Annotated in this window: 49 protein-coding genes and 2 tRNA genes (1 of these 51 only partly in view); 17 read left to right on the top strand and 34 right to left on the bottom strand. The window is 32.5% G+C overall.

Annotated elements, in window-relative coordinates; genetic code table 11:
• Positions 1–10: 10 nt before the first annotated feature.
• The 6 genes from VBY68_RS06295 to VBY68_RS06270 all read right to left on the bottom strand — a co-directional run bounded on the left by VBY68_RS06295 (position 11) and on the right by VBY68_RS06270 (position 10,797).
• Positions 11–1,345 carry a hypothetical protein gene (locus tag VBY68_RS06295; RefSeq protein WP_415269244.1) on the bottom strand — a complete coding sequence of 445 codons (1,335 nt, stop codon included), beginning with the start codon at positions 1,343–1,345 and terminating at the stop codon, positions 11–13.
• Positions 1,342–7,536, bottom strand: a complete 6,195-nt coding sequence (locus VBY68_RS06290) for a protein kinase domain-containing protein (protein ID WP_415269243.1) — start codon at positions 7,534–7,536, stop codon at positions 1,342–1,344. Before VBY68_RS06290 ends, VBY68_RS06295 begins: the two co-directional genes overlap by 4 nt.
• Positions 7,533–8,168 (bottom strand): 4Fe-4S single cluster domain-containing protein, encoded by a 636-nt coding sequence (locus VBY68_RS06285; RefSeq protein ID WP_415269242.1) that lies wholly within the window; start codon positions 8,166–8,168, stop codon positions 7,533–7,535. Before VBY68_RS06285 ends, VBY68_RS06290 begins: the two co-directional genes overlap by 4 nt.
• Positions 8,169–8,172: 4 nt before the next feature.
• Positions 8,173–9,993 carry an AAA family ATPase gene (locus tag VBY68_RS06280; RefSeq protein ID WP_099215918.1) on the bottom strand — a complete coding sequence of 607 codons (1,821 nt, stop codon included), beginning with the start codon at positions 9,991–9,993 and terminating at the stop codon, positions 8,173–8,175.
• Between the two features lie 594 nt (positions 9,994–10,587).
• Positions 10,588–10,660 (bottom strand) — tRNA-Phe (locus VBY68_RS06275).
• A 64-nt stretch (positions 10,661–10,724) separates the two neighbouring features.
• Positions 10,725–10,797: transfer RNA gene (locus tag VBY68_RS06270), tRNA-Phe, on the bottom strand.
• Positions 10,798–10,906: 109 nt separating this feature from the next.
• Here VBY68_RS06270 and VBY68_RS06265 point away from each other — a divergent pair.
• The 7 genes from VBY68_RS06265 to VBY68_RS06235 all read left to right on the top strand — a co-directional run bounded on the left by VBY68_RS06265 (position 10,907) and on the right by VBY68_RS06235 (position 18,519).
• On the top strand, positions 10,907–11,638 hold the full coding sequence (locus tag VBY68_RS06265) for a type III pantothenate kinase (RefSeq protein WP_124589313.1): 732 nt from the start codon (positions 10,907–10,909) through the stop codon (positions 11,636–11,638).
• A complete protein-coding gene (locus VBY68_RS06260; RefSeq protein ID WP_415269241.1) occupies positions 11,631–12,899 on the top strand; it encodes a hypothetical protein in 1,269 nt (422 codons plus the stop codon). The genes VBY68_RS06265 and VBY68_RS06260 overlap by 8 nt, the downstream gene beginning before the upstream one ends.
• A 15-nt stretch (positions 12,900–12,914) precedes the next feature.
• Positions 12,915–14,225: a hypothetical protein gene (locus VBY68_RS06255; RefSeq protein WP_415269240.1), complete on the top strand. Its 1,311-nt coding sequence runs from the start codon at positions 12,915–12,917 to the stop codon at positions 14,223–14,225.
• Positions 14,226–14,234: 9 nt separating this feature from the next.
• On the top strand, positions 14,235–14,807 hold the full coding sequence (gene lptC, locus VBY68_RS06250) for an LPS export ABC transporter periplasmic protein LptC (RefSeq protein ID WP_237270920.1): 573 nt from the start codon (positions 14,235–14,237) through the stop codon (positions 14,805–14,807).
• A complete protein-coding gene (locus VBY68_RS06245; RefSeq protein ID WP_099215922.1) occupies positions 14,807–15,004 on the top strand; it encodes a hypothetical protein in 198 nt (65 codons plus the stop codon). Before lptC ends, VBY68_RS06245 begins: the two co-directional genes overlap by 1 nt.
• Positions 15,004–16,296: a hemolysin family protein gene (locus VBY68_RS06240; RefSeq protein WP_099215923.1), complete on the top strand. Its 1,293-nt coding sequence runs from the start codon at positions 15,004–15,006 to the stop codon at positions 16,294–16,296. Before VBY68_RS06245 ends, VBY68_RS06240 begins: the two co-directional genes overlap by 1 nt.
• A gap of 105 nt (positions 16,297–16,401) precedes the next feature.
• Entirely contained in the window at positions 16,402–18,519 is a 2,118-nt protein-coding gene (locus tag VBY68_RS06235; RefSeq protein ID WP_415269239.1) for a peptidylprolyl isomerase, read from the top strand.
• 63 nt (positions 18,520–18,582) lie between these two features.
• Here the strand turns inward: VBY68_RS06235 and VBY68_RS06230 are convergent, their stop codons facing one another.
• Entirely contained in the window at positions 18,583–18,987 is a 405-nt protein-coding gene (locus VBY68_RS06230; RefSeq protein ID WP_415269238.1) for a hypothetical protein, read from the bottom strand.
• 125 nt (positions 18,988–19,112) lie between these two features.
• Positions 19,113–20,513, bottom strand: a complete 1,401-nt coding sequence (gene lpdA, locus VBY68_RS06225; protein ID WP_415269237.1) for a dihydrolipoyl dehydrogenase — start codon at positions 20,511–20,513, stop codon at positions 19,113–19,115.
• A 97-nt stretch (positions 20,514–20,610) separates the two neighbouring features.
• Here lpdA and VBY68_RS06220 point away from each other — a divergent pair, with 97 nt between their 5' ends.
• Together VBY68_RS06220 and VBY68_RS06215 are read left to right on the top strand one after the other, a co-directional pair.
• Positions 20,611–21,081, top strand: coding sequence for a heme-binding domain-containing protein (locus VBY68_RS06220; protein WP_099215927.1), 471 nt, complete (start codon positions 20,611–20,613; stop codon positions 21,079–21,081).
• A 4-nt stretch (positions 21,082–21,085) separates the two neighbouring features.
• Entirely contained in the window at positions 21,086–22,315 is a 1,230-nt protein-coding gene (locus VBY68_RS06215) for a glycosyltransferase (protein WP_415269236.1), read from the top strand.
• A gap of 3 nt (positions 22,316–22,318) precedes the next feature.
• Here the strand turns inward: VBY68_RS06215 and VBY68_RS06210 are convergent, their stop codons facing one another.
• The 8 genes from VBY68_RS06210 to VBY68_RS06175 form a co-directional block, all read right to left on the bottom strand.
• Positions 22,319–22,792 carry a DUF4625 domain-containing protein gene (locus VBY68_RS06210; RefSeq protein ID WP_415269235.1) on the bottom strand — a complete coding sequence of 158 codons (474 nt, stop codon included), beginning with the start codon at positions 22,790–22,792 and terminating at the stop codon, positions 22,319–22,321.
• 57 nt (positions 22,793–22,849) lie between these two features.
• Positions 22,850–23,674, bottom strand: a complete 825-nt coding sequence (locus VBY68_RS06205; RefSeq protein WP_415269234.1) for a hypothetical protein — start codon at positions 23,672–23,674, stop codon at positions 22,850–22,852.
• A 19-nt stretch (positions 23,675–23,693) separates the two neighbouring features.
• Complete coding sequence (locus tag VBY68_RS06200; RefSeq protein WP_415269233.1) at positions 23,694–26,054, bottom strand: TonB-dependent receptor; 2,361 nt, start codon at positions 26,052–26,054, stop codon at positions 23,694–23,696.
• 187 nt (positions 26,055–26,241) lie between these two features.
• Positions 26,242–26,580 carry a hypothetical protein gene (locus VBY68_RS06195; RefSeq protein ID WP_415269232.1) on the bottom strand — a complete coding sequence of 113 codons (339 nt, stop codon included), beginning with the start codon at positions 26,578–26,580 and terminating at the stop codon, positions 26,242–26,244.
• A gap of 133 nt (positions 26,581–26,713) precedes the next feature.
• A complete protein-coding gene (locus VBY68_RS06190; RefSeq protein ID WP_415269231.1) occupies positions 26,714–28,747 on the bottom strand; it encodes a M3 family metallopeptidase in 2,034 nt (677 codons plus the stop codon).
• 81 nt (positions 28,748–28,828) lie between these two features.
• Positions 28,829–29,308, bottom strand: coding sequence for a 5-(carboxyamino)imidazole ribonucleotide mutase (purE, locus tag VBY68_RS06185; protein WP_099215934.1), 480 nt, complete (start codon positions 29,306–29,308; stop codon positions 28,829–28,831).
• A 38-nt stretch (positions 29,309–29,346) separates the two neighbouring features.
• Positions 29,347–30,504: a 5-(carboxyamino)imidazole ribonucleotide synthase gene (locus tag VBY68_RS06180; RefSeq protein ID WP_415269230.1), complete on the bottom strand. Its 1,158-nt coding sequence runs from the start codon at positions 30,502–30,504 to the stop codon at positions 29,347–29,349.
• A gap of 66 nt (positions 30,505–30,570) precedes the next feature.
• On the bottom strand, positions 30,571–30,981 hold the full coding sequence (locus VBY68_RS06175) for a Rieske (2Fe-2S) protein (protein WP_121146101.1): 411 nt from the start codon (positions 30,979–30,981) through the stop codon (positions 30,571–30,573).
• A gap of 194 nt (positions 30,982–31,175) precedes the next feature.
• Between VBY68_RS06175 and greA the strand changes: the two genes are divergently transcribed.
• From greA to VBY68_RS06160, 3 genes are all read left to right on the top strand, one after another.
• The gene (gene greA, locus VBY68_RS06170; protein WP_099215937.1) at positions 31,176–31,649 is read left to right on the top strand and encodes a transcription elongation factor GreA; all 474 of its coding nucleotides are present in this window, start codon (positions 31,176–31,178) and stop codon (positions 31,647–31,649) included.
• Between the two features lie 100 nt (positions 31,650–31,749).
• The gene (locus VBY68_RS06165; RefSeq protein ID WP_415269229.1) at positions 31,750–32,142 is read left to right on the top strand and encodes an HIT family protein; all 393 of its coding nucleotides are present in this window, start codon (positions 31,750–31,752) and stop codon (positions 32,140–32,142) included.
• Between the two features lie 67 nt (positions 32,143–32,209).
• The gene (locus VBY68_RS06160; RefSeq protein WP_255406699.1) at positions 32,210–32,341 is read left to right on the top strand and encodes a hypothetical protein; all 132 of its coding nucleotides are present in this window, start codon (positions 32,210–32,212) and stop codon (positions 32,339–32,341) included.
• Between the two features lie 7 nt (positions 32,342–32,348).
• On the opposite strand, the gene VBY68_RS06155 is transcribed toward VBY68_RS06160, so the two are convergent.
• A complete protein-coding gene (locus VBY68_RS06155; RefSeq protein WP_099215939.1) occupies positions 32,349–33,497 on the bottom strand; it encodes a sensor histidine kinase in 1,149 nt (382 codons plus the stop codon).
• A gap of 75 nt (positions 33,498–33,572) precedes the next feature.
• Between VBY68_RS06155 and VBY68_RS06150 the strand changes: the two genes are divergently transcribed.
• On the top strand, positions 33,573–34,433 hold the full coding sequence (locus VBY68_RS06150) for a flavin reductase family protein (RefSeq protein ID WP_274639215.1): 861 nt from the start codon (positions 33,573–33,575) through the stop codon (positions 34,431–34,433).
• 7 nt (positions 34,434–34,440) lie between these two features.
• The gene (locus tag VBY68_RS06145; RefSeq protein ID WP_099215941.1) at positions 34,441–34,806 is read left to right on the top strand and encodes a DUF3127 domain-containing protein; all 366 of its coding nucleotides are present in this window, start codon (positions 34,441–34,443) and stop codon (positions 34,804–34,806) included.
• Positions 34,807–35,040: 234 nt separating this feature from the next.
• Here VBY68_RS06145 and VBY68_RS06140 read toward each other — a convergent pair whose 3' ends face one another.
• The 3 genes from VBY68_RS06140 to VBY68_RS06130 form a co-directional block, all read right to left on the bottom strand.
• A complete protein-coding gene (locus VBY68_RS06140; protein ID WP_273694884.1) occupies positions 35,041–35,289 on the bottom strand; it encodes a DUF1456 family protein in 249 nt (82 codons plus the stop codon).
• Positions 35,290–35,301: 12 nt separating this feature from the next.
• Positions 35,302–35,937, bottom strand: coding sequence for a YqaA family protein (locus VBY68_RS06135; protein ID WP_121146097.1), 636 nt, complete (start codon positions 35,935–35,937; stop codon positions 35,302–35,304).
• 79 nt (positions 35,938–36,016) lie between these two features.
• Positions 36,017–37,573 (bottom strand): NAD(P)/FAD-dependent oxidoreductase, encoded by a 1,557-nt coding sequence (locus VBY68_RS06130; RefSeq protein WP_273694883.1) that lies wholly within the window; start codon positions 37,571–37,573, stop codon positions 36,017–36,019.
• A gap of 65 nt (positions 37,574–37,638) precedes the next feature.
• Between VBY68_RS06130 and VBY68_RS06125 the strand changes: the two genes are divergently transcribed.
• Positions 37,639–39,018 carry a short-chain fatty acid transporter gene (locus VBY68_RS06125; RefSeq protein WP_415269228.1) on the top strand — a complete coding sequence of 460 codons (1,380 nt, stop codon included), beginning with the start codon at positions 37,639–37,641 and terminating at the stop codon, positions 39,016–39,018.
• A 281-nt stretch (positions 39,019–39,299) separates the two neighbouring features.
• On the top strand, positions 39,300–39,923 hold the full coding sequence (gene aat, locus VBY68_RS06120) for a leucyl/phenylalanyl-tRNA--protein transferase (RefSeq protein ID WP_415269227.1): 624 nt from the start codon (positions 39,300–39,302) through the stop codon (positions 39,921–39,923).
• Between the two features lie 7 nt (positions 39,924–39,930).
• On the opposite strand, the gene VBY68_RS06115 is transcribed toward aat, so the two are convergent.
• From VBY68_RS06115 to VBY68_RS06085, 7 genes are all read right to left on the bottom strand, one after another.
• The gene (locus VBY68_RS06115; protein ID WP_415269226.1) at positions 39,931–40,431 is read right to left on the bottom strand and encodes a hypothetical protein; all 501 of its coding nucleotides are present in this window, start codon (positions 40,429–40,431) and stop codon (positions 39,931–39,933) included.
• Between the two features lie 156 nt (positions 40,432–40,587).
• Complete coding sequence (locus tag VBY68_RS06110) at positions 40,588–43,326, bottom strand: NB-ARC domain-containing protein (protein WP_415269225.1); 2,739 nt, start codon at positions 43,324–43,326, stop codon at positions 40,588–40,590.
• Positions 43,327–43,525: 199 nt separating this feature from the next.
• Positions 43,526–45,544: a Vgb family protein gene (locus VBY68_RS06105; protein ID WP_415269224.1), complete on the bottom strand. Its 2,019-nt coding sequence runs from the start codon at positions 45,542–45,544 to the stop codon at positions 43,526–43,528.
• A 205-nt stretch (positions 45,545–45,749) separates the two neighbouring features.
• Positions 45,750–46,637, bottom strand: coding sequence for a helix-turn-helix domain-containing protein (locus VBY68_RS06100; RefSeq protein WP_415269223.1), 888 nt, complete (start codon positions 46,635–46,637; stop codon positions 45,750–45,752).
• Positions 46,638–46,648: 11 nt separating this feature from the next.
• Positions 46,649–47,071, bottom strand: coding sequence for a nuclear transport factor 2 family protein (locus VBY68_RS06095; protein WP_121146090.1), 423 nt, complete (start codon positions 47,069–47,071; stop codon positions 46,649–46,651).
• Positions 47,072–47,132: 61 nt separating this feature from the next.
• Positions 47,133–47,678, bottom strand: coding sequence for a carboxymuconolactone decarboxylase family protein (locus tag VBY68_RS06090; protein ID WP_415269222.1), 546 nt, complete (start codon positions 47,676–47,678; stop codon positions 47,133–47,135).
• 209 nt (positions 47,679–47,887) lie between these two features.
• The gene (locus tag VBY68_RS06085; RefSeq protein ID WP_099216059.1) at positions 47,888–48,232 is read right to left on the bottom strand and encodes a winged helix-turn-helix transcriptional regulator; all 345 of its coding nucleotides are present in this window, start codon (positions 48,230–48,232) and stop codon (positions 47,888–47,890) included.
• Between the two features lie 97 nt (positions 48,233–48,329).
• On the opposite strand from VBY68_RS06085, the gene VBY68_RS06080 reads away from it, so the two are divergent.
• Positions 48,330–49,070, top strand: coding sequence for an SDR family oxidoreductase (locus tag VBY68_RS06080; protein ID WP_415269221.1), 741 nt, complete (start codon positions 48,330–48,332; stop codon positions 49,068–49,070).
• A 93-nt stretch (positions 49,071–49,163) separates the two neighbouring features.
• Here VBY68_RS06080 and VBY68_RS06075 read toward each other — a convergent pair whose 3' ends face one another.
• The 7 genes from VBY68_RS06075 to VBY68_RS06045 form a co-directional block, all read right to left on the bottom strand.
• Complete coding sequence (locus VBY68_RS06075) at positions 49,164–49,823, bottom strand: VOC family protein (protein WP_415269220.1); 660 nt, start codon at positions 49,821–49,823, stop codon at positions 49,164–49,166.
• 53 nt (positions 49,824–49,876) lie between these two features.
• Positions 49,877–50,536 carry an SDR family NAD(P)-dependent oxidoreductase gene (locus VBY68_RS06070; RefSeq protein WP_415269219.1) on the bottom strand — a complete coding sequence of 220 codons (660 nt, stop codon included), beginning with the start codon at positions 50,534–50,536 and terminating at the stop codon, positions 49,877–49,879.
• A gap of 211 nt (positions 50,537–50,747) precedes the next feature.
• Entirely contained in the window at positions 50,748–51,557 is an 810-nt protein-coding gene (locus VBY68_RS06065; RefSeq protein WP_415269218.1) for an META domain-containing protein, read from the bottom strand.
• A 186-nt stretch (positions 51,558–51,743) separates the two neighbouring features.
• Positions 51,744–52,826, bottom strand: a complete 1,083-nt coding sequence (locus VBY68_RS06060) for a serine hydrolase domain-containing protein (RefSeq protein WP_415269217.1) — start codon at positions 52,824–52,826, stop codon at positions 51,744–51,746.
• A 128-nt stretch (positions 52,827–52,954) separates the two neighbouring features.
• Positions 52,955–54,877: a CocE/NonD family hydrolase gene (locus tag VBY68_RS06055; RefSeq protein WP_415269216.1), complete on the bottom strand. Its 1,923-nt coding sequence runs from the start codon at positions 54,875–54,877 to the stop codon at positions 52,955–52,957.
• A gap of 78 nt (positions 54,878–54,955) precedes the next feature.
• Positions 54,956–57,454, bottom strand: coding sequence for a zinc-dependent metalloprotease (locus tag VBY68_RS06050; RefSeq protein ID WP_121146081.1), 2,499 nt, complete (start codon positions 57,452–57,454; stop codon positions 54,956–54,958).
• Between the two features lie 104 nt (positions 57,455–57,558).
• A protein-coding gene (locus tag VBY68_RS06045) for a hypothetical protein (RefSeq protein ID WP_121146080.1) crosses the window boundary here: on the bottom strand, positions 57,559–57,671 show its 3' end. It continues 445 nt past the right edge of the window; the window shows 113 of its 558 coding nt (coding positions 446–558); the start codon falls outside the window, past its right edge — the gene reads right to left on this strand; it ends in the stop codon at positions 57,559–57,561.

Below are 57,671 nucleotides of genomic sequence, written 5' to 3'. Positions count from 1 at the left end.
TTTATTAAATTTAAAGCTTTTTCCTTTTCTTTGTTTTAACTTCTTTTTTTACATAACCATCACCTAGAGTAACTTCTTTTAATTTTACTAAGCCTGCTTCTTCAGCCTTATCTATAACAATAGACAAATTCTGACTTTCTAAAATAGCTTTGATATCATGAAATTCATCACACCAAACTTCCTCTTGGTTTTTATCGAGGTTTGGGCTGCGTTCGTGACTTCTGTTTTTATCGGCAATAACTCGTGCTTGGATACGGCTTAGATTTTTTGGGCTCATAAACTCTACGCCATATAATGAACTTTTTGCTTTCTTTACTACTAAACTTCCGTTTTCAACCCATGCAGTTTCCATTGCGTCATTAACTTCATAACCTGCATCCTGCAATGCTTTTTTGATAGCCTTTCGTCGGGTTTCAATAATGATTTTCTCCGAAATTTCAGCGTACAAATACTTGGCTTTTTCTAAGATGTCTTTTATGTCATCCAGATTATCTGAATCAAGTAATGTCACCCATTTATCAATAAAACTCAGATTCAGTTCTAAAGATTCTAATTGGTCAATGGCTGTTTTGAGTTCTTCTTTAGCTTCCCGTAAGGCCAATTGATTTTTACTGAATTCGGCTACTTGGATAGTTAATGAATCCAATAATAAATCATAATTAGGAGCTTCTTCGTCCAATTCTGTACAACAATCCATAAACTCCTGTATTTTGTTCTGAGAAATTTCAGAAATATACATTTCCTTCAATGCGTTTTCCAACTTTTTTAGTCTGGAAACCACTTTAGGACGATTGGAACGCCACTTTTGTACAGACAGCAAGCTGTCACCAGAAGATAACCGTTCTTGAATTGCCTTCTGTTCATCCGTCAATGTTTGAGAATCAAAAGAGGCTTCTTTTAAAAGGTCGTACAAATAATTTACTTTTTTACGGTATTCTTCTATTTCATTTATATTTGAAGGAGTGTCAAAGTCTTGAAAATCAATATTTTTGTTTTTTAGTAAGAAGCGTAATTCGTTATGTGTACTCTTTAGGTTTTTAAATGATTCCCATTTAGATGTTCTAAATTTGACTACTTTTTTTACCAAATTCTTCTTTTCCTTATCTAGAAACTCAATTTGCCCAGAAACTTCTCGCTCTATTTTTCTATAATCATCTTCTGAAATATTTTGGTAATATTCCAATGTTTCATCCAAAGCAGCTTGAAGTTCTTCTGTAAACATATTGTGTTTGATGGCATAAGCCTTCACTTGTTCTATTTTGTTTTTTAATCGAGTTAACCACCTTTGCTTTATCAATTTTCGCTCTGCTGGGGTAACGATTCGTATAACTTTTGGTCCGCTCATGGTGTTATGTTTAAAGCATTTTCTATGGCGTGTTTCAGCCTTAATTTTTCATTCTCTGTATCTTGTAACCACTTATAAGAGGTAGTTCTATGTATATGAGGAATCGATTTCTTCAAAATCAATGTACGCCATATTTCACGGTGTCTTGCATTTTTAAGTAATGAATTATGAGGTACATCGCATTCAACCCCAATTACAAACCTTCCTGTTTTTTTGTCTTCAATGGCTAAATCCAAATAAAAAACATTGTTATCATTATTTTCTACGGTTTCATAGCCCAAACTGTGAATGTAATTTTTAACAGTATTTTTAAAACCATCATTTTTTAATGCTTTGCTTTCTTTGATTTTCCTTAATGAAAGTCTTTTTAATGATTGATTAGCAATTTCTATCTGATTATCAAAATGTGTTTCAGTATATTTCAAATAGCCCTGAATATAATCTCTTGGTTTTGATGGAGACCGTCCTGTGGAAAGCATGTCAGAAATATCTTTGATGGGCATTGAAGTGGCAATAACAATTTTATGTCTTGCCCTTGTAATAGCTACATTGAGTCTCCTTTCTCCTCCACGATGACCGAGGGCTCCAAAATTGCGGCGGAAAACCCCTTGTTTATTAAAACCAAATGTAGTGCTAAACAAAATCATATCACGTTCATCTCCTTGAACATTTTCTACGTTCTTAACAAAAAAACCCATGGCTTCACCTTCTTGTTGTTTGTTACGTTCACGATTTAAAGCTTCCATAAAGACTTCATCTGAAAGTGCTTTTTCTTCAATTTTATCTTCTATAAGATCTGCCTGCTTTTTATTGAAGGTTACAATACCTGTGCTTAAAATTTCATTTTCGGGCAACTGCCAGTGGTTAGATAAGTATTCAATTAGTACTTCAGCTTCAGTTTCGTTGGTTTGTTCATTATAAATACCATTTACTCGAATGACTTCTAATGGTTTTGTTTTTTCAATTACGTTTTTAGGATGATAAGCAGGAATGTGTAATTGACCAGAATAAAAGGCATGATTGGAAAAGTTGATAAGCGCTTTATATTGAGAACGATAATGAATTTGAAGTGTTGTGGTGGGAAGAACTGTTTTGGCTAATGTCAATAAATCTGGACAATCTTTGACTTCTTTTTTATTCCAAGCCTCTTCGTATAGTGTTAATTCTTCTTCTGAATTATCCTCGCTGAGTTCAATATTTAAGTCTTCACCTTCGTCACCATCTATTTTATATCCAAAGAAATTTGCTGGAGGCATTTGCTTTTCATCACCACTTACAATTACACGTTTTGCACGATAAAGTGATGGGATAGAATGATCGATTAACATTTGAGAGGCTTCATCAAAAATTACTACATCAAACAATCCTGCTTGTAATGGTAAGGCTTGCGAAACTACTTCTGGGCTCATCAACCAAATTGGACGAATATCCATTAAACCTAAATCGTCACCCAAATGAATAAATTCTCGAAGTTTTTTATAGTTCTGTCCTCGTAGTCGTGTAATGCTATGCCATCGTGATTTTGACCCAACCTTTTCAAAATCATAGTTTAGGTTAAGTAGTTCTTTGTTTAATGCTTTTATTTCAGCTAAATCATTTTCCAGTAATTGTACATTTTGATCAATTTCACTATCAGCCATTAGTAAGGCTGGTGTTTGTTTTTCAATACGTTGTTTCCAACCCAACAAACCTTCTCGTCGTATTGTTTTTTGGATGATTTTAGACCAACGCTCGGAAGTATATTGAGTAATTTGATCTTCGTAATCCCTAAAAATAGCTAAAAGCTGTAAAGTGTTATTTTGTTGAGGTTTATCTCCTAATCTTATCCTAAACTTTTGATATGGAATAAAATGGTTTATGTCCTGTGACATCTTCTGAACGACCGACAAATTTGTATCGTTATTTTTTATGTTTGAATGGAAAAATTTAAAACTTGAATCTTCTAACCATTGTTTTAAGTCAGTCAGTTTTTTGTATGATTCTTGTCTTTTTTCAAAACGTTTACTGGCATTGTTCAAATCTCTTATAAAGTTCTGAAACTCGACTTTTTTACCAGATTTCAAAACTTTTTTAGCTTCGTCTTTTAGAGGGCATTGTTTTAGTGCTTTTACTAAAAAAATCGTTTCCAATAGTTCATTGATTTTACTACTAATTTTCACAGCAAGAAACTTGGGTTCGGTAATGGGTTCTGCCGTGTTGTTTAACTTTCTCAATACATTATTAAAGTGATTTCGATATGTCCTAAAAGTAGTTTCGTATTCCGAATTTGTTTTTAGCAGGTTTATGTTTTCTTTATCAGTATGGAGTTGAAGTTCTTTGAAAATCTTTTTCAATCGAAACCGATGTTCCCATGTTAAAGGATTAAGAAACTTAAAAATTGATTTATTTAGATGACTATTACAAGCTTGAATTATTTTTTCAAGGGTTTCATCTTCAGCTTGTATTAACCAATTCGAAAAATAGACTTTTTTATAGTTGAAAATTAATGTTTTGAGATTTTCCAATAATTGTTTCAGATCATCAAGAATATCATCGCTAATGGATTTTTCATTAAATTCATCCCAAATCAAATCAAACCAAATTTTAGCATTTTTAGCTTCTGTATCAGTAATGTTTAGGAGTTTTTGTTCGTTTTTATATAGCCATGTTTTATAGAATTGAGCTTGTTCATTATCATAGACTCCCGTGGTTTGTTTTATACAGTTTACTCTTTTTGTTTCAATTTCATTAAATTGTTCTATATCTTGTTTAATTACTTTTTTTGTTGCTTCATCATATTGTGTTATTTTTAAATTGGAAAGGGCATTATTTTCATATTTTGAAGGTAACCAATCATGTATTAACGCACTGATTTCCGTTTCAAGAATATTCAATTCATCTGCTGAAATTTTTTCTATAAAATTCCGTGCTTCAGGAATATCAATATAATCATCAGTTTGAATTTCAATGAGTTCTGACAAAATGTTTCGGTAACTTACGCCTGCTTGCTCATCAAGTACATGAATCTCTTCAGAAATTGTATTCAATCCTGATTCCAGTCTGTCTATTTGTTTGATCAGATCATTTCGCTTAAATGTGATTTTCTTGAGTATATTTTGTTGTTCAGATTCGTTTAAATCGAAAGAAACCTGTTCGCGAATACTCCGAATAATTTCTTGTCTGTCTTTGGCAATATCAGTGATAGAGAGTGCTCTTTTGTCTAAACCTACGGCTTCCAAACGCTTCATAATTACCTGAATTGCTGCTCTTTTTTGAGAGACAACTAATACTTTTTCTTTCCTTCCAATACAATCGGAAATAATGTTGACAATTGTCTGACTTTTCCCTGTACCAGGAGGACCTTCAATCACAATACCAGGTTTTAACCGACTATGTATTACTGCGCGTTCTTGTGAGGGGTCTACATTTACTACAGTAAATCGATCGTTTTCTGATTGTATAGGCTCATATTCGGGTATTTGTGGTGTGTGTATTCTTAAAATTGGTTCCATAGCCGTTCCTGAATGGGGTATTTTTTGAAGCAAACGTAAATCTTCACTAATTGATTGACCTGTAAAATTGGCATTAAAAATGACGCCAGAACCATGTAGTTCTAAACCTATATTTTCCATCATATAAGTAATTTCAGGGTGAGTAACAAGCTTTGAATCCTTGGACTCAACAAATGAACCGAAAGCATCTATAACTTCAGAAATACTTAAAGATTGTCTACTTAAAATCTCTTGATAAATTTGTTTTATTCTTTTGTATTTATCAGGCTCCAAGGAACTTGAAAGTGCTGGATTCAGCCGAATCTCTTCACGAACCTTGTCAAAACCAATTTCTAATGTAGGGTTTGAACGATATTTAAATTCTAGTGTAATTGGCCATAGGATAATAGGTAAGATTCGGGGACGATTGTTTTTTTTGAACTGATTAATTAAAAATGGAAATCCTAAATACAAAGAATCCAAACCTGTATCGCGCTTAAAGTTTGCTGTTCGTAAAGCTAACCTTCTTGTTCGGTAACTAAGTAACGGGTCTTGACTGAAACTTAGTGGGTCTATTTTTTCCGTACTTGACGAGCGATTAATAATACTATTGATTAGTTTTTCAGAAGGTTTTAAAGGTGTACCTAATACTTTTAAATCTAAACGTGGGGAGTGTTTAGAAATAATCAACCTTACCAAAGGTCCTCTGGAGGCAGTATGAATAATCTTTCTTTCAAAAAAATTCAATAAGCTAGAAGCATATTCATGTTTTGGTGGTATAACCCATTTATCTTTGGAAATCGATAAACACAAAATCGATTGCAATATTGGTAGTCGCCTTTCTATTCTGAAACGATCTGCCCAACGATTTAAGTGGTCGTTATTACTCTGCGAAAAGCCTTCTAAATGTTTATGTAGTGATTCGTAAATCTCTAATCTGGGTTTTATCAGAACCTCTCGAAAGAAGTTTTCATTAGGTTCAATTTTTATTTCTCTTGCCAAATTAATAGCATCTTTCACCAATTGATCTAAGGGGGTAAATTGATCCTGTTGGGCACTTAAAACAAGTATTAAATCTTCTTCACTAAGTCGAATGTCTCCCATTAAATCAGATAGACTGATGTTTTTGGCATCAGGATAAATTTGACGTAAGAGGTTTAATTCAGATTTTAATCGCACCCTAGAGGTACTTAGAGAATTGATCTTGAACTTATCACAATCCAATTCAATATCCAAACTCTTTGCTTTATGTAACACATTTTGCTTTCTACTCTTAAGATTGACCAACCATTTTTCGCGTGAAAGAGTATCCAAATAATCAGGAATGTTTCCTTCTATAAGTTCTGAAGCGAGTATAGGATTACTAAGTAACCAAGCAGGAATAATAATTTGTCCTCGCCAAGTAAGCGGCAAAGCTTCATTGAAGTGCATTAAAGCTAAGGAAAATCGCCATTCCAAATCAATATTCTCTTTAGAACGCAAATTTCTGATAATAGCAGCTATTTTACCTTCGCCAAGGGTTTCTTTTATCCAATTTGAAATTTCACCTGAAGTAAACAAAGCCAAACCTTCTTCCCAATTATTCTCCTCTGCTGCCGCAAGTGCAAAATAGCTTACATTGGTATAGAATGTATCTCCGAGTTGTATAGTTTTTTCGTTTTTATGATCAACCCCAATAGTAACTTCTGTAGGAGGTGCAACGTATTCTTTATTTAGCCATTTTTCCACTTGCTCCCAACGCCATCGTTTTAGAGGATCTCTACACAACAAACCTTTTAGTAATAAAAGTATACGTTCATCAATACCTTCTGGAATTTGAACACCTCTGGTTACCAAATGGATCATAAATGCTTTGTCGTTGATGCCTTGAAAGAATGTTCCTTTGGTAATTTGCTCTAAAACTATCATTCCTAAACTCCACCAATCCGAAGCAGGACTTACTCCACCAATTATAGCTTCTGGGGCTGTATACCGGGTTAACTGTAAAGGTGTATCAGTATCGAGGTCATAATCTGATAATCTTGCAGAACTGTAATCGATAATAACCAAATCAAAGGTTTCATTGTCACGGATGAGAATGTTTTTGGGACATAGATTACGATGCCTAAAGCCCGCTTCTGAGAAATCTCGAAGTGCTCGACTAATTTCATTTACCAGAGTTTCAATTCTGTTTTCTTTGATATATCCTAAATCATTGAGAGATCCTCCTTGTATATGTTCTGAAACTTCAAAAAAGCGATTGTTACAATAGCCCGTTTTAACCAATTGTGCAATATGATCTACATCTGCTCGGTGTAGTACATCATAAATTGCTTTATCAGGTTCAGAATTTTCATGATAATAAGTTAAAAAAAAGCGTTTTCCATCAGTGTCCTTAACTAAAAAACATTCTTTAGTAGCTCCTGAAATCTCGACAGATTCAATAATCGTATATGAATCTATTTGTTTAATAGTTTCTTCTTCCTGAACTGTTAACTTTTGAATATCAGCACCACATTCCATGCACATAAAATTGTCTTCTCCAACTTCATGCCCATTTTCACAAAATCGTTTGATTGATTCTTCAGCTTCATGTTGAATTTCGACTCGGCCGCCAACTGGAGTTTGGGGCACATTCATCAATAACCAACTACAAGGTGAATTACCGATTATATTTTGACAATACATTTCGGTTACTGGTCGTTCATTATTACATGCAGGGCATAGTCGTACGTATTTCATTTCTTATTTTGCTTTATTACCGATTGTGTGTTAGTTATTTCAACCTCATTTTCACGAAAACTTTCTGTTATTTTATTCATACCATTAATTGGTATACCTGCCATCCAAAGTATCTGATCATCAAACTGCATGTCCAATTTCTTATCGGGTTTTTTGTCCAAATATTTAAAAAAGCTTTGTTTTCCTAAATCAGTAAGAAAATGAATTTGTTGATTATCACTTCCTAATAAGGCTTGGGTTTGAGTTTTTGTATAGTCATAAGGTTCAGAAATCAACACATCGATCAATTCTTCTTGTATAACTTTTTTATTTTTTAACTTCTGAAAAGAATATCCGCTATATACTAGAGTGGAAAGTTTATAAGGCTTAAGAAATTTTAATAACTCTTCTAAAGCTGGCTCTTGATCAAAAGGTTCGCCACCAGAGATAGTAATTCCATCGCATTTTTGGAGCCATTTTTTTAGTAGATTTGTGACTTCTTTTATATTTATCGAATTGCTGTTGAATTGCCAGGTGTCTGCTGAAATACAGCCTTCACAATGTATGGAACAACCCTGAAACCAGATGCCAATTCTTCGTCCTGGACCAAGTGTAGTTACCGGAAAATGCAAACGAGAGATTTCTATTTCCATTCAATTATTTTTTATTTAGATGAATGGTAGTACTTCGGTTTTCGAAAGAAATAGAAGTTGCTTCTATCGTTTCTCCTTTGTCTGGATTTAAAGCGAACAAAGCTCTGGAAAAAGGTGTGATAAAATGATATTCGATTTTATTCCTAATACCTCTACCACCATTGTTCAAATCAGCAACAGATAATTCTTTTAGCATTTGCATCACTTCGGGATGAATATGTAGTATAATACCTAATTGTTTTTGAATCCCTTTAATATTGTTTTTCATCATCATATCAAAAATCATTTCACCAACATCTTTACGTATATAATCAAAAATAATAATGTTGTCTCCAATTCTATTGAGTAGTTCAGGTCGATTGAGTTCAAACTTAAAATAGCTTTCGATTTCATGTCGTACTTTCTTTTCAACTGTTTCAAAACTATCTTCATAAGTTACATTTGGTAATCGTTCACCTGTAGCTGAATTTTTATAAATCCCAAGATTTGATGTGAAAATTATCAGTGCTTCTGAGAAATAGACGGTGTCTCCTCGTCCACTCGTAAGTACCCCATCATCTAGAATCTGAAGAAACTTATCTAATATTCTAGGGTGCGCCTTTTCAATTTCGTCAAATAAGACTACACTAAATGGCTTTTCTCTGATAGCATTGGTGAGTTCGCCGCCAACATCATAACCCACATACCCTGGAGGAGCACCAATTAACCGTTGATCTGAATGTTCAGCGCTGAACTCGGACATATCAAACCGAATATAGGCACTTTCATCACCAAATAATAAACTGGTCAAGGTCTTAGCCAATTCGGTTTTTCCAACACCTGTAGGTCCTGCTAAGAAAACCACACCTCTTGGGCGGTTATTTTTTTTAGAGTTACCCACTCCAGTGATGGCCCGTTTTACAATATCCATAATATGTTGTACGGAGTGGTTTTGCCCCTTTACACGTTCTTTGATATAAGCTTCACCGTTTTCAATTTTGCTACGTTCAATTTTCATCCAAGGGTCTTCAGTTACACCCACTTTGTATCGTCGCACTGCATCTGCAATCATGGAAATAGGTATAGTTTCTGACCTAGCTAACTCTATAATCGCTACTAAGTCTAACAGTAATAAGCCTTCGGTTTCGTCTACAAATTCGGTAACTATAGCATCTACATTATTTTTGTCTTTACTTAAGCTCTCTATAATTGGATGTACTAATCTTCTACGAGCAATATGATTGGGTTTTCCAATAGGTATATGTCTTATTTTTGGGTTGTTAACTATCATCCAATCGGGCAAATCACCTTCTTTATCTACTATCCAGATTATGATATTATAATAAGGACTTGGTGGATTGCCGTAAGGTCTGGTTTCTGTAGTTTGAGATAAAATATGAGCCATACTAAACGAGTCGTGCTCTGCTTTTACCAGATTTTCAGGATTCATTAAAAACTGAGAGGCGAAATCGACAATCAAGCCAATGGGTTCATCAGGATAGTGAATAATTTTTTGTAATACGGTATTAAAGGTTTGTAAGTCGTTATAGACACCTTCTTGCTGAAGTGGGATTTGAAGTTTTTGAAAAAGAGCTTTTTTGTCTTCTGGGTTTTCTGAAAAAAAAGGAATATCAAAACCAGTCAATGGATTGTAGTAAACCACATGTGCGTAGCCCATGCTTTTTAATTCCGAGTCTATTACATTTTCTAATCGATGCCAACTATAGCTGCCAAAATCGTTTTTCAGTAACTGAAAATCCTTAATATTACCTGAAAGTAAAAATTGACTTTTTAAAGGGACAAACCTTCTAAAATCTTGTAACCAGCGAGATTTGGTGTTATTCATTCTTGTTTTATTTTAACTCATTTATCACAACTTTTAAAACGTTTAATGCTTAACTCTGATTAACAGCTAGAGTATAGATTTGATCTGTTAACCAAAGTGTCATAACGTTTATCGCATGTAGCGCAAAAAACTTAATGAGTTGATTAATATTTTCATGTTTTGCAATTTTTTTCTTTCAACCTTACTCATTAGAGAAGTATCAATACTCAACAATGTTGAGAGATACACCAAAAGCGTGTTTCATTGTTCTCTTTAAGATATGATAAGGCCTTTCAAAAGTGTTAATACGTCTTGTTTTAACATGACTAATTTAAAAATAAACAAATATATAACTACAAAAATGATTAAAGAAAATTTGATTATATATAAGCTTTAAAAAGCAAGTGCTTATAAGCCACATTTAATAAAGATTTTAACAAGAATCTCTTAGTTTTATGTGTACTCAAACTGTTAAATTGAAATTAAAGCTAACACTACTTTGGTGGTAGGGGGATAATAATATTTAAAATAATTGAGTGATAAGTGTTATAGCTATGGGGTTTTCACTTTTTTTTAAACTAAAAAACCCGAACAAATTTGTTCGGGTTTTTATCGTGGTGCCTCCAGGAATCGAACCAGGGACACAAGGATTTTCAGTCCTTTGCTCTACCAACTGAGCTAAGGCACCAGTCATAGCTTAAAAAGTAACATCTTTAAAATAAAACTCGCAACATGCGCTACGAGTTTTATTGTGGTGCCTCCAGGAATCGAACCAGGGACACAAGGATTTTCAGTCCTTTGCTCTACCAACTGAGCTAAGGCACCAGTTGCTACTTTCGTTAAGCGGATGCAAATATACAATCGTTTTTTAATTATACAAAGTAAAAACTTTAAAAAAATGTACCGTAAATTTACAAGCTCTAAGAAATGAAATATGTACCTAATTATTGATGTAGGCAATACAAGAGTTAAAGTAGCTGTTTTTGAAATAGATACTGTTAAAGAAATATTTGTTTTTGAAAAGAAAAATATAATTACAGAGTTAGAAAAAATTATTTCAAAATTTTCAATTTCAAATAGTATTATATCTTCAGTAGCTAATTTAACAGAAGAAGAAAAACAAAAAATAGCAGAACTTTTGAATCCAGTTTTTTTGGATTCAAACACAAAAGTTCCATTTAAAAATTTATATAAAACGCCAAAAACATTAGGAGTTGATAGAATTGCATTAGCATCAGCAGCAATAAATACATTTCCAAATAAAAATGTATTAGTGTTAGATGCAGGTACATGCATAACCTACGATTTTATTACAAAAGAAGGAGCGTACTTAGGAGGTGCTATTTCACCAGGAATGGCTATGAGATATAAAGCACTACATACTTTTACTTCTAAATTACCGTTACTAGAAACAAGTGAAATAGAAAACTTTATTGGAGTTGATACAAATAGTTCAATTCATTCAGGAGTAATCAATGGAGTTTCTAATGAAATAGACGGAATTATAGCACAATATCAAAAAAAATACCCAGATTTAACAGTAGTTTTAACAGGAGGGGATACATATTTTTTGTCAAAACAATTAAAAAGTGTCATATTTGCCCATCCAAATTTTGTTTTGGAGGGGTTACATACTATTTTGATACACAATTTAGCGAATGATTAAGAGATTTATATTAGGAGTTTTTGTACTAACTACGTCAGCAATATTAGCACAAAGAAACAGTGCTTCACCATATTCTTATTTTGGTATAGGTGAAAATTTTGAGGCAGTAACAGTAGAACAAGCTTCTATGGGAGGTATTGGTGTTGCAATGAAAGATTATCATCACCTAAATTTTACAAACCCAGCGTCAAACGCTGATTTAAGAGCTGCAACCTACGCTATGGGAGGTAGTTTAACTTTTTTAACTGTTAAAGAGCAAGATGCTTCTCAAACAGGGAATTCAACAAGTTTAAGATACATTTCATTAGGATTTCCTATTGGAAAAAAAGCAGGATTATCTGTCGGTTTACAACCTTTTTCATCTGTGGGGTATTCTTTGTTAGACGATGCTAATGCAGATGATGTTACTTTGTTTACTGGAGAAGGAGGAGCTAACAAGATATATGCAAGTTTTGGTATGTATGCTTACAAAGGCTTGTCTGTAGGAGCAGAAGCAAGTTTTATTTTTGGAAACATAGAAAATAGCGTTTTAAATCAGAGAGCCAATGTAGCTTTAGCAACTAAACATGAAGAGTCTTTCAATATTAGAGGAGGGCAATTTAAGTTAGGGTTACAATATAAAACAGAACTAAAAAATAAATTACAACTATCTACAGGTGCATCATTCACAATGACTACAGATTTATCTGCAAGAGGATCTGAGAAGATGTACTCATTGTCATTTAGTGGATCTGGACAAGAAATACCTAGAAACGAGTTATTTGATAGGTCTTTAGACGGAAATATAAATGTGCCTTTAAAAAGTGCTTATGGTTTTGGTCTAGGAAAAGAAAATAAATGGTATGTAGGAGTTAACCAAGAATTCCAAAGTGCTTTAGGAAGTAATAGTGTTTTTATAGCTAATGGATCATCACATAAATACGATGACTCAAGTAAGTTTGCAATAGGAGGGTATTATATTCCAAAAATTAATTCAATATCAAGTTATTGGGATAGAGTAACCTATAGAGCTGGTTTACGTTTTGAAGACACAGGATTATTAGTGAAAACTACTGATAATTTTACTGCAGTAAAAGACTTTGGCATAAATGTTGGATTAGGATTGCCGTTACCGAGACAATTATCAAACGTAAATGTTGGATTTGAGTACGGGCAAAGAGGAACGACTAACAATAACTTAATAAAAGAAAACTACTTTAATGTAAGATTAAGTTTATCTTTGAATAGTCTTAAGTGGTTCCATAAGAATAAAATAGATTAACAAAAACTGAGAACGATGAAAAAAATTACGTATTTACTAACAGGATTATTTTTGTTTGTAGCCGTAAATGGAGCGAAAGCGCAAGCAAGCCAAGAATGTCATATCAAGTATAACCTTTTTAAAGGTGATGCTACAACTAAGAAATATGCCCAAGCAAAACCTAATTTAGAGTACTTGTTAGATAATTGTGCTTCATTATCTATTAATATTTATAAATATGGTGCTAAAGTTGCAGAAAACTTAAAAGATCCTGTTTTAGCTAAGAAAGTATATGAAACAAGGTTAGCTAATTTCCCAGATAAAGACCCAGCTAAAGCACATAGTGATTATGCAGATTTTTTAATTGAAAATAAATTAGCGTCAGATGATGAAGTTTTTGAAATCTTAAAAAAGGCTTATAATATTTCTCCAAAAGACATGGGAGTAAAAAACATCTTCTTGTATTTCCAAATGATAGCGGATAAGTATGAGGATTCTAATCCTCAAAAAGTTTTTGATACCTATGATGATGTAATGGAATCTGTAGAAGAAAAATTAGAAGACTACAGTAAGAAGATTGCAAAATTACAAGAGAAAGATTCTATAGGAACAATTACTTCTAGAGAGAAAAGAAACTTAAGAGCTTATACGATTAACTCAGGATTATTAGGTAAAGTTGAAGGAGGTTTAGATGCAAAAATCTCTAAGATAGCAACATGTGAAAGATTAATACCTATTTACTCTAGAGACTTCGAAGAAAACAAAACTGATGGTGTTTGGTTAAAAAGAGCAGTATCAAGAATGTATAATAAAGAGTGTCAAACAGATCCTTTATTTGAGAATTTAGCAAACGAGTATGCTAAAGTAACACAGTCTGCCGACGCATATAACTTCTTAGCAGGAGTTTTAGCTAAGAACGGTGATAAGAGTGGAGCTGCTGAAATGAGAAAAAAAGCATTCGACTTAGAAACAGATCCGTTTAAAAAGGCTAAGTACAAGTTAAGAGAAGCTCAAAGTGCTGGAGGAAGTAGAGCTAGAGCTTTAGCTTACGAAGCATTAAAGTACAACCCTAATATGGGTAAAGCATACTTATTCATTGCAAGTTTATACCAAAGAAGTGCTAACTCTTGTGGTAGTGATGAGTTCGAAAAAAGAATGGTGTATGTAGCAGCTTTAAATAAGGCTTTAAAAGCTAAAAAAGTTGACCCAGGATGTGGAGCTGGAAGATATATTTCTAGTTACAAAAAGAACGTACCTTCTAAAAAGTTAATTTTCCAAAAAGGAATGTCTTCAGGAGCTAGTTATAGAGTTGGATGTTGGATTGGAGAAACTGTTCGTGTACCTTAATAGAAATTAATGCTTAAAAAAGCAAAACATATATACAATAGCATTGCTACCATTTGTTTGGTGGCAATGTTTTTTTCTTGTACCAATTCAAAGAAAGAGGTACGAGATTTTCTTGCAGATAAAAATTTACCAGTAGGTTCGGCAGTAAATATTTATCATGTTCATAAAGATTCTGGAAGAATAAGTTCAAAAACAAAAGCACCTGTTTTTTATGATTACTCAAATAGAAAAGAACACCCATATAGTGAGTTTCCTAAAGGAATTGAAATTGTAACAATTGATAAGACAGGGAAAGACTCAACAACAATTTCAGGGAATTATGCATTAACCTACAACAAAACAAAAGTATCTGAAATCAGAGGAAATGTGGTGATTACCAATCATACGAATCAAACAAGACTAGAAACTAACCAATTATTCTGGGATCAAAAAGAACATTATTTTTTTACAGAAGATGGTTTTCGATTTACAACTCCAGAATCTGAAATTAATGGCTTTGGATTTGAGTCGAGTGAAGATTTGAGTAAGTGGATAGCTAAAGATATTACAGGAGATATAGAAACAACACAAAAAGATATATAATGAACGCACTTTGGAAATATTTACAATACGGATACTTAGTTATAGGGGTAATCTTTTTTGTTGAAGGAATCTTAAAGTGGAATTCCGATAGACAAGAAGCGTTTATTATGTTTGGATTTGCTATCTTTATCATATTAATTTTCTTCTTTAAACGACATTTTAGAAGAAAAGTAGAAAAAAGAAACAAAGAACGTTAATGCAACCCGAACTCTTAATTATTCTTACTTCTATTTTATTTTCAGCCTTTTTCTCTGGGATGGAGATCGCTTTTATTTCAGCAAATAAACTTCACATAGAGTTAGAGAAAAAGGGAGATGGATTACTTTCTAAAATCCTAACCAAACTAACTGAAAAATCCTCTAAGTTTATTACCACTATGCTCGTAGGTAATAATGTAGCTTTAGTAATTTATAGTTACTTTATGGGAGAGCTGTTAATGGGATGGTTTCAATCTTTTTTACCTTCAGACTATACAGTTGTTAATTATGTATTGTCTGATATAAGTTTACTAACGCAAACACTTATTTCAACAGTAATTATCTTGGTAACAGCAGAGTTTTTACCAAAGGCTATATTTAGAATTTATGCAAATGAAATGCTAAAGTTTTTTGCTATACCTGCTTATGTTTTTTACGTTATTTTTTATGGAGTTACATGGGTAATTACTAAAATTTCAGATTTTTTCTTGCATGTCTTTTTTCGAACAAAAGAAGATGAAATTCAAACCGAATTTAGTAAAGAGGAGCTAGGAAACTATATTTCAGAACAATTAGATGCAGGAAATGATGAAGAACAGGTAGATTCTGAAATTCAAATTTTTCAAAACGCATTAGAGTTTCATAAGGTGAAATCTCGTGAAATTATGGTGCCAAGAACTGAAATTGTTGCTGTAGATTTACATGAAACAGTAAGCAACCTTAAAAAAATGTTCATTACAACAGGTTTATCAAAAATCTTGGTTTATAAAAATTCGTTAGATGAGATTTTAGGTTATGTAAACGCTTTTGAGCTTTTTAAGAAACCACGTACTATCAAGTCAATTTTGTTACCAGTAGAGTTTGTACCAGAATCTATGATTATTAACGATGTACTTAATAATTTAATAAAAAAACGCAAAAGTATAGCCGTTGTAGTTGATGAATATGGAGGTACTTCAGGTATTATTACTGTTGAAGATATTGTTGAGGAATTATTTGGAGAGATTGAAGATGAACACGATACACAACAATTATTAGAAGAAAGAATTAGTGAAAATGAGTTTAATTTTTCAGCTCGTTTAGAAGTTGATTACCTAAATGAAGAGTATAACTTGAGTATTCCAAAAGAAGAGGCTTACGAAACAATAGGAGGTTTTATTTTAAACCATACTGAAACAATACCATTACAAGACGAGATTTTACATATAGAAAACTTCCAAATTAAAATCTTAAAAGTAAGCGCAACTAAGATTGATGATATTTATTTTAGAGTTATACGTAAAGAAGATTAACTTTCCTTCATTTACCTAGTACTCCCTCAAAAACAGCGTAAAAAAACATTGCATTATTTAATGTGAAATTGTATTTTCGCACACTGTTAATAAAATAAATTACGTATGGCAATTTTATCGAAAATTAGAGAACGTTCAATGTTCTTAATTCTTGTAATTGGTTTAGCACTTTTTGCTTTTGTATTAGACCCTTCTACAATATCAGACTTTTTTAGCGCAAATAAAGTAAACGAAATAGGTGAAGTTAATGGCGAAGCCATTTCTCGTCAAGAGTTTGCTGAAGCTTTAGATGCTTACAAAGCACAAACAGGAAATAACATGTCTGAGATGCAAGCTGCAAAAGCAGTATGGAATAACTTAATCCGTCAAAAGATATACAAAAAGCAATTAGAAGAAGCAGGAATTACAGTTGGAGATGCTGATATCTTAAATGCCTTATACGAAACTCCAGTAATTCAAAATGATGCTAGATTCCAAACTTCAGGAATTTTCGATAAAAATAAGTTAAAAGAGCACTTGGCTACCATTAAAGAAGAGAATGGACAAGAATGGGGTGCTTGGCAAAAATATATGGCTTCAATAAAAAGCAATATAGAAAAAACAACATACGATAACCTAGTTGCAGCTGGTTTAGGAGCTTCATTAAAAGAAGGAGAATCTAAATACTTTACAGAAAACACAAAAGTATCTGGTAAGTATGTGTATGTACCATATACTACAATAGCTGATAGTTTGGTAACATTAAAGAAAAGTGATGTTCAAAATTATATAAACAAACATCAAGATGCTTTCCAAGTAGAAGCTTCAAGAGATATTAACATTGTAAAGTTTAATATAGAGCCTACTACAGAAGATGAAGAAGCTATTAAAGCTAACGTAGCAAAATTAATTGATGATTCAGTAATAAACAATACTCCTGTAAAAGGATTAAAAAATACTACAAACTATAGTGAGTTTTTAGAAGAAAACGAATCTGATTTAAGATTAGATGATAACTACAAGTTCAAGGTTCAAGTACCTCAAGTAATTGCCGAAGAAGTTTTCAATGGTAAAGAAGGAGATGTTTTTGGACCATATAAAGATGCAGGATTCTTTAAATTATCTAAAATTACAGAAGTAAAACAATTACCAGATTCTGCACAAGCAAGTCATATTTTAATTCCTTTTGTTGGTTCTGCAAGTGCTGATGCTACAGTTGTTCAAACTGAAGAAGAAGCTAAGAAGACTGCAGATAGTTTATTAGCTGTTGTTAAAGCTGATAAATCTAAGTTTGCAGATTTAGCTAAAGAAATGTCATCAGATCAAGGTTCTGCTGAAAAAGGTGGATTCTATGATTGGTTTGCTTATAACAGAATGGTACCATCATTTAGAGACTTTGTTTTTGAAGGAAAAGAAGGTGATATGGGAGTTGTAAAATCTCAATTCGGATTTCACGTAATTAAAATAGATGGTCAAAAGAACTTCCAACCAGTAGTAAAGTTAGCTACTTTTGGACGTAAGATAGAAGCTTCAGAAGAAACAGAAAATGCAGTATTCCAAAATGCAGAAACATTAGCTTTAGAGTTAGCAAATGGAAAAGATTTTGAAGAAGCTATAAAAGAAAAAAACTTAACTTCTTTACCAGCGGTAGGATTAAAGTCTTTAGATGAAAACGTACCAGGTGTAGGTCGTGAAAGACAAATCATTACTTGGGCATTTGAAAAAGAAGTAAACGAAGGAGACTTTAAACGTTTTGATGTAGAAGGTGGATATGTAGTAGCTGTATTAACTGCAAAAACTGAAAAAGGATTAATGCCAGTAGATAAAGCAACTGCAAGTGTACGTCCTATCTTAACAAACGAGCGTAAAGCAAAAATGATTGAAGATAAAATTAGTGGTTCAACATTAGATGAAATCGCTAAATCAGTAAGTCAAACAGTTAGAACTGCTACAGATGTAAACTTACAATCACCAACAATTTCAGGTGTAGGTTTTGAACCAAAAGTAGTAGGAGCAATGATTAACGCAAAAGAGAACGAAGTAGTTAAAAATGTAGTAGGAGATAAAGGGGTGTTTGCTTTTGTTGTTGAAAAGAAAGAATTACCAACAGCATTACCAAACTACGATACGTACAGAAAGCGTATTGCTAACGAAAGACAGAACAAAACGTTCCAAATGTATGAGGCGGTTAAAAAAGCGTCTGAAATTGAAGATAACATGAGTTCTTTCTACGGAATTCAATAAGAAATAACGTCATACAAATAAAAATCCCGAACTATTTAGTTCGGGATTTTTTTGTTTAATGATTTATTTTTGAAATATTAATATATATAATTCTTTTAAAGCTAGTAATATTCCGATTATAAATCCAATTCTAGCAAACCATTTAGTCTTTGGAAACTCTTTAAGTGTCTTTTCAGATAGATCAACATCAATTTTAGTTTTTTTTAACTCTAAATCTTCCTTTAATGATTTCCATTTTTTATACTGAATCCAACCACCTTTTTCTATTACTTCAATTCCTAAAGGAGTTAGTGTTAAATAGTTAGTGTCAAAAGGCAAACGAATTAATTTAAGTTCATCTTTTAAATAAATTAAAGGATCCATTTTCTTTATATATTCATTAGGATTATCTGTTTGATTAACAGAGTAAAAATATTGATCTGAATTTGATATTTCTAATAGTAGTTTATCTATAATTTCATCTTTCATCTGAATTTATTTTTTAGACTAAAAACTACAAGATACTTAAAAGTTTAATTATAATACATTAAACTAGAAACAAAAAAGCAACCTCAAACGAGATTGCTTTTTTAAGTATATTTTAAAGCTTTTTATTAAGCGTTTAATGGTTTACCATCCCAAGCTGCTTTAGCTGCTTCTTTTACAGCTTCAGAGTAGGTTGGGTGTCCATGACAAATACGAGCTAAATCTTCCGCAGAAGCTCTGTATTCCATCGCTACAGCTGCTTCCATAATTAAGTCAGCTACACGAGCACCTACCATATGAACTCCTAATACTTCATCTGTATTTTTATCAGCTAATACTTTTACAAATCCATCAGTATCTCCACTTGCACGAGAACGTCCTAATGCACGCATTGAGAATTTTCCAGACTTGTAATCAACACCAGCATCTTTTAATTCTTGTTCAGTTTTACCAACAGCCGCTACTTCTGGCCATGTATAAACAATTCCAGGAATTAAGTTATAGTCGATGTGAGGTTTTTGTCCAGCCAAATATTCAGCTACAACCACACCTTCTTCTTCTGCTTTGTGTGCTAACATAGCTCCACGAACTACATCACCAATAGCATAAATGTTAGAAACGTTAGTTTGTAAATGATCATTTACTTCAACCATTCCTCTTTCAGTAACTTTAACCCCCGCTTTTTCTAAAGCTAATCCTTCAGTATACGGACGACGACCTACTGAAACTAAACAGTAATCACCAGTAAAAGTAACCTCTTCACCTTTTTTATTAGTAGCTTTTACCACAACTTCGTCACCATTTCTTTCAACAGAAGTTACACCGTGGCTTGCATTAATTTTCATACCTTGTTTCTTTAAAACCTTAGTAAGTTCTTTAGAAACATCTTTATCCATAGTAGGAGTAATTGTTGGAGCATACTCAATAACAGTTACATCAGCACCTAAACGCTTATAAACTGAACCTAACTCTAAACCAATAACACCACCACCAATAACTAATAAGTGCTTAGGAACTTCAGGAAGTTTTAAAGCTTCAGTAGAAGTTATTACACGCTCTTTATCAATAGTAATAAAAGGTAAAGAAGATGGTTTAGAACCAGTAGCTATTATAATGTTAGTACCTTCAATTACTTCTTCAGCACCATCATTTTTTGTGATTTTTACGTGTGTAGCATCTTCAAAAGAACCTAAACCTTCGTAAACCTCAATATTGTTTTTATCCATTAAATATTTGATACCTCCAGTAGTAGTTTCTACTACATTTGCTTTACGAGCTACCATTTTTCCGAAGTCAAAAGAAGGCTTCTCAACAGAGATACCATGCTCTTCGAAATGATTTACAGCATCATAGTAATGGTGCGAAGAATCTAATAAAGCTTTTGAAGGAATACATCCAACATTTAAACAAGTTCCACCTAAAGTTGAGTACTTTTCGATAATAGCAACTTTAGAACCTAATTGAGCGGCTCTGATAGCAGCAATGTACCCTCCTGGACCAGAACCAATAACGATTAAATCGTATTTCATGAGTTGTGTTTTATTTTTTCATAAATAATGAAGCACAAAAATACAATTATTTGTCGATAAAATTAGTTTTCATATCTTTAAAACTTAAATTCGTTGTATGAAAATTTTCAAAAAAATTATAGGATTCTTATTAATACTATTGGTAATAGCGCAGTTTTTTCAACCAGAAAAAAATCAAGGAGAAATAACTACAGTTGAAGCTTTTATAAAAGAAACCAAACCAAATGATCAGGTGCACAAAATATTAAAAACAGCATGTTTTGATTGTCATAGTAATTCAACTCGTTATCCTTGGTATAGTAGTATTACGCCAGTTAACTATTGGTTGGCTGACCACGTAAACCATGGAAAAGAAGAATTAAATTTTTCTGAATGGGCTACTTATTCCTTAAAAAGAAAAGAACATAAAATGGAAGAAGTTTGGGAGGAAGTAGAAAAAGGAAAAATGCCATTAGATTCTTATACTTGGACACATGCCGATGCTCGTTTAACTAAAGAAGAAGTTGAGCAAGTAATTAACTGGGCTAAAAGTGTACAAGGAGATTACAAAATGCAGCTAGCGAACTAAATTAATGCAACAACTTTTAATAATTGGATATGTTTGGATAGAAAAAACTACAGGAGCTGGTAACCGAATGTTACAGTTACTTAATGTTTTTAAAAACCAAAACTATACCATTACTTTTGCAACACCTGCCCAAAAAACTGAAAACTCTTTAAATTTAGCAGAGTTGGGAGTTGAGGAGAAATCGATTGAATTGAATTCAAGTTCTTTTGATGATTTTATTAAAGAACAGCAACCAGATGTTGTGTTGTTCGATCGTTTTATGATGGAAGAACAATTTGGTTGGCGTGTAGCTGAACATTGCCCGAAAGCTTTACGAGTTTTAGATACAGAAGATTTACATTTTTTACGTAAAACACGCCATCAACAATTAAAAAAAGGAAAACAATTTTCTACAGAAGCATTGTTGAAATCGGATGAAGCAAAACGAGAAATCGCTGCTATTTTACGTTGTGATATGAGTTTGATTATTTCAACCTACGAAATGCAGTTATTGAAAGACGTTTTTAAAGTTGATGAATCTATACTATATCATTTACCTTTTTTGTTGAATTCAATTGATGAAAAAGTAGTGAAAAAATGGAAGTCGTTTGAAGAACGAAAACATTTTGTGTTTATAGGTAACTTTTTTCATGCTCCAAATGTCGATGCTGTTTTACAATTAAAAATAATTTGGAAAACGATAAGAAAGCAATTACCAGAGGCAGAATTACATGTTTACGGAGCCTATGTTACGCAGCAAATTAAGCAATTGCATAAACCAAAAGAAGGATTTATTATAAAAGGTTTTGCAGAAGATGCGCTCGAAGTAGTTAAAAGTGCTAGAGTAGTGTTAGCGCCAATTCGTTTTGGAGCTGGAATTAAAGGGAAATTAACCGAAGCAATGGAATGTGGTACTCCAAGTGTTACTACTTCAATAGGTGCAGAAGGTATGCATGGAAATTTACCTTGGAACGGATTTATAGAAGATGATTTTGAGAAGTTTGCTAACAAAGCTATAGAGCTGTATACTTATGATATTCTTTGGAAAAAGTCTCAACAAAAAGGAATTGCAATTATCAATTCGATATATGATAAAGAAAAATTAGCTTTTTCTTTTGTAAACAAAATAAAAGAAATCCAAGAAAACCTTGAAACACATCGTACACAAAATTTTCTTGGAAGTTTGTTACAACATCAAACCTTACAATCCACAAAATTTATGAGCAAGTGGATTGAGGAAAAGAATAAGAAGTAGAGCTTATTCAATTTTAATATCTACTGAGGTTCTACTTTGCCATCCAGTAACATCGATTACAGAAATTTGACAATGGTAATCGCCAGAATCAATATCAGCAGGAATTGTAATGTTTTGTTCTATCTCATATTCTTTACGGTTGTTATCAATAGTATAGTTTTCCATAAAAATTAAAGGTGAAACAGGATCTTTTATAGGAGATAACTCACAATTAGAGCCTTGATCATCGTGTGTATGATGATCAAAATTATGATGAATGTCTATAGCGTAAGTTGCCAATGCAATGTTGTCAGAGACTTTTACTCGTATGGTATATTCTTTCCCTTTTTCTAAAACAGTACACGACTTGGGAAAACCTTCGTTGTAGTTTAAAGTAATAGTTGGCTTTTCTGTATCTGGTTCTTCTGATTCACTACTACAGCCTATGTTTAATATAGTTAGGAGAAGTAAAATACACGTTATTTTTAATAATTTCATAATGGTTTGTTATTGTAAAAGACTACTTGAGAAACCAAGTAGCCTTTTGAGTTATAATTACTTTATTTCGATTGGAATAGACAACTTTACAGTTTCGCTTTCACCACTTTCTTTCGCATAGATGTTTAACCAGTAACTTCCTACAGGAACTCCAGAAATTAAATCGTAGTGATAATGTATGTGCGGGTTTTTAACTCCTTCATACAATTCTTTAGGTAAAACAGAAATTACTTTATCCCACTTACCAACTTCAACATTTTGTCCTTCTCTCCATTCTTTGAACCAAAATTCGTATTTAATTTCAGTAACAGTATTATTACCAGAAACATATTCAAATTCGGTATGTAGCTCATCTTTTCCAAAAGCGATTGAGTTATTATCACCAATTTCTAAGTCTTTAAACTTTTGAATAATGTGTAACTTTTTAGTAATGGCACTTTTAGTTCCGTCTTCATGTTCAACTGTAATTTTAAACTTATAAACTCCTTCAGCAGGTGTAAAAGAAGGAGTGTATTTGTTCTCTTCATCAAAATATACATGATAGTGAATATGAGGGTTTAATTGACCTTCATAATTATCAACAGGAACTAAATGATTCTTTAATCCCCAAATTAACTCACCTGTCTTTACTTTTGGAACATCAAAAGCTTCAACATCAAAATAAATTTTAGAAACCTTACTAGTTCCTTCGTAGTCAAATTCAATATGAACATCTACGTTTGATTGTGGTAAAACAAAATCAGAATTACCTAATTCCATGCTTTTAAAGCGTTCTGTATTGATGTTTTCATCAAAAGTTTCTGGTATGTTATCTTCATCACTACAAGAAATAATTAAAAGACTTACAAAAAATAAGATTGCTGATTTAAATGTGTTTTTCATGATTAAAAAAATTAAATGATTAAAATGTTTGTATAATTGTTATTGAAAAGTTTCTTCCAGGCTCAGGAACTTCTATAAGTCTATAGAAACTAGTGTGGTCGAATACTTTGTTGTTTAAAATGTTATTTAACCTCCCTTGAATTTTAAGAGGTTGTTTTTTTGAGAAAAGACCTACACTCGTATGCAAACCGATATTTATTAAAGAATACCCTTTTGTAGTTTTTTCGGGAGGTACAATGTTGTTTTGATCTGAAACCAATCGTACACTTGAGAATAGTTTAGTGTCGCCAAAAGTTAACCAAGGATTCAATGTATACTCAAGCGAAACAACTCCTGTTAACGGAGGAGAAAAGGGTAGAGTGAAGTTTTTCTTTTTACCACTTAATTGTCTTGCTTTTACATACTCTACAGAACCTGTAATCGATAATTTATCAATAGGTTCATATTGTGCCATAATTTCACCACCATATCTAAAAACACGACTTTGACTGTATTGATACTTCTGAAGTGTTTCGTAATACTCTGAAGTTGGGCTTAAATAAATATAATTATCAAAATAATTAACAAAAGGAGTAACCTGAAAAGAAGTCTTACTAAAGTTTGCTTTAAACTCTCCGTCTATTTGATAAGAACTTTCAGGCTCTAAATCAAGATTCCCTTCTTCATATCGGTACATGTGATAATTTACTCCGTCCGAAGCCAATTCGTTTGCTAGTGGAATTCTAAAACTCTTACCTATATTTATTTTATACGAAGTGTTTTTAAGTCCATAACTTAATCCAGCTGAAGCACTAAAACTTCCAAAAGTTAAATTCTTTCTTTCTGAACGCTGTAGTTGTTGCTGAGTAGTATTTCCGTTTTCGTCAGTAACTGGAGATAAAAACCATTCGTAATAGGGTTGTGTTTTTATTACACCATAATCGTAGCGTACACCACCATCTAAATATAAATTGTTGTTGAGTTTTATTTGATCGTATACAAAAGCCCCAACTGTAAAACGAGTATATTCAGGAATAAGAAATCCCCAGCCATCAATAGCATTATCTTGGTACTCTAAGTTTATACCCGTGGTAACTTTATGCTTTTCAAAATAGTGTAATTTATTTTTTACATTAAGACTGTAGGTGTCCTTCTTAAACAAGCGTTCCATTGTAGATGACGGCTTGGGCATATAACCATGCGGAACAGGTTCTGAGTGTTCTTCGCGATGATTTTTTTGAAGCCCAAGCTGAACATCTAACGTGTAATTGGGGAACAAAAAACTGGTGTTATTCGTTATTTTAAAATGATTAACTTTATGATGTGGTAAGTCAATATCTCTATTGTCAAAATCGTAATCTATTTTAGAAGTTCTCACTTCAAGACCATGTGCATTAGCGAAAAAACCATTTTTAGAATTTACATTACTAAAAGAAGTTATAGAGCTAATATTATCTGATACATAACCTATAGAAACTCCAACATTATGGTTGTACCCTGCTGTGTTACGTAAGTAGTTTTTATGCAAGTCAAAAATGTAATTATCGTATGTGATTTTTTTGGTAGGAACTTTATAGTCGCCATAATCTTCATGAGTTATTCTAGCTTTGTAATACCAATGATTATAACGTTGTTTAACTCCCAAAGAAACTCCATAAAAATCGTTGTTACTTCTGTTGGTGAGGTTTAGTTCACCTGAAAAAGAATTAACATCAGGTAGTAAGTTATTTTTCAAGCTAATTACACCAGATATTGCATCAGAACCATAGAGCAATGAAGCAGCTCCTTTAGTAACCTCAATATTATCAATATTATATTGGTCTATTTCCAAACCATGATCGGCTCCCCATTGTTGTGCTTCGTGTTTTATACCATTTTCAACAACAACAACTCTATTAAAACCTAAACCTCTAATAGTAGGTTTGGATTGACCAGAACCAATAGTAATTGTGCTAATCCCTGGAATATCTTTAAGAGTTTGCATTAAACTATTGTCTCTGTTTTTCTCTAAAAAACTAACATCAATCCTTTGTGTGTTACTGGAGAACTTTGTTAGTGTTTTTTTAGGTTTTTGTGCAATAACCACCTCATTTAACACTGAATTGTCTTGTGTTAAAGGGATGATTATTACTGAGTTAGTAGGAGATATGTTTTCTTGATAATTAACATATCCAACATGAGTAACAGTTAAGAGATACTCTTTGTTCAAAAGTTTGTAAAAACTACTATTTCCTTTAGTGTTTGTGTAGGCGTGCTTTGAACCAATACTCACGTGAGCATTGGGTAACTCACTTTGTGTTGTTCCATCAATTACCTTAATAGTAACAGAACTGGTATTCTGACTAAAAAGAATTGCATGAAACAATACACAAAATAAAGCACCTAAGCTTTGTTTTGTCATTGTAAACAGAATTTAAAAACGAATTGTGTTAGCCGAAATAGAAAAAATCGACTATTGATTAAATAAATTTAGAACACACGACTATAAATAGGAGTAAGTATATGTAATTACAGTGCAAAACCTAGTTTTAGGGTTACATAAATACACACTCTTATAAAAAGAGTACAAATGTTCTAAAAATAATATGTTACAAGTTTGTAGGAGGTCCTCTAAGCTTTCTATTCAGAGAGTGGTAAGAAGGTAAGATAATTGATTTGTAATTATCTATTATTGCCTTACTAGGAAGAATAGCTAAAGCTTGTGAGAAATTTTGTGTAGGTACATCAAATGAAGCAAAAGAAAAATAACAAATATCACAATGGTCGTTTACCGATTCGTGTAAGTGAGTAGATTTTTCTTTACAGTTATGATGGTGTGCTTCATTTTCATGATGATGGGCAGCTTTTATAAGAATAGGAAGTATAAGAAGAACCACCAAAGATAAAGAGGCGATTTTACTAAATATGCTATTTTTATTCAAGCTCATTTTTTATAACTGTAGGGAAACAAAAGTAAGGGCTGAGCAAACTTTTTATATGTGAAATTGTGTTAATTTTTTCTAAAAAAATAGTCCCTTTCTTATAAAAAAGGACTATTTTGAATATTGAAATGTAATTGTATTAATTCTTGTCAATCAATCCAGCGCGTCTTAATAAAGCATCTGGTTTTGGCTCTCTTCCTCTAAAACGTTTGTATAATTCCATAGGCTCTTCTGTTCCTCCTTTAGATAATACGTTGTTTTTAAATTTATCTGCAACCTCTTTGTTAAAAATACCTTCCTCTTTAAAATATTCAAAAGCATCAGCATCTAACACTTCTGCCCATTTGTAAGAGTAATATCCAGCTGAGTATCCGCCTTGAAAAATATGAGAAAAAGAAGTACTCATACAGTTTTCTGCTACATCAGGATATAATTTAGTTTCTGCGAAAGCATTCGTTTCAAATTCTTTAACATTAGTAATTGTTTCAGGAGAATCTCCAGAGTGCCAAGACATATCTAATAATCCGAAGCTTAATTGACGCAGGGTTTGCATTCCTTCATGGAAACTTGCAGATTCTTTAATCTTCTCAACATATTCCATAGGAATAACCTCACCTGTCTCATAATGTTTTGCAAATAACTCCAACGCTTCTTTTTCGTAACACCAGTTTTCTAAAACTTGGCTAGGCAACTCTACAAAATCCCAAGAAACAGAAGTTCCTGATAAGCTTTTATAAGTCGTATTGGCAAGCATTCCGTGTAAGGCGTGACCAAACTCGTGGAATAAGGTAGTAACCTCGTTAAAAGTTAATAAAGAAGGCTTAGTTTGCGTAGGTTTGGTAAAGTTACAAACGATAGATACTTGAGGTCTTTCGTTAGTATCGTTACTCCTATATTGTGATTTATAAGAAGTCATCCACGCACCATTACGTTTTCCAGGTCTTGGATGAAAATCTGCATAGAAATACGAAACAAAATTACTATCAGTATCTGTTACAGCATAGGTTTTAACATCTTCATGATACTTATCAATACTGTCAATTTCTTCAAACTGTAAATTATACAATTTGTTGGCCACAGTAAACACACCATCAATTACATTTTCTAATTTAAAGTAAGGTTTCAGTAACTCTTGATCTAAGTTAAATAACTCTTTTTTTAGTTTTTCAGAATAGTAAGCACCGTCCCATTTTTGCAGTTGGTCAATTCCATCCAATTTTTTAGCATACGCTTCTAAGTTTTTAAACTCACGTTGTGCAGCAGGTTTGGCCTTTTCTAATAACTCATTTAAAAACTCCATAACTTTTTCAGGAGTTTCAGCCATACGCTCTTCTAATACAAAGTGAGCGTGGGTTTTATAACCTAATAGGTTTGCTCTTTTATGACGTAGGGTTACAATATCTTTTACAACTTGTTCATTGTTATATTTATTTTGCTGAAACCCTTTTTTACCAAAAGCTATTGCTAATTTTTTTCTCAATTCTCTATTATCAGCATAGGTCATAAAAGGAATATAACTTGGATAATCTAAGGTAATTATCCAACCCTCTTTACCTTTCGAATTAGCAAGTTCTTTAGCAGCTTCTTTAGCGCTTTCTGGTAAACCAGCTAAATCATCTTCATTGGTAATTAATAATTCAAAAGCATTGGTTTCAGCCAATACATGCTCTCCAAACTGTAACGATAATTTTGCTAACTCAGCATCAATTTTGCGAAGTTCAGCTTTATCATCTTCATTTAAATTCGCTCCGTTACGCGCAAAACTTTTGTATTGCTTATCTAACAACATTTCTTGTTCAGGAGTCAAGTTTAAAACAGACAATTGATCGTATACGGTTTTTACACGTTTAAACAATTCTTCATTTAAAATCATGTCGTTTCTAAACTCACTTAACCAAGGCGAAATATCTTTCGCTATTTTTTGAATTTCTTCATTTGTTTCAGCAGAGTTTAAGTTGAAAAAGATAGAAGTAGCTCTATCCAACGTATTACCTGTATTATCTAAAGCAACCGTAGTGTTTTCAAAAGTTGGAGCTTCAGGATTTTCTATAATAGCGTTAATTTCATCTTTTGCTATTTGTATAGCTTCCTTTATAGCGGGTTTATAATCTTCTTCTTTAATTTGAGAAAAAGGGGGAGTATTAAAATCTTGTAAAAGTGGATTTTTAGTCATGAAAATTTAGTTTAAAAAATTGAAGAAACCTCACAAATAAAAAATCTGTGAGGTCTTCAAGTTAATATTGTACTAAGGTACTTATTTTTTTACTCTTTCAGAAGCTTTTTCAACTTTCAGTTTTAAGCCTTCTTTATAAGCGATTATTTTGTCTAATACACATTTGTCTGAAGCTCCAATAATTTGAGCTGCTAAGATTCCTGCATTTTTAGCTCCATCTAAAGCAACTGTAGCCACAGGAACCCCCCCGGGCATTTGAAGAATAGATAAAACAGAATCCCAACCATCAATAGAGTTTCTACTTTTAACAGGAACTCCAATTACTGGTAACGGACTCATACTTGCTACCATTCCAGGTAAATGAGCAGCACCACCAGCACCAGCAACAATAACTTGTACGCCACGCTTGTGTGCATTATTAGCATAATCGAATAACTTTTCAGGAGTTCTGTGTGCAGATACAATATCTACTTCTACTTGAATATCAAAACTCTCTAAAATATCAATTGCTTCTTGCATAATTGGAAGGTCTGAATCGCTTCCCATGATAATTCCTACCATAATTTTATGTTTTTGTCATCTCGAGCGTAGTCGAGAGGTTATTTTGCTATTACCTTAATAGTTTCTTTTACTTGTTGAGCGACTTTTCTCGCTTCATTTATATCTTCATTAACAATAGTTACGTGTCCCATTTTACGGAAAGGTTTGGTTGTCTTTTTTCCGTAGATGTGAGGGGTAACTCCGTCAATCTTTAAAATTTCTTCGATGTTTTCATATACTACATCACCAGTATAGCCTTCAGCACCAACCAAGTTCACCATGATTCCGGCTACTTTACTTTCGGTATTTCCTAATGGAAGGTTTAAAATACTACGCAAATGTTGTTCAAATTGACTAGTATAACTTGCTTCAATTGAATAATGCCCTGAATTGTGAGTTCTTGGGGCAGCTTCGTTTACTAAGATGTTGTCATCTTTAGTTTGAAACATTTCCACAGCTAATAATCCAACAAAATCAAAAGCATCAGCAACTTTTAAAGCAACTTCGCGCGCTTTTTTGGCAACTGCATCCTCAATTCTTGCAGGACAAATTACATATTCTACTTGATTAGCTTCTGAGTGAAATTCCATTTCAACTACAGGATAGGTTTTGGTTTCCCCGATTGCATTTCTTGCAACAATAACAGCTAATTCATTTTTAAAAGGAACTAGTTTTTCAGAAATACACTCACCAGTAGGTAGGTTTTCTAAATCGTTGATGGCACGAACAATTTTTACCCCATTACCGTCATATCCAAATCGAGCAGATTTCCATACAAAAGGAAACGTAACAGCATCGTTACTAATAGCGTGTTTTAACTCTTCTAAAGAAGTAAACCTAGAAAAGTCAGCCGTAGGGATATTATTGTCGTGATAAAACACCTTTTGGTGTGCTTTATTTTGAATAGTTCTTAAGTTTTTAGGCTTTGGAAAAATGGTTACCCCTTCAGCTTCTAAAGTATCTAAAGCATCAATATTTACGTTTTCAATTTCTATGGTTAACAAATCTACTTGTTTTCCAAAATTGTAAACAGTATCATAATCCAATAAATCTCCTTGATGAAATTCGTTACATATCTGAGCACAAGGAGCGTCAGCATTTCCGTCTAAAATAACAGTATAGATATCGAATTTTTGCGTTTCGGTAAGTAACATTCTTCCTAATTGGCCGCCTCCTAGAACACCCAATTTAAAGTTTGAAGAAAAGTAGTTTTTCACGATAAATGTGTTAATTGTGTTGTTGTTGCTGCAAAAATAAGAATCTAATTGTTAGTACAAATAGTATTAACGAGATATTCTTAACTGATTGTTACTAATGGGAGTAACAAAATACATTAATGCATTACAACCTTCACCATCTAAAGGAGCACCACCTGAAAGGTAGTTGTATTTTTTATCATCACAAGGACAGGTAATTTCTACTCCGTTAAAAGTCATTAAAGAGTTACAGTTTTGCTCTGGGCATTGCTGGTCAAAAGCTCTGTAACCAGAGGTTCCTGTTCTAAAAATAAAAACATTTCTCCCTTGTATTACATTTTGAGATTCTCCTCCAGGAACTAATAAACCGCTAAATTCTGGAAGCGATAAATCGATGATAGCATTCATTTTTATTCCAGAAAAGCAATTGTTAATAGGAGTGTTATCACTACAGCTAGAACAAATTATAACAAGAAATAAATAAAATATTTTTTTCATTTTTTAGTATAGAAGTTGTTATTGTAACGCAACGAAGTTACAAATATTTTGTACATTTGTAAGACAATCTCATTCCTAGCGGCGTGGGATTTTTAAATTTAACCCTCAGGGTTCTAGGAAGAAAAGTTATATGCTTCTTACAAAACGTTAAGGAAAGCATATAAAAGTTTGTTGATTTTAAAAAGAGAGAAGAGATGAGTAATGTATCATATTATACGGAAGAAGGATTAAAGAAACTTAAAGAAGAGTTAGCACATTTAGAGCAAGTAGAAAGACCACGTGTTTCTCAAGAAATAGCGGATGCTCGTGATAAAGGAGATTTGAGTGAGAATGCAGAATACCATGCTGCAAAAGAAGAACAATCGTTATTAGAAACAAAAATAGCTAAGCTAAAAAATGTAGTAGCTAATGCTCGTGTTATTGATGAAAGTCAGTTAGACATGTCTAAAATCTTAATTCACTCAATAGTTAAGATTAAAAATACAGTTAACGGAATGGAGTTTACCTACACACTTGTTGCAGATAGTGAAAGTGATGTAAGAAACGGAAAGTTATCTGTAAACTCACCAATAGGTAAAGGTTTATTAGGTAAAAAAGTAGGTGATGTAGCCGAAATACAAGTACCTAACGGAATTATGAAGTTTGAAGTTATGGAGATTTCTCGATAAGAGAAAAGAACAAATATAAAAGAGTAAAGATTTATTCGGGTTTTAGCTTCGCTAGAACCCGATTTCTTTTTTATTTTTACTGTAAAATTAAATAAAAAACATGGCAAGTATTTTTACAAAGATTATAAATGGAGAAATTCCATCATACAAAATAGCAGAAGATGATAACTATTTTGCTTTTTTAGATATCAACCCAAATGCAAAAGGACATACATTGGTTATTCCTAAACGAGAGGAAAATAAATTATTTGACTTATCGAAAGAAGAGTACGATGGATTAATGTCTTTTTCTTACAGAGTAGCCAAAGCGATTGAGAAAACTATTCCATGTGAACGCATAGGAATGAGTGTAATTGGCTTAGAAGTACCTCATGTACATGTACATTTAATTCCATTACAAACCATGGAGGACATTCGATTTGTAAAGAAAGAAAAATTAACAAATGAAGAGTTTGTAGCAGTTGCTGAAGGGATTGCTAAGAATTTTGAATAAATAAAAAAGAGCTATGAAAAAGTGGTTGAAAACTGGTTTAGGATGAGGAGCAACTATGTTTTTTGTTATGACCGTTCTGTATCCATGGTACGATGGTGAAAAGATAACTTTAAAGAGTGTAATAATTGGTATTGTTATATGGGGAATAGGAGGAGTACTTTTTGGACTTACCATGAAAAAGAGAGTAGAAAAAGAATAAAAATGGACTAAACCTTATTCAATAAAATTTCAAAAGTAGTTCCTTTTCCTATTTCAGATTTTAACACGTGTATTTTTCCGTTGTGATAATCCTCAATAATACGTTTAGAGAGCGATAAACCAAGTCCCCAACCGCGTTTTTTTGTGGTAAATCCTGGGTTGAATATTAGTGAAAACTGTGTTTTAGGAATCCCTTTACCGGTATCAGTAATTAGAATTTTTATATTCTTAGAGTTTTTGCTAATGCTAACAGATAAACTTCCTTTACCTTGCATAGCATCAATAGCATTTTTAATTAAGTTTTCTATTACCCAACCATATAACTCGGTATTTAGGTTGGCGCGAATTTCTTCTGCTTCGGTAGTAAAAGAAAAAGAAATTTGTTTAGAACTTCTATTCTCTAAGTAGTCATAAGCAGCTTTAGTAATAGATACAACGTTGAAAGGTTTTAACTCTGGAAGAGATCCTATTTTAGAAAAACGATTTGCGATGGTGTTTAAGCGTCGCACATCTTTTTCAATTTCATCAACATAATCACTGCTAACATCCTCAGCACGTAAAATAGCTATCCAACCTAATAAAGAAGAAAGCGGTGTTCCTATTTGATGCGCAGTTTCTTTAGCCATTCCTGTCCACAACTTATTTTGTTCAGCAACTTTGTTAGACTTGTACACCATGTAAATAATAGTAAGGAATAACCCTAAAATTAGTACTAAGGCAAGCGGGTAGTATTTAAGTTTGTATAAAAGATCAGAATTTCTGTAGTAAATATGTTCTTTAATACCTAAGTACTCTATCGCAATTGGTTCATTCTGTTTTTTCATAATGTTCAATTGCTGTTGAAGATACTTTGGGTCTGTAGACTTTATAGAATCTAAGTTATGAAACTGCTTTATCTGTCCATCTTTACCAACCAAAATAGAAGGAATATTCTCTATGGTTTCATAAACTTTATTTACTAAATTAAAGTTACCATCTGAATTTGGGTTAGATACCACTTCTTTAATAGCAGTGGCATAAATCTCCATCTTAGCACGCTCATCCTTTTTAAATTTTTGAAAAAACACGTAAGTATTCCATAAAATAAATAAAACGATAAGTAAGGAAATACTAATTGCAATACGCTTTACCCAATAAGTGTTTCTAAAAAAAGCCATCAATCAAATATAAACTATTATCTAGAATAACTAAATTTATAAATAGGTAGTATATTTACACTAAAATTATACAGAATGTTATCAATAAACCCTAAAGATATACCAACTTCTAAACTGCATGGATATTTATTAGGAGCTGTAGCTCCAAGACCTATTGCTTTTGCAAGTACTGTAGATGCAGATGGAAATCCAAATTTATCACCATTTAGTTTTTTTAATGTATTTGGGGCAAACCCACCAATTATGATTTTTTCTCCAGCACGTAGTGTAAGAGGAAATAAAACCAAACATACTTTAGACAACGCTGAAGCAACCAGAGAAGTGGTTATTAATATTGTGAATTACGATATTGTTCAGCAAATGTCGTTGAGTAGTACCATGTACCCAAAAGGAGTAAATGAGTTTATAAAAGCTGGTTTTACAATGTTACCTTCAGATGAGGTAAAGCCGTTTAGAGTAGCGGAGTCTCCTGTACAATTTGAGTGTAAAGTAAAAGATATAATTTATACAGGTGAAGAAGGTGGAGCAGGAAACTTAATTGTTTGTGAGGTAGTAAAACTACATGTAAACGAAAATGTATTGGCAGAAGATGGTAGTATAGATCAACATAAAATAGATTTAGTAGCCAGAGCAGGAGGGAATTATTACAGTAGAGCAAGAGATGGTTTTTTTGAAATTCCAAAACCATTAACTACCTTAGGAATTGGAGTAGACCAAATACCTGCTGAAATAAAAAACAGTACAGTATTAACAGGGAACAATTTAGGTATGTTAGGCAATGTAGAACAGCTACCTACAGAAGAAGCTGTTAATAACTTTGCGAAAGAACATTCACAATTTGTGGGTATTTCAACTGAAAAAAAACATACTTTTGCACAAGAGTATTTACAAAACAATGATGTAGAAAGTGCTTGGAAGGTACTTTTAATTAAATAGATAAGAAATGGAAGTAATAGGAAAAATTAAATTAATTAACGAGACACAAACATTTGGGTCTAACGGATTTAGAAAGCGTGAACTAGTAGTAACTACTGATGAGCAATATCCTCAAATGTTATTAATTGAATTTATTCAAGATAAATGTGATTTATTAAACAATTACCAGGTAGGGCAAGATGTAAAGGTTTCTATTAATTTAAGAGGAAGAGAATGGATTAACCCACAAGGAGAAGCTAAATACTTCAACTCTATTCAAGGATGGAGAATTGAAAACTTAGCACAAGGAGCTTCACAAAACATTCCACCAGCTGACCAGTTTGAGCCAGCTCCAGATTTATCTGCTAACGAACCAGATGATTTACCTTTCTAAGAATATTTAGAAAACTATGAATACAAAAAGAGCGCAAAATTTGCGCTCTTTTTTTGTTTTGCGGAAAACTACATATATACTTACGGATATCCCTTATAATGTATCAAAAGACAGTTATATATTTGTGTCATAATCATTCAATAAATAATTATTGATTGAGAAATTTAAGGGGAAAATAAAAACCTTCTGATTCAATCAGAAGGTTTTTTAATTATATAAGTGTTAGTGGTGTGGTTATTTTTTGTTTGGCTTTTTCTCTGGCATCGGACCTCTTAAATGAATAATTAATCCGTTTAAAAAGTTACGTAAAAACTGATCTCCGCACTCCACATACTTAGGATGATCTTCTTTTCTAAAGATTGCGTTGATTTCCGATTTAGAAACTTTAAAATCTACCAAAGCACAGATTTCAATAATATCAGTATCTCTTAATTTATGTGCTACTCGTAGCTTTTTAAAAATGTCGTTGTTAGTTAGTCCCATAATTGTTTTAAGTTAATTTACTACCGAAAAAATAGCCCATGCATAAATAGCAAAACGAGCAAAACGAAATAAGCCTACAAAAACTACATTTTTAAAAGGGTATTTAATCATACCAGCAGTTAAACAGCTAATAGCAAAAGGTAGTGGTAATAGTGCACCTACTAAAATTAAAAATCCACCCCATTTACTAGTGTTTTTAAGGTTTTTAGCCATTTTAACTTCTAAGTAATTTCTTACAGAGTCTATCTTTAAAGAAGCCCTACCTATAAAATAAGCACACAAACCTCCTAAATAAGATAAGGTAGCTAACAAAGAAATATTTACAATAGGGTCGGCTGTTTTCTTAGACCAAGCGATGAAAATTTCTGGCGGAATTAATCCTAAAATTGTTTCAGAAATAAAAAAAGTAACTAAAACTCCCGTTCTAGAAAAAGTTTCGGTCATATGTTGTAAACCATCGTTAATATTATAAACATACTTGTTAAATAATAATATACCTACAACAGCTCCAACAATTGGCCAAAAAGCTTTCTTCAAGCTAATCCAAATGAACATGTAAAAACCAGTGCGATTATAGTAGTTGTGTAAACGTTTATAATGCGGCTTATCTATTTTCTTTTTGTTATTTTTTTTATTCTTTTTACTCATCGCTAAAAAGCCTCTAATTTTTAGGAGTAGCAAAAGTACGAGGTAATTGGAAATTACACCAACAAATATTTGTTAATTATTACAGGTTTGCAATGGCAGCCTCAGCACAGCGTTCACCGTCCATAGCAGCCGAAATAATACCACCAGCATAACCACCACCTTCACCACAAGGAAAGAGTCCTTCAATTTGTGGATGTTCAAGGTTTTCTTTTCTTGGAATATTTACTGGTGATGAGGTTCTAGACTCTACCCCAACAATGTTTGCTTCCGCAGTATAATACCCGTGCATTTTTTGTCCGAAAGCCGCAAAACCTTTACGCAATCTGCTTCCAATTAATTTAGGAAGTAACGAATGTAGCGGAGAAGAATTCAATCCGGGTTGATACGAACAATCGTTTAAAGAAGAAGATAATCTACCTTCCACAAAATCGGTTAAACGTTGCGCTGGAGCAACTTGACTTTTTCCGCCTGCGTTAAATGCTAACTTTTCTAAATCTTTTTGATATTGTAAGCCTTTTAAAACTCCGTATTTCTCATACTTTGGTAAATCTTTATCTACATTAATTTCAACTACAATACCCGAGTTGGCAAACTTGTTATTACGACGCGATGGGGACATTCCGTTTACTACAACTTCACCATTAGCAGTTGCAGCAGGAACGATGAATCCACCAGGACACATACAGAATGAATACACTCCACGGTTTCCAACTTGATGAACTAAACTATACGCAGCAGCAGGCAGTAACTCATCACGTTGACCTGAACAACTGTATTGAATTTGATCAATAATTTCTTGTGGATGTTCTACACGAACTCCCATAGCAAACGACTTTGCTTTCAGTAAAATGTCTTTTTTATGCAATAGCTCGTATATATCTCTTGCAGAATGCCCTGTAGCCAAAACAACAGCATTCACAGCCATTTCAGAACCATTTTGTAGTTGTATAGCTTGTAGTTTATTGTTTTTAACGATAAAATCAGTAACACGAGTTTCAAAATGAACTTCTCCACCGTGTTTTAAAATCGTTTCGCGAATATTTTGAATAATCTTCGGAAGTTTGTTAGTTCCTATGTGCGGATGTGCATCGACTAAAATTTGATCGGTAGCACCGTGATATACTAAGTTTTCAAATATTTTACGAACATCACCACGCTTTAAACTACGGGTGTATAACTTTCCGTCAGAATACGTTCCTGCACCACCTTCACCAAAACAATAGTTAGAATCTGGATTTACCTCATGAAATTGGTTAATAGCACGTAAATCTCTACGACGATCTTGTACATTTTTACCACGCTCTAACACAATAGGTTTGTAGCCTAATTCAATACAACGAAGTGCTGCATACATCCCCGCAGGACCAAAGCCTACAATATGAATTTCTTTTGCATTCGATACGTCTTGATACTCAAAAATATAATCAGGAGTATCTGGCTGTGGTTCGTTAATGTATACCGCTACTTTATAGTTAAAAATAACTTCTTTTTTACGTGCATCTATCGATTTACGTAACACTTTTACGCTAGTAATATCAGCTATATTAATACCTAGCTTCTTAGCAGCTTTTAGCTGTAAAATATTGTCTTTGCGTTCTTCTACTAAATTAACACGTAATTGAAGTTCTTTTACCATACTGCAAAACTAGTTAAAATAAGATTCAGTCTATTTAATTATTTTAGCAAATCAAACCCTATACTATGAAAATTACGCAGGTTATAGAAAATGTTTTTAAAAAATATTTACCCTCACCTTTTACTATCGCCATATTATTAACGCTCGTAACACTTTTATTAGCACTGTTTTTTACAAAACCAGAAGAAAGCTCTGTAGTTACCTATTCTTTAGAGGTTTTGCAATTTTGGGAAAACGGAATTTGGTCTAACGGGTTACTCGTTTTTGCTTACCAAATGATGTTGATTTTGGTATTAGGGCATGTATTGGTGTTGAGTAAGCCTGTGAGTAATTTAATTTTAAAAGTAACAAAATTCTGTACCAACACAGCAAACAGTGCAGCTATTGTAAGTTGTACTACCATGTTGGTAGCTTTTTTTAATTGGGGATTAGGACTCATTTTTGGTGCTTTGTTGGCACGTAAAGTAGCAGAACATGCACAACAACATAATATCAAACTAAATTATCCAATTATTGGAGCGGCGGGTTATATGGGATTGATGGTTTGGCATGGTGGAATTTCAGGTTCTGCACCGATAAAAATTAACGAGAGCGGACATATAAAAAGTATTATGCAATCGGTTTCTTCGGATGAGGTTTTAGCTCAAATACCTGATGTGATTGATTATTCTCAAACGATTTTTAGTTGGTGGAATTTGCTGATTTTTTTCGTGGTAGTAGCTGCGGTATCGGCAACCTTTTATTTTTTAGGGAAGAAAGCAACTCCTACAGCGATTAATTTACCAGAATATAAAATGCATACTGATGAAAAGGTTAGTACCCAAGCAGAAAAACTAGATAGTTCTCAATGGTTAGCCATTGCTTTTGGTGTGTTGATTTTAGTAGCGTTTGGTTATCGTTATTGGGCAGACATTCAGCAGTTAAAAATTACGCCTAACCTGATTAACTTTTTTATGTTAGGGTTGGGAATTATGCTACACGGAAGTTTTAAAAAGTTTACTAATGCTGTGGGAGAATCAATTAGTGATGTTTCTGGAATTTTAATTCAGTTTCCGTTGTATTTTGGTATTATGGGGGTGATGAAAAGTACCGGTATGGTTACTTTAATTTCTGATTTTTTTGTGTCGATAGCAACTGCAACTACCTTACCCATATTTACTTTTTTTAGTGCTGGTTTGGTCAATGTTTTTGTACCGAGTGGGGGAGGACAGTGGGTTGTACAAGGTCCTATTGTGGTAGAAAGTGCATTAAAATTAGGAGTTCCGTTACCTAAGGCAATTATGGCATTAGCATACGGAGACCAAATAACTAACATGTTACAGCCTTTCTGGGCATTACCCTTATTAGGAATTACAAAACTAAAAGCAAAAGAAATTTTACCCTACACGTTAATTGCAATGGTGGTAGGTAGCGTAATTTATTTGTTAGGACTTACCTTGTTTTAAGAATTTATTGAGGAAATGCCAGCGCGTCACGCTGAAGGTTCCGTTGCGTTGAGAAAACGTCAGCGAGCTTCGCTGATGGTTTCGTTGTGTTGAGGAAACGTCAGCGAGCTTCGCTGATGGTTTAGTTGTGTTGAGGAAATGTCAGCGAGCTTCGCTGAAGGTTCCGTTATGTTGAGGAAATGCCAGCGAACTTCGCTGATGGTGACTATACTTCGTTTTATTAATAAAACTTTTATGTTGAATTCAAGGATATAGTATTTTTGTAAAAAAGAATGTAACGAATGATTTGGCTTTCTGAAAAAATAGAGTTTCCTCCGTATGAGTTGGCTACTGATGATGGTTTACTGGCTTTGGGCGGTGATTTATCGGTTGAGCGATTGGTGTATGCCTACCAACATGGAATTTTTCCATGGTTTAATGAAGGGGAACCGATTGTTTGGTATTCTCCATGGGAGCGTATGGTGTTGTTTCCTGAGGAAGTGAAGATTTCCAAATCGATGAAACAGGTATTGCGAAAAGGCGGTTTTACGATAACGGAAAATAAGGCTTTTGACGATGTTATTTTTAATTGCCGACACATCAATCGTTTTGATCAATTAGGTACTTGGATTACCGATGAAATGGAAGATGCTTACATAAACCTACACGACAAAGGCTATGCAAAATCTATTGAGGTATGGATGGATGATAAATTAGTTGCAGGTTTGTACGGAGTAGATTTAGGAAACGGGGTGTTTTGTGGCGAAAGCATGTTTAGCAAAGTAAGTAATATGAGCAAAGTTGCATTTATCCATTTAGCACAAAAGGGAGGCTACAAACTCATCGATTGTCAAGTATATAACGACCATCTAGCAAGTTTAGGCGCGAGAGAAATTCCTAGAGAGGAGTTTTTGAAGTGGTTATAAATGATATTTAGTTTTCAATTTTTTTTATTTTTATTTTCTTCAACAATACAATTATTATAAACAGAAAACCAATAGATAAAATTAATTTCCAAGAGTTATTGTAGTATTTGTTGACTTCTGATACTTTTAAATAAATTAAACCATTTGGAGAGCGAATATCAAAACAATCAATATCACGATTGATTTTCTCTCTTGTTGTTCTTTCTTTTCTAACTAAAATTATTAGTGGTTCTCCTTTTTTTAATGATAGAAATTTTTCTTTGTTATTAATATTGTCATAAGAATAACCCTCAATGTCAAATTCAAATGGATGTGTTCTTAATTTGAATCGAATATTATTGTCTCCCATATTTCCACAATCCTCACATAATTCAGGTTTTTTTTCTAATATTCCTGCGATTTGTTTAAGTTCGGTTTCATTTATTTTTCCAGGGTTTAGAAACAAATACAATGCTCCGATAAATAATATAATTATTACTATTAAATCATTTTTTAGTTTCTTAGTCATGTGTATGGACGAAATTGGTTACAACGGTCTCGTATAACCGTCAGTTACGGGGTAAATTAGCGTTTATTTTTGGTTTAGCACAGACTTTAGCAATTCCGAGTGGATTCGAACGTAGTCGAATCCGCTGTAATTGCGGTTATACATTGTTAGCAAAAGTTATTTAAGTTCTTCTTTCCAATTGTTTAATTTATTGTTCCAAGTATCTTTAGTCTTTTCTGTATTCTGTAGTTCTATTGCTTCATTAAGTACAGCGATACATTCTTTATTTTTCATTTCAAAGAGAGTTTCTGCTTTATCATTTAAAAAAGCAGCTTTAAAAAATGACTTTAAGTTAATACCATTACTAATTGCTAAATCAATTGCCTTTAAAGATTCATTTAAATTATTTCTACCTCTTTCTATTTTGCAAAGGGTTTGTAAATAAAAAGGGTCCTCTTTTTTCTCATATTCTTGTGTGAAATCAAAAGCCGATTCAAAATCTCCTGAAGCAATGTATAAGTTCAATAATTGCTTTCTTTCAAAATCATTATCAAAATCAATAGTTTTAAAATATTTCAAAGACGTATCAAATATTGTGTCCATTTTGTTCTTATCCGGATTCTCTGAGTATTTTAATAACTTGTATTGGCTGAGTTTTATTTTCGCAAATGCAAATCTAAGCCCTCTGTTTTCGTCTATATTAGATGGAAAAGGCAGCATATCACAAATTTCGGTGTAGGTGTCTCTAAGCATATAGCTTAAATGGCTAGATAATTTTTCGATTACACGATAAGTTTGCTCGAAGCTAGAGTCAATAGAATTAAGAATTATCTGAACGAATGTATCGAGATTTCTATCTATAAACTTTGTTCTCAATTTGCCTAATTCATGTTTTGACAAAAGCTCATAAAACGAAAGCAATATAGCTAACGACTGTTTTGATAATTCTATTTCCTTATCGAGAACAAAATTTATTTCTGTCTCACATTTATCTAATTTCTTTTGATTTGCATATAAACGAGCTAATTGTAAGCGGCAATAATCTGCTTCGGAATCTAAGTTTATAACTTTTTGAAAATATTTTTCTGCCTCTTCATCATTTCCATTTTTTAGGTAGAATTTTCCTAAATGATGTAATAAAAGTGTTTTATATTTTATCGATGGATTATGATTAAGAATTGGTTTTAAACTTTCTATTATTTCATTGCATTTTGAGCTATAATCTTTACTTTTTTTCTCTATTTGAAATAATTCAATTTCAGCTAATTCAATAAAGAGTAATAAATCATAATAGTTATCATCAATACTAAAATCTATTGTTTTAAGCTGTTTAATGAACCATTCAGGTGAATTAAATGAATCTCTTGTTTGAATGAAGGCATACAGTATTATTTTTCTTAATTCTGAATTAGATGATAATTTATTAAATATGTCATTAACAAAATCATTATGTGTTAGCATAAAGTTGAAATATCCAATTGATTTTATTTCGTTATTTTGAAATAGATAATCTTTCAAACCTTCTTGAATAGTAATTTGGTCAATGCTTCCAACCTCTGAAATTATTGAATCCAAGATTAACTGATGAATGTCATAAAAATATAAATCTCGGATGTGAATAAGTGACCTTTTTTCAAGTTGAATAATTCCTCTTTTACCTATTAAATGTAACAGAAAATGTCTACTAATTTTTCTACTACCTAAAGCACTAATCCATTGAAGTTCTTTTTGAAATGATTCAAGGAATTTGCCAATTATTCTTTTTGATAGCTTTTGATTTTTAGAATCTGTAAAATCTTTTAATGTGTCAATTTCGTTGATGATATCTTCCCAAGTAAACTCATCAACTTCTATACTTGATTTAATGAGATTTAAAACAAGAGGGTATCCCTTTATTTCATTTAGAATTATATCTATTTGGTCTGTTGTCGGTACTGTACTTGTATTTAATAGAATGTCTTTTGCAATTTGGTCGTCTAGAAAAGCTAAAGCAAAAGAATCGCTATTACTTAAATCACGTTGTAATGACGTTATAATGCATTTTGATTTCTTTTTATTTATTGATTTGAATAATTCAATAAATTCTAAGACATTTGAGTTTAAATTGTCTACAATCAACAATACTTTAAATTCTTGCAGAAAAAAGTTAAGATTAAGTTTGTTTTTAAATTTTGAAATTTGAATTGAAGTTAATGATAAATTATCCTCATTTATTTCGTCTCCATCAACCCAAATTACACTATCAAAATTTTCTTTTAATTTTTCTCCTATACTTATTGATAATTCTGATTTACCAATTCCACTTATACCATAAATTTGAATGAAATCTTGATTCGCTAGTTTGTTAATAAGCACATTCTCCTCATTTCTTGAGTGATATTTATTTTTGAAAGAAGGAAGTTTATTGGTTTGAGGTAGAATTTTATAATACTCAAATGTTTTAGGAAGATAATTAAGAACTTCTTCAACTTTTGATGAATTAGTAATATTATCAATAACGATATTCGCTAGTTTTTCTGAATCATAAATTTCAATTGTTTGAGAATAATTCTTTTTTGTTATTTCAGCATCTAGTTTCGTTAATTTTCCTCCACTAGCTCTTTGATTGGCAAATAAATAAACGGTTTTACATTTTGAATGGTTTATAATGCACCTATCAATGTCGTGAATAGGTTTTGAAAAATCAGAAAAATAATTTGGTTCTGTTCCACATTGTCCTATTACTTTGTAATCGTCAGCTATAAAATCTGCGGTATATCCTACTGGTTTACCATAAAGGTTATGCCCTTTGTGTAAAATATCATCTTTTAGAATTAAGTGCATTAATGGTTTACATAAATATTCAAAATCTGTTCCATTCAGACTACTTATTTCTGTAGCGAATGTATTTATAAAATGTTCCCTAAGTCTTGACATTCTTGATTTCTGGGGTGTTTTTTTAATTTTTGCTAACTTGTTTATATAAGTGCTTTTAGTGTTTTTATACGAATGATATGGAGGTATAATAGCACTTTTTTATCCAAATATAAAAAATAAAAGAGTACTAAGAGTTTAATTCAATAGGGTTAGTTAAATAAGCGTCTGTTTTAAAGACGCTTATTTAGTATTATAGGCTTTAAACAGCACTCACAGGACCAGCAAGCGGAGTTTGAGCAGGTTTGGCAATTCCGTAAACCACTACGACCCCAGAGCCACCACCCCAAGTAGAATAGGCAGGGTCAGGTTTTGCTTCCATTACCGTTTGAGGTAAGTTCCAGTTATTGGCACACCAAAGGTTTCCTGCTTGGTCAACAACTACATCGGTCAGCATTTGTATACTACCCGAATGAATGGTGTGAATCACCTCTCCTGTAGTAAAATCTTCGGTACGTCCAGTTGGTGAAGCACCTGCCATAAACGATACGCCTCTTCCCATAAAGTTGGCAACCCAAACATCATCATTCCCATCAATAGATACTCCCCAAGGTGCGTTTAGCTCACCATCTCCGTAAGGTGTTAAATTAGATTCGTGGGTAATTTTATCAATGGTGTCTATAGGTTTAGCATCCGCAGGAATCATAAAAACGGAACCTGTTTTATGTTTGCGCCCCACTGTTTGTTGTAAGTGTGGATATCCAAGCGCAAATCCTTCAATAATAGAAACGCCGTCTGTAGTAGTGGTATGAGGAAAGTCTGGACTCGTATTACAGGCTACCCAACAATTTCCTTTAGAATCCAAAGCAACACCGCGTCCGCCACCGGCAAGAATAAAACGTTCTACAGGTCTGTTTTTTTCAGAAGGAGAATAACGAACCAGCGATACACCGTTGGTATTACTAATCCATACACGATTGTTAGTATCTATAGAAGCTGCAAACGGAGCAGAAAGAGATTCATTGAGTTCTTCATTTATAACAACTCTACCCTTAGTAAGGTCACCATCAGGAAAATGAAGTATGATGTTAGATGAGGTTCCAACAATCCAAACATCACCATTCGGAGCTACTCCAATACCTTGCAAGCCTCCAATTTCATTTAAGGCTTCAGCTAAGTGTTCTGGGACTTTTTCAACGATTGGTGAGCCATCTTTTAGTCTATACACTCCAATAGAACCGTTAAAACTCGATACCCAACAGGTATCGTCTTTGGTCACAGCCGTACCCCAGCCGGCACCATCAACACCCATTCCTGTATAACCAGTAACAGGAGGTGATACTAATTTACCTGTGGAGTCCAACTTAACGAGTCCGCCACCAATACCTTGGTACACGCCATTTTGTGATCCAGGCATCCAGTTTAAACCTGTCCATAAGTTTCCTTCTTTATCAAGAGAAAGTTTTCCCGGTGCGCAGATTCCTCCTTGACCAAAGGCTAAAATCATAGCAAAATCTTCTGGAGCAAAACTTAAATAAGGTAGAAAAGGAGCATTGCGTCTACTAACAGAAACTTTACTGTCAGGTTTAGCAGGAAAACCATCTTTTGGTGATGGATAGGCTTTGTCAAAAAGATGAAATAAACCTGTTGGATGCAACCAAGGAGATTGGGCAATATCAATCATAGCTTCGGCAGTATTTTGAGGTTTTTTACCTCCTAAAGGTGTTGAGTACTTCATGAAGTTTTTCTTCCAGTCGTATCCTTCAACTTCTACCGTGCCGTAGGCTGTGATTAATGCTGCTAATGTATTTAATCGCGCTAGTGTTTCGTTTTGTGTGATGTTGAAAGGATCCATTAATACCTCTCCATACGTTCCTGTTACAGGATTGATAAGGTTAGGAGTGTTTTTAGCGGCAATTTTGATTCCATGTAGATTTCCGGTTAACTGAAGCCCGTTAAAAAACTGAGCACAGGTAAAAGCAGATGCTACTGTAGTTAATTCATTTATGACAATTCCATTCTTTGTAATCTTCTCTTTAAAATTAGGAGATAGTACAGAGAGTAGTACTACTTTGGAGTCGTGTAGTTCGGCAGTGATGTAGAGAACAGTGTTTTTTGATTTAGGAGTTGCTTTTATGGTGAATTTACCTTTTGCTTCAGGTGAAATGATATGCTCACCAATAGCATCTTTATTGTTTGCTTCCCATAATTTTACAATTGCAGTAACATTATTAGATTGGTTAAATGATACATCTCCTTTAATAGTGGTTTGATTAGACATAGCTTTAGTTAGTTTTAATGTTGAAAAAAATTGTTTTAGCGATTAAATTGTCAGTAGATTCTAACACGTGAGTTTAATGGCAAAACATTTTCAAATTACTAATAACTAATTTATATATGTACTATTGATGTTCTTATGTAGTAATATTAAGGAATAAAAGTGCTTTTTTAAAGTATAAAATAAAAGCTTAAGCAGTTTGATTCTTTTAACCAGCTGAAGCTTTATTAAAGCCAACGGTTTCTCTGTAAAGTTGTGGAGATATATCTACGTTTTTTTTGAAAAACCTACTGAAATAGTATTGGTCATCATAGCCTAACTCATATGCAATTTCTTTGATAGTTTTATTGGTTAGGTATAACTCTCTTTTAGCTTCAATAATGATGCGTTCTGAGATTAAGTTGGTTAAAGTTTTGTTGAAGTGGGTTTTGGTGAGCTTTGTTAAAGCTTTTGGTGTAATTGCTAGCATTTTAGCATATTCATTAGCAGAATGTTTTGTTTTGTAATGTGTTTCAATGTAATTCTTTAAATTCTGTAAAATGAAAGGGGTTTCTTCGGTATTATTTGTTGCTGTGTTTTCTTTGGTTTGTTGTGCCGTTTTTAGTCTTGAAGCTGTTATTAAAAATATTTTTAAATAGGAGATTAATAATTCATATTGAGCTAAAGCTGACTTTTTTATTTCGTCTTTGAACTGTTCTATTATCATTTCAAAATTAGCAGTAGTTTTTTCTTCAACTTGAACCATTGGCGAACTGTAAATATTATTAAATAGGACTCCATGACAAGCAACGTCTTTATGATGTTTGTGAATACAGAAAAAATCAGGATGAAAATGAATTATTACGCCACTGATATCTGTTTTAGCACAAAGGATAAACGGTTGATAAGGTGAAAAAGACAACAACGTATTCTCATTAAAATCGTATTCGGAAAAATCAGCTTTGAGTATTCCTTTACCCTTTTGTATCCAAATAAGCGAATAATAATTTAGTCTTTGAATATGATCAAAAGGATTTCCTTTTTCTAAATGATATATTTTAAATGCAAGATTTCCCGTTTGCGAATTAATGAGGGTGAAGTTGTTGTTTTGCATCATGATAGAATGTTTTATATAAGTTTTCTTTCGTTTTCTGCAATTTTTAAATCGTTTATACTGGCATAGCGTTTTTGCATAAGTCCATTTTCATTAAACTCCCAAAGTTCGTTACCGTATGCTCTGTACCATTGGTCGTTTTTATCTTGAAATTCATACTCGAATCTAACAGCCATTCTATTTCCTCTAAAACCCCAAAGCTCTTTTTTTAGTTTATAATGCTTTTCTTCTTCCCATTTTTTGGTTAAAAAGGTAACAATTTCTTCTCGTCCATTAATAAATTGTGTTCTGTTTCTCCATTCAGAATCTATGGTGTATGCTTTTGATACCTGTATTGGATCTTTGGAGTTCCATGCGTCTTCTGCTTTTTGTACTTTTTCAAGTGCAGATTCAAAAGTAAATGGTGGGAGCGGATATTTTTTTTCTTCTTGATTCATTTCTAAATAGGTTGAAGGTTGAAAATAAAGGAAATATGAAAATCATATTTCCTTTATTTATTTAAATAGTTTCAGCTAAAGGAAAATCTACAGGTACCTTAGTAAGGTTGTGTAAATAGTTCATAGCTGTCTTATCACTCACTTGTAGTATTAGATCTACAAGGTTTTCTTTAGTATACCCTTGAGCAAAGAAGTCTTCTACATTTTCATTTTTAGCTCTACCTCTGTTTTGAGTAATATCAGCCGCTAATTTTACCAATGCATTTAGTTTCGCGTTTTCACTTCCTCCTTTTCTGATATTTAATAATTGTTCATCATTAAATCCATTCATTTTCCCCAGTACTAAATGTGCACTTTGACAATAGATACACTCATTTACTTGACTAACAATAAGGTTTACAGCTTCTTTTTCTTTATTGGTTAAAGATGTTTTAGCATTTTGATAGTCTAAAAATCTTTTTAAACCATTGTTTGAATACCCTATAGTTGCATATAAGTTTGGTACAAAACCTAATGCGTTGTTTAAACTGTCAAATATCTCTTTATTGGTTTGAGATACTTCATTTCTTGTAGGAACGTTAAATCCTGTTGCAGTTATATTTTCCATTTTTTCTATTATTAAAATTGTATGTCAATATTGACGTTACAAAGTTGATGAAGAAAGCAATGGTTTAAAATGGATAATTATCGTTAATGAATGGATAATTTTCTTAACAAAGGCTTTTATTGTATAGAAGTTATTATAATGAATGTGTTTTTAACACAGAAAAATAAGAGCTGTGGTAGCTTGACTAATAGTATTTTAGTTTGTGAAGTTTATCTTAGGTTTTTTTTACTCCACTCCATTATCATAGTTAAGTTTTCTTTTAAAGATTTTCCTTTTTTAGTTAGGCTGTACTCAACTTTAGGAGGGATTACGGGATATACTTTCCTATTTACTATGTTTAATTTTTCGAGGTCTTTTAATTGTTGAGATAACATTTTTTGACTAATACCATCAATAGCTTTATCTAGTTCGTTAAACCTCATTACTTCGTTTAAAAGTAAAAGCCAAATGATTACAGGTTTCCATTTTCCTCCAATTTGTTCCATAAATATGGTTATTGGACACTCTTTAGCTTGCTGATATTTTTTTTCAATTATTTTTTCTTCTGTTTTCATATAAAAATACATTTTTCCGACTTGTAGGTCAGTTACTTACCAAAAGGTAAGTACTTGTCAAATGTAAAGTTATTCGCCAATTTTGCAAAAAAAACATATGATGAATAATAAAATTATAGTAATTACAGGTGGAACATCAGGGATTGGTTTTGCTTGTGCAGAATACTTGTTAAGTTTAAATTATAGAGTAATAATAACAGGAAGAACAAAAGAGAATTTAGATAAAGCTGTTGCTGATTTAGGGAATAATTCAGTAGGTGTTTTATCAGATACATCTTCATTAGTTGAGATTGATAATTTAGTAGCTAAAGTTAAAAATGAGTTTGGAAAGATTGATGGATTGTTTGTAAACGCAGGTATTTTTAAAGCTTCTAGTTTTGAAGAAACTTCTGAACAACTATTTGATGAAACAATGAACATTAATTTTAAAGGAGCTTTTTTTACAGTTCAAAAATTTATTCCAATTCTTAAAAACCCTTCAAGTGTTGTTTTAAATACTTCTATTGTTGTTTTTAAATCTTTTTCTAATACAAGTGTATACACAGCTAGTAAAGCTGCTTTGGAAAGTATAGCAAGAGTTTTAAATATTGAACTTGCAGATAAAGGAATTAGGGTAAATGTGGTGAGTCCAGGAGTTACAGAGAGTCCAATTCAGAAAAAATCTGGGATGAGTGATGAGGCTATTGACAATCTTTTAGAGCATTTTTCAAGTACTTCTCCTATTGGTAGAATTGTTCAGCCAACAGATATTGCTCCAATTGTTGAATTTCTACTTTCAGATAAATCACAAGTTTTAAGAAATGAGAAAATTATTGTTGATGGTGGAACGTCGCTTTAATTTTTAAATACCAATAATTGCTTATGCAAGAGGACATATATAAATGGGCTTTTAGCCTGTTTATATTGTTTATAAGGGAAAATGTTTAGTACGTTACTCTCTTATCTTTAAAATTGTTTCGGTGCCTGAGTAGCTCAATTTAATGTTTGCCCAACTAGCTTTAGAAGGGGTTTGAGTAGGATACCAGTTTCTGTTAGTTTTAACGATGATTAATAATCCGTTGTCATCGCCAATAGCTGTAAATGTTTCACTATTATGATTTTTTTCGAATAGATGTAGTCCATAGGTGTCAATTAAATATTTTCCATAAACATCAGGTTGGTCTTTAACAATTCCAAACTCACTTATATTTAAGATTTGATTGCTATTGAACTGCGTTGTAGTAGCATTATCCAAATCGTGTCGAGCAATAAACTCTAATATATTTCCAACGGCATCAAAAAAATATACTGAATAGGCATTCCAATTCTCGAAGTTGGTAATGAATTCCTCATTTTCTTTTTTTATAAAATCAAACTTGTTTGTTGACCAGTTAATAGCTTCTTGCAATTTGTTTTTGGGGATGTTAAAAGCTAAATGATATGCGGGTAAGTTTTTTTCAGAGTCTTCTATGAATTTTAAATAGGATGTACCAGCTTTGACACATATCGATTTATTATCAATCTGTGTAGTTGGAAGCTCCATGATATTTTTATAAAAAGCCTTAACAGGTTTTATATCAGTTGTTTTAATTTCAATCTCGTTTAATGTCATCTTGGTAGCTTTTAAATTTTGAATTAACTTTAATTAAGTAAAAGCATAATGTTTTACCATTCTCTGATATTTCCTTGATGCCAAAAATATCCACTCTTAGAATTGTTAGTTATTAAATTTCTAACATCTGTTGCAACATCGTTAGGTTTTCTAGAAGCTTCATTTCCTCCCATATCGGTTTGTGTCCATCCAGGGTCAAGAGCAGAAACAATTATTTGTTGTTTTTCGAGTCTTTTAGCTAATAGTTTTGTGTACATATTCAAAGCAGCTTTTGACATTTTATAATGAGGTTGAAATTCATCAAAATTCTTTTCGCTAAAAGAACCCCAGTCAGATGTAATGTTAACTATTTGTCCACCTCTTTTAAAGTTAGTAATTAATTTTTCGGTTAATTCAATTGTTCCAAATAAATTTACATTAAACGTTTGTTTTAATTGTTCCATGTTTATGGATGCATCGTTCCAGTTTTCTAATAAGATACCAGCATTGTTAATAAGAAAGTCAATCTTGGTGTTTTCAATCTTTTTTATAAAATTATCTATGGAATCACTTTTTGAAAGATTTAGCTGATAGGCTTCAAAATTTGACTTTGTAATTGGAGAGTTTCCAGAAGTAGAGGTTCCAATAATTTTATAGTTGAGGTTTTCAGTTAATAGATTAGCAATAGCAAATCCAATTCCTCTACTGCACCCAGTTATTATTCCAGTTTTCATTATCGGTTAGGTTTTTAAAGTGTTAGTGTATCAAACCTATTGAAAATTATACCTGTTAGGGAGGTAATAGCATAGTTATTTTATAGGTTTCTATAGTTTTTAGCTATGAATACCATTAGCAAAAGAGTTATATAATTACTTTGATGATTTGTTTTTGTTGGGTATTGAAAATAAAAAACTCCCAATATGTTATTGAGAGTTTTTGTAATTATTAATCAACTTTTTTAAATACTAACAAGGTTTTATCAGGATTTAAAAGCGTTAGTCGGTTGTTTGCTATTTTATAAGAAATGGTACTTGCTAGGGCTTTAGTAAATTCTTGTTCTTTTTTGCCTCCTTTAAGGCATAACATTTCTGTTGAGGCAATATTAGTAAATCGAATTCTTTCTCTTTCAGAAAAAAGTTTACCTGTAACTCTGTTACACCCTGAAGTTCCCATAAAGGTGTTTTTAACAGTATTTATTTCTATATATGGTAATTCTTTTCCGAAATCTTCTTTACTAACCTTTGTACCATTTAATTCTTCTAATGCCCAGATATCGTGTAATCGATAGTTGGTGATGTATTGCCCACACCCTTCTAAGGTAGTGTAATCAGTATCTTTTTCTTTTTTATAGTTAATAGTTACTGAGTAAGGGAATGATTTACCAGACATAGCATTGATACATTCCATTTGATTAATTTGAATACGAACCTCAGCTAATTCAGTTTGTAAATTATACATTTTTACATTACTGTCTTGAGCATAGATAGGTTCTGTATGCGGTATAATAATAGAATCTGAATCATGAAGTGTTTTTAGCTTAATCATGTTATCAGAAATGGTTAAGTTCCAAAAAGGTTCAACTCCATGTGCTTTGAAATAAGCATCAGTAATTGTTTTTTTCGAAGTTGCAATTGATGTTTTTTGAACAGAATCAGTAGTAACTGTTTTGTTTATAGGAGTTTTTTTATCTTTTTTATTAGAACATGCTGAAATTGCTATGCAGGCACTAAGAAGTATAGGTATAAGGTTTTTCATAAGTAAGCTTGTTTTATAGTATGTTAAATATAGGGGAATATTTTAATATTTGTAATTGGTAAATATTGATGTTTTTAGTTGTTTTGTGTTGTTGTTCAGTTGTTTATGTGTTAGTTGAGTGAGAGGTTTATTTGCTTTATAGTCTGTATGTTTTAAAATAGATGTATAGACTGTAAAAAGGTTGCGTTACTCCATAACTTTATCAATTATTTTGTTAGAAAGCTCGTTTAAATCACCTTGAGATTGATTATTAATAATATTTGTTACTAAAAAAATGCCAACTTTCTGGTTAGGGTAAAGAGCAGCCCAAGAAGAATGACCAAAAGTTCCGCCATTATGATAAAGCATTTTTTTGTGGCTATCATAATTATAAGTATTCCAAGCATAGGCTCTACCATGTTGGTTGTTATCAGCTAACTTATTCATGGCTTGTTTTATAACTGGATTATTACTTTCTAAATACATTTTAAGGTAGTTTTGTATTGAGCTTGTAGAGGAAACCAAACTTCCTGCATGCTTGTAAAAACTGTTTATTAAAGGCATAGGTTGTTGTTCATTATTCATGCCTTTTAAAACAGGAAGCTTGTTGTTTGTGTTATAGCTTGTTTGTTGTTCTTTTGAGCGAAAGAAAACGTATTTTTCTAATAGTTCTTGAAAAGATAACTGATAAACGTTTTCTAATATATATCCAACAAGTTGTACTCCGGCATTTGAATAGTTATAATCTTTTCCGGTTGCGTGAGTTAGTTTTATGTTTTTTAATTTGGTAAAGAAATCTTCTTTGGTAAAAGACTCAAAACATTTAATTTGTTCTTCTACAGGAGCATTGTTGTCTGTACAATTAATGTTGAGAGGAAGTCCAGAAGTATGAGTTATTAAATGACGTAAGGTTATAGGAGTATTATTGTGTAGTTTTAAGTTAGGGTAACTGTCATGTAGATATGTTTGTATGTTATTTTCAAGATTAACTTTTTTATCATAATCAGCTTGAGAAAGTAATAACCCTGTATAGGTTTTGGTTAAAGACCCTATTTCATATAGGGTTTCATTGGTTGCTTTACTTTTATCAATTAACTCACCGAAGTGAAATTGATGTGATACTCCATCTATGTATAGAACACAAGATAAAGAGGTATATGGAGGTTTTAAAAAATTATTCACCTCTTTGTTTACAATGTTGTTTATTTTCTCTGTAGTTAAAGGCTTAGTATTTTTTGAATTACAACTATTAAAAAGAATGAAAACTGTTAGAATGATTATTTTTTTCATTTTGTGCTGAGAGTTTTGTTATTAGAGGTAGTAGAATTAAAATTTAAGACAGAAATAGCTAAAAGAGCATAAAAAAAACTCACAATACTCTTAAGTATTGTAAGTTTTTAAATGGAAAAAGTTTGCTATTATTTTAAGACTGTAAACTCTATACTAGAGTCTGTAAATACAGAATGTGTTTGTGTTTTAAAGTCTTTTTCGTCTGCTTTGTAAATATTGTCTACATAGGTTTGAGGATTCAAGTCAATTAAAGGAAACCAAGTGCTTTGCACTTGTATTTGTACTTTGTGTCCCTTTTTAAACGTATGAAAAACATCTTGTAGTTTAATATTTACAGCTGTTTTCTTATTTGGAGTAAATGGTTCTGGATTTGAAAAACTGTTTCTAAAACGTCCACGCATTACTTCACTACGTACCATTAAATGATAGTTGCTCAGTTTTAAATGTGGTTGCATTTCTTTGTTGTCATTTTTTAGATCAGCAGGATGCACATCAACAACTTTAACAATCCAATCGGCAGCAGAACCAGTGGTAGCTACTTGTAATTTTGCTAAAATATCACCTGCAAGTGTAAAGTCTTCGGTTAAAACATCTGTTTCATAAACGAGTACATCAGGTCTACGAGCAGCAAAACGCTGATCATCTGTCATATATTTACGCGGAGTAAATACTGTTTTAATATCTTCTGAATAAGGTACAGGTCGCTTAATGTCACTAATAAAACTAACCTTGTTATTTCCTTTTTGAGTTGCTGTTAATTCTTGGTTTTCTGAAAGGAAAAATGTTTGTTTTTGAGCATTTTTTGGTGGCCATGCATCGTAAGATTTCCACGTTTTTTTACCTGTATCAAAAACATAAGCTTCTGGTAATCCTGAGTTTTTAGAACCATCACCTTTTAAGAAGTGATTGAAGAATTTGGTTTCTACCTCTTTTTGAAATTTTAAAGAGATTGAGTCACCAAAGTAATAGTTACCAACTTTGTTAGCTACTTTATTTCTAGACCATCCGCCATGATCCCAAGGTCCAAAAACGATTGTATTATAGTTGTTTGGTTGATTTTTTTCAATGTTTTTGTAGGTTTCTAATGGACCATACAAGTCTTCAGCATCAAATTCACCTCCAACAATCATCGTGGCTACAGTAGAAGGGACTTTATCTAAATGTTGAATGATTCCTTTACTTTTCCATACTGAGTCATAATTAGGGTGCTCTACAATTTCTTTCCAAAAGAAATCATCAATACGCTCTTTATTTTCAACAACTTTGGTATCTAACTTATCGTACTGAAAATATTCGTTTAAGTTTTTAAGAGGTCCTTTATCTAAGAAAAACTGATATTGGTCTTGAGTTTTCATATCAGGAAATGAGTACCAAGCTGAATCGGTAGGTTGATCTTTGTATGTACCAAATAAAGAAATGGCTTTAAAGTAGCTCAATAAGAAAGCTCCGTTATGGTGGAAATCATCAAAAAAGAAATCTCCAATACAAGCTTGTGGTGAAGCAGCTTTTAAAGCTGGATGTGCATCAATAGTTGAAACAGTAGCGTAGTGACCAGGATATGAAATTCCCCATGTACCTACCTTACCATTATTGTTTGCTACATTATTAACTAACCAATCAATAGTGTCATAGGTATCTGTAGTTTCATCGGTTTGTTTTTCTGTTTTATTTGGAATGTATGCACGCATGTTGTCGTATACTCCTTCACTCATCCAACGTCCGCGAACATCTTGATATACGATAATGTTACCCTCTTTCATTAAAACTGGGTTTGGACCAATTTTTTTTCTGAATTTATCTTCTCCATAAGGTTGACAACTATACGGAGTACGTTGTAGTAGAATAGGGTAGGCTTTACTGGTGTCTTTTGGTGAGTAGATAGTGGCATGAAGTTTTACGCCATCTCTCATTGTAATTTTCACCTCTTTTTTAGTGTAATGGTCTTTTACGTAAGTGTTTTCTGTCTTTTCAGCTTTCTTTGCTGTTGTTTTTTTTGTGCAGCTAGCAAATGAGATTACTAGTATAAATAATAGAAGTAAGTTTTTTTTCATTATAGTTTTTTAGTAGATGGAAGGTAAATGTAAAAAAAAATAACAGCAACCTATTAGATTGCTGTTATTTAAGAAAAATTATTTATTTGGATTTAGAATAGTGTCTATTCTATCTACTGCATCTTGTAAGTGGTAACGAGTTATGGTGTTACGAGCAGAAGGAATACTTCTTTTAATGTCTCTTTGTAAACGTTTTAATTCTCCTCTTACTACAGGTTTAATATCTGATTGATTAATAGTAACGGCTGTTTGCTTAAAGTAACCTCTGTCGCTTTTAGCAGCTTTTTGATCTTTCGCTTTATTTAGTAAAAAGTCTAATCTGTCTAAATGTGCACGTTGTAGGTTTCTACGATACGGATCTATAGTTTTGTTAGCATATACTTCACTCCAAATACCTTTGCGTAAATCTCCCATCATTTGAAGAAGTGTGTAAGCTTTATTACCATTCAGCGTTTCGTTTTCAATCATACGTGTTAATCTTCCAGTTTTTAAAACTCTATTTAACGTTCGTACCTGTAAACCTCTAATACGCTCAATAACACCTGAGTGTTGTGTTTTACTAATAATGTTTTCGTCAATTAACCAATTTGGAGTTTTAAATAACTCATCATTTACAAATTGTAACGCTCTTTTTTGGTGTTCTTTTGGAACGTGAATGTATACAGCACCATCTTGATCGGAAGTTTTAAAGTATTCATATACACCACCAATATTAGAACTTACGTGTCCCATGTATCTGTTAAACTGTCCAACTACTTGTCCGTACATAGTTTTAAGTTCTTCGTAGGTTTCACCATCTTCGGTAGTCCACTCTTCTAAACGAGGTAAAATACGTTGTAGGTTTTTAATACCATAAGCACTCGCTTTCATAGCATCGTCTCCTAAGTCTTCTGTTTGTGAACTAGGATCAATAATGTTACGAACTTGTTGGTGTCCAAATCTGTAAACAGGATTTCCAGCTTTCTCTTTAATCCACTTATTTAATACAGATTTTTCTTCCTTAGCAGATTTATCTAAGATTGGTCTATATCCCCAATTGATAGCATACTTGTCGTAAGGACCAATATTAGGCATTAATGCCACACCTTTGTCTTCTGGTTGTGCCACGTAGTTAAAACGAGCATAGTCCATAATTGAAGGAGCAGTTCCATTTTTCTTAGTGAATTCAGCTGAACGTAAAGAATCTACAGGATAAGCAACTGAGCTTCCCATGTTATGAGGGAGTCCTAGTGTATGTCCAACTTCGTGAGAAGAAACGAAACGAATAAGACGTCCCATAATTTCATCTTTAAACTTATTTGTTCTTGCTTCTGGATTAATAGCTGCTGTTTGTACAAAATACCAGTTGTGTAATAAGGTCATTACATTGTGGTACCAGTTAATGTCTGATTCTAAAATCTCTCCAGAACGAGGATCACTAACGTGAGGTCCGTTTGCATTAGGAATTGGAGAAGCTAAGTAGCGAACTACAGAATAACGTACATCTTCAGGACTCCAATCTGGGTTTTCTTCTTTAGTAGGTGCATCTTTAGCTATAATAGCATTTTTAAATCCAGCAGCCTCAAAAGCAACTTGCCAATCTTCAATACCTTGTTTAATATATTTACGCCACTTTTTTGGTGTAGCTCTATCAATGTAGTATACAATTTGTTTTTTAGGTTCTACTAATTCACCTCTTTTAAACTTTTCAAGATCTTCATCTTTTACTTCTAAACGCCATCTGTCTAAGTAGGTAACTGATTTACTTTTCTGAGCATCTAAACCATAATCTGTTTGAGAACTAGTAAACCATCCAACACGCTCATCAAAATAACGTCTTTTCATAGGGGTTTTAGGAAGTAAAATCATAGAGTTACTTAACTCCATAGTTACAGAACCTACACTTGAATTCGAAGGAGGATTTCCTGCAATGTATGTTTTAACGTTTCTAACTTCTATGTTTTGAGGATAACTACTAATTCTATCTATATAAGACCTGCTTTTATCCATTTTAGAAATCTTATAGCGTTTTCTACTTCTTTGAGGGAAAGCAATTGCTTTTACATCACCTTCAAAAAGTGGACTAGCATCAATTACAGTAGCTGTTGAGTCTTTGCTAAATGCTTTGATTGGAAAGGCATATAAGATAGGTTCAAAATTAGAGTTTACAACGGCTTCGTGTACCGGTAAAATTGTGTCTGCTACAACATTGTGAGAAACTACTTTTAGTAAAATTTGCTTCTTGTTTTTTACCCAACGTAACACTTGTGTATTTTGTTTTCCACCTCCAAAACCAATTCCGCTAGCTGTTTTGGCTATTCTGGTAACCATTAGCATTTCTCGGTTTAGAAGAGAATCTGGAATTTCAAATAAATATTTAGAGTCTTTTGAGTGAACTTTAAACAAACCTTCGTCTGTTTTGTGTTTTTTGGTAACAACTTTTTCGTAAGGTTGTATACCGCCCTTTTTAGGTTTGTCTTTTTTAGTGGTAGTCTCTTTTTTTGCGTTTTTTTTCTTCTTTCGTTGTGCTTCTGCATTCAAAGAAACTCCTAAAGCAAGAAATACCACTAAAATAGTTGAAAGTATTTTTTTAGTCATTGTAAAAATTAATTGAATAAATAAGGGCGGAAATTAGTAAAACTACTTTCGGTATTATCTTAATTAATTGTTAAAGGGAAGTTAAACTAAATGGTGTGAGTAGTTTATACTTCATAATTCATATTAGGTGATAACTTAGTCGTTTTTTTACGCTCTATTTTTTTTCTCACTTTTTTTAATCCCTTGTTTACAACATCTTTCATTTTCTGTAGTTGTT

The sequence above is a fragment of the Tenacibaculum ascidiaceicola genome, assembly GCF_047470925.1.
In the GTDB taxonomy this organism is placed as follows: Bacteria; Bacteroidota; Bacteroidia; order Flavobacteriales; family Flavobacteriaceae; genus Polaribacter; species Polaribacter discolor.
The sequence above is the reverse complement of the archived record's forward strand: the minus strand, read 5'-3'. Positions and strand labels throughout refer to the sequence as shown.

Bases quoted from the DNA above. Each gene is read 5' to 3' on its own strand.
- VBY68_RS06060 (WP_415269217.1), bottom strand. From the start codon at position 52,826: ATGAAAAAAATAATCATTCTAACAGTTTTCATTCTTTTTAATAGTTGT.
- VBY68_RS06295 (WP_415269244.1), bottom strand. From the start codon at position 1,345: ATGAGCGGACCAAAAGTTATACGAATCGTTACCCCAGCAGAGCGAAAA.
- VBY68_RS06090 (WP_415269222.1), bottom strand. From the start codon at position 47,678: ATGGAAAATATAACTGCAACAGGATTTAACGTTCCTACAAGAAATGAA.
- VBY68_RS06160 (WP_255406699.1), top strand. From the start codon at position 32,210: ATGACCGTTCTGTATCCATGGTACGATGGTGAAAAGATAACTTTAAAG.
- VBY68_RS06290 (WP_415269243.1), bottom strand. From the start codon at position 7,536: ATGAAATACGTACGACTATGCCCTGCATGTAATAATGAACGACCAGTA.
- VBY68_RS06205 (WP_415269234.1), bottom strand. From the start codon at position 23,674: ATGAAAAACACATTTAAATCAGCAATCTTATTTTTTGTAAGTCTTTTA.
- VBY68_RS06220 (WP_099215927.1), top strand. From the start codon at position 20,611: ATGAAAATTTTCAAAAAAATTATAGGATTCTTATTAATACTATTGGTA.
- VBY68_RS06285 (WP_415269242.1), bottom strand. From the start codon at position 8,168: ATGGAAATAGAAATCTCTCGTTTGCATTTTCCGGTAACTACACTTGGT.
- VBY68_RS06075 (WP_415269220.1), bottom strand. From the start codon at position 49,823: ATGACATTAAACGAGATTGAAATTAAAACAACTGATATAAAACCTGTT.
- VBY68_RS06150 (WP_274639215.1), top strand. From the start codon at position 33,573: ATGTTATCAATAAACCCTAAAGATATACCAACTTCTAAACTGCATGGA.
- VBY68_RS06095 (WP_121146090.1), bottom strand. From the start codon at position 47,071: ATGAATCAAGAAGAAAAAAAATATCCGCTCCCACCATTTACTTTTGAA.
- VBY68_RS06080 (WP_415269221.1), top strand. From the start codon at position 48,330: ATGATGAATAATAAAATTATAGTAATTACAGGTGGAACATCAGGGATT.
- greA (WP_099215937.1), top strand. From the start codon at position 31,176: ATGAGTAATGTATCATATTATACGGAAGAAGGATTAAAGAAACTTAAA.
- lptC (WP_237270920.1), top strand. From the start codon at position 14,235: ATGCTTAAAAAAGCAAAACATATATACAATAGCATTGCTACCATTTGT.
- VBY68_RS06155 (WP_099215939.1), bottom strand. From the start codon at position 33,497: ATGGCTTTTTTTAGAAACACTTATTGGGTAAAGCGTATTGCAATTAGT.
- VBY68_RS06235 (WP_415269239.1), top strand. From the start codon at position 16,402: ATGGCAATTTTATCGAAAATTAGAGAACGTTCAATGTTCTTAATTCTT.
- VBY68_RS06265 (WP_124589313.1), top strand. From the start codon at position 10,907: ATGTACCTAATTATTGATGTAGGCAATACAAGAGTTAAAGTAGCTGTT.
- VBY68_RS06085 (WP_099216059.1), bottom strand. From the start codon at position 48,232: ATGAAAACAGAAGAAAAAATAATTGAAAAAAAATATCAGCAAGCTAAA.
- VBY68_RS06070 (WP_415269219.1), bottom strand. From the start codon at position 50,536: ATGAAAACTGGAATAATAACTGGGTGCAGTAGAGGAATTGGATTTGCT.
- VBY68_RS06240 (WP_099215923.1), top strand. From the start codon at position 15,004: ATGCAACCCGAACTCTTAATTATTCTTACTTCTATTTTATTTTCAGCC.
- VBY68_RS06210 (WP_415269235.1), bottom strand. From the start codon at position 22,792: ATGAAATTATTAAAAATAACGTGTATTTTACTTCTCCTAACTATATTA.
- purE (WP_099215934.1), bottom strand. From the start codon at position 29,308: ATGGTAGGAATTATCATGGGAAGCGATTCAGACCTTCCAATTATGCAA.
- VBY68_RS06135 (WP_121146097.1), bottom strand. From the start codon at position 35,937: ATGAGTAAAAAGAATAAAAAAAATAACAAAAAGAAAATAGATAAGCCG.
- VBY68_RS06130 (WP_273694883.1), bottom strand. From the start codon at position 37,573: ATGGTAAAAGAACTTCAATTACGTGTTAATTTAGTAGAAGAACGCAAA.
- aat (WP_415269227.1), top strand. From the start codon at position 39,300: ATGATTTGGCTTTCTGAAAAAATAGAGTTTCCTCCGTATGAGTTGGCT.
- VBY68_RS06140 (WP_273694884.1), bottom strand. From the start codon at position 35,289: ATGGGACTAACTAACAACGACATTTTTAAAAAGCTACGAGTAGCACAT.
- VBY68_RS06065 (WP_415269218.1), bottom strand. From the start codon at position 51,557: ATGAAAAACCTTATACCTATACTTCTTAGTGCCTGCATAGCAATTTCA.
- VBY68_RS06175 (WP_121146101.1), bottom strand. From the start codon at position 30,981: ATGAAAAAAATATTTTATTTATTTCTTGTTATAATTTGTTCTAGCTGT.
- VBY68_RS06145 (WP_099215941.1), top strand. From the start codon at position 34,441: ATGGAAGTAATAGGAAAAATTAAATTAATTAACGAGACACAAACATTT.
- VBY68_RS06245 (WP_099215922.1), top strand. From the start codon at position 14,807: ATGAACGCACTTTGGAAATATTTACAATACGGATACTTAGTTATAGGG.
- VBY68_RS06050 (WP_121146081.1), bottom strand. From the start codon at position 57,454: ATGACTAAAAAAATACTTTCAACTATTTTAGTGGTATTTCTTGCTTTA.
- VBY68_RS06280 (WP_099215918.1), bottom strand. From the start codon at position 9,993: ATGAATAACACCAAATCTCGCTGGTTACAAGATTTTAGAAGGTTTGTC.
- VBY68_RS06105 (WP_415269224.1), bottom strand. From the start codon at position 45,544: ATGTCTAATCAAACCACTATTAAAGGAGATGTATCATTTAACCAATCT.
- VBY68_RS06190 (WP_415269231.1), bottom strand. From the start codon at position 28,747: ATGACTAAAAATCCACTTTTACAAGATTTTAATACTCCCCCTTTTTCT.
- lpdA (WP_415269237.1), bottom strand. From the start codon at position 20,513: ATGAAATACGATTTAATCGTTATTGGTTCTGGTCCAGGAGGGTACATT.
- VBY68_RS06255 (WP_415269240.1), top strand. From the start codon at position 12,915: ATGAAAAAAATTACGTATTTACTAACAGGATTATTTTTGTTTGTAGCC.
- VBY68_RS06260 (WP_415269241.1), top strand. From the start codon at position 11,631: ATGATTAAGAGATTTATATTAGGAGTTTTTGTACTAACTACGTCAGCA.
- VBY68_RS06115 (WP_415269226.1), bottom strand. From the start codon at position 40,431: ATGACTAAGAAACTAAAAAATGATTTAATAGTAATAATTATATTATTT.
- VBY68_RS06165 (WP_415269229.1), top strand. From the start codon at position 31,750: ATGGCAAGTATTTTTACAAAGATTATAAATGGAGAAATTCCATCATAC.
- VBY68_RS06195 (WP_415269232.1), bottom strand. From the start codon at position 26,580: ATGAGCTTGAATAAAAATAGCATATTTAGTAAAATCGCCTCTTTATCT.
- VBY68_RS06055 (WP_415269216.1), bottom strand. From the start codon at position 54,877: ATGAAAAAAAACTTACTTCTATTATTTATACTAGTAATCTCATTTGCT.
- VBY68_RS06100 (WP_415269223.1), bottom strand. From the start codon at position 46,637: ATGATGCAAAACAACAACTTCACCCTCATTAATTCGCAAACGGGAAAT.
- VBY68_RS06230 (WP_415269238.1), bottom strand. From the start codon at position 18,987: ATGAAAGATGAAATTATAGATAAACTACTATTAGAAATATCAAATTCA.
- VBY68_RS06110 (WP_415269225.1), bottom strand. From the start codon at position 43,326: ATGTCAAGACTTAGGGAACATTTTATAAATACATTCGCTACAGAAATA.
- VBY68_RS06215 (WP_415269236.1), top strand. From the start codon at position 21,086: ATGCAACAACTTTTAATAATTGGATATGTTTGGATAGAAAAAACTACA.
- VBY68_RS06200 (WP_415269233.1), bottom strand. From the start codon at position 26,054: ATGACAAAACAAAGCTTAGGTGCTTTATTTTGTGTATTGTTTCATGCA.
- VBY68_RS06125 (WP_415269228.1), top strand. From the start codon at position 37,639: ATGAAAATTACGCAGGTTATAGAAAATGTTTTTAAAAAATATTTACCC.